Raw genomic sequence first — 50,445 nt, forward strand, 5'->3', positions numbered from 1 at the left:
CCTGCCGCGCCGCAGGCGGTGACGGCCAGCACGGCCACCGCTGATAAGGCGCCGAGTTTTCGCATGCACAAGTCTGAGCAGAGCGCGGACAACAAATCAATGCCTTGTACAGAATTTCTGTACGGGGGATAATAGGATGATGGACATGGCGGAGTTGGAGGCTCTCCTGCGCCCGATCATGAAAGCGGTCGCCACCGCGGTCGGGCCCCATTGCGAAGTGGTGCTGCACGATCTGTCCGCGCACGACATGCGACGATCCATCGCGGCGATCGAGCACGGCCACGTGACGGGCCGCAGCGTCGGGGGACCGTCCACGAACCTCGGCCTGGAGATGCTGAGGACCGAGGAGGAGGACCACGACGCCTTCGGCTACCGGGGCCGCACCGGCGACGGCCGCCAGCTTCGCTCGTCGTCGGTGTACTTCCGCGACGAGACCGGCCGGGTGATCGCCGCGCTCTGCGTCAACGTGGACCTCACGCCGCTCCAGGGCGCCCGCGCGCACATCGACGGGATGCTGGGAGAGGAGGCGCCGGTCCGCGAGGAGATCTTCGCCGGCGACATCGTCGAGGTCCTCGACAACCTGATCGAGGCGGCCATCGACAACACCGGCAAGTCTGTGGCGCTGATGACCAAGGACGACAAGCTGGAAGTTCTCCGCTACCTGGACGAGAAGGGCGCCTTCTTCGTCAAACGCAGCGTGGAACGAGTCGCCCGCCGCCTCAACGTCTCGCGCGTGACGGCCTACAACTACCTCGACCAACTCCGCTCCCGTTAGCTCGGCGGGGCGTTCATCTCGCGTCTCCGGACATGATCAAGCTCCACAGCTCGTCCACCCAGCGGTTCGTGGCCTGAGGGCTGACGCGGACCATGAGACCGTCGCCCGTTCGCTCGATGCGGCGGATCCACTGCAACCCGCCGATGGCCAGCAGTTCGTACTCCACCACCTGGCAGCGGCAGCTCACCCGCACGACCCGAGGCAGCCTCCCGAACCGGAGTAGCCACCTGTTGCCCTCGAACTCCCACTCCACCCGATAGGACCTCGCCGAGGCCGGGGCCGGGCAGTCGTCCTCACCGCATCTACCCGCCGTCTCCGGCCCACTCGCCCGCTGAGCGGGCACCGGCACCTGGAGGAAGGTTTCGAGCATGACCTGGGACTCCTGATGGAGAGAAGGGCGGTCGAAGCAGTAAGCCAACGATCGCAGCCGGTCCCACCCGTGTCATGGACACCGGTGTCCAAGTTTCTTGGACTCGAATAAATGATCTGAGCTGCTGGAACACGAACCGGACGGCCGGTTTTCGGACAGGTGAGCCTCAGACGCAGGGCACGGTCCGAAGCCTCCGGGTTACGGTGGAAGCCGACACCGGCCAGTGCGGGAGCAGCAGATGGGTGTTCCATCCTCCGCGCCGGGCTCACGGGCCCAGCGCGTGGCGTTGCGCGAAGAAATGGAATCGCTGGGATGCAGCCGCGCCTCGATCGCCGAGGAGATGCGGGTTCGCTGGGGGATGCGTGCCCGCGAAGCGTGGAGACACGCCCACGGCTGGACCATGGAGCAACTCGCCGACCGGATCAACGCGCCCGCCGCCCGGCCCGGCGACGCCGTCGCGGCTGACGCCTCTCTGGTGTCCAAGTGGGAGAAATGGCCCCATGCCGGGGGCCGGCGCCCCACCCCGCGTGTTCTCGGAATCCTTGCCGAAGTCTTCGGCTGCGCGGCTTCGGATCTGCTGGATCTGGCGGACTTCCGAGAGCTGCCCGACGGCGAAGCGCGCTCGGTCATCGGCCCGCCGCCCACTGCTCAGCCCGTCGTCGACAGGAGGCTGCCCGAGGAAGGCGGCGCCGACTCCACGAAACTCGTTCACCATGCCGCAGACGAGTCGGCCGCATGGGTGGTCTGGGCAGAGAGTTCCAACGTCGGCGACATCGCACTTGAGCAACTTGTGGCCGACGTCCGCGCTCTTTCGGGCAGTTACCTGACCGGCGACCCGCTGACGATCTTCAAGCAGGTCTGTGCGCAACGCGACCGGGTGTTCAGGCTCCTGGAAGGACGGCAGTATCCACGGCAAAGCACTGACTTGTACACCGTTGCCGGCTACCTGTGCACGCTGCTCGCCTGGATCAGCTCCGACCTGGGCCAATCGCGTGCGGCCGAGACCCAGGGGCGTACCGCATGGCTGTGCGCCGAACTGGCCGGCCACAACGAACTGCGAGCCTGGGCGCTGTCCACCCGCAGCAAGGTCGCCTTCTGGGACGGGCGACTCCGCGACGCGATCGGCTTCGCCCGGCGCGGCGCCGAATACGGTTCCCCGGGCACCGTACCCGTGCTGCTGGCACTGCAGGAGGCCGACGCGTGGTCCACCCTCGGTGCGGCTCAGGAAGCGCGCGCCGCTCTCGATCGCGCAACCGATGCCCGCGACAGCATCGTGGGAATCGACGGCATCGGGGGCCTGTTCACGTGCACCGGCTTTCGCCAGGCCAACTACAACGCGGCGGTCTTGGCGCGCATCGGCGATGTCGCCGCCTCGCTGCGGGAGGCCGAGGCCGCCCTCGCCGACCGCCACGCGCAGGCGTACGGCACCGTCGCTCAGGTCCAGATCTCGCAGGGCTTCGCGCATCTGGCGCTCGGACAGCCGGACGGTGCCTTGGACGCGCTTCGTCCAGTCCTGGCACTTCCTCCGGAAAAGCGGCTGGAGACGGTCACTCGCCGCGCGCGCGAGCTTGCCCTCGGCCTGGCCCGATCCCCGCTGGCCGACAGCGGCCCCGGCCGCAGCCTCCAGGCGAAGATCGAGGAATGGCGGCTTTCTGCGCTGCCGCATACGTTGTGCGTCGACGAAGGGCGATCATGAGCGAGCGGATGGCGGACCACTGGTGGTGGCGGCCGGGCTGGGGCGAGGGGCGCCGGTTCTACACCTGGCATCTGACCTTTCGGCACGCTCCGGCCGTTCACCGCCTCGCCGAGAGCTACCGGCGGGCGCTGGCCGGGTTTCCGGGGCTCGACCTGATTCCCGACCGGTGGCTGCACTTGACCATGCAAGGGATGGGCTTCACCGACGAGGTCTCCGGGGAGGACGTGCGGGCCGTCGTCGATGCCGCGCGTCGTCGCCTTGCCGTCGTTCCACCGTTCGACATCGCCCTCGACCGGCCGAGCATCACCCCTGAGGCGATCCGCTGGGAGGTGTGGCCGCAGGAGCCGGTGGCCGCCGTGCGCGACGGGGTTCGCAGCGCCATCGGGGAGGTGTGGTCCGTCGTCCCCGAGCCTGAGGAGGGGTTCGCCGCCCACGTGTCGATCGCCTACAGCAACGCCACGGGACCGGTCGAGCCGATCGCCGAAGCTCTGCGGCGCGTTCAGGCGCAGCCCGCGACCGTGCGCGTCGAGGCCGCCGAGTTGATCGTGCTGGGCCGCGACCGCCGGATGTACGAGTGGGAGACCGTCGCCACCGTGTCCTTGGGCAGGGTCAGTGCGTCAGCAGGGACAGGCGGTGGGCGGCCGCCGTCGCCTCCCCACGGCTGCTGACGTCCAGTTTGGCGAGGATGTTCGACACGTGCACGCTGACCGTCTTGGCGGAGATGAACAACTCGGCGGCGATGTCGCGGTTGCTGCGTCCGGTCGCGACCAGCCGTAGCACCTCCAGTTCGCGCGGCGTGAGCAGTTCGCCCAGCGGGCGGGCCGCCGTGCCGCCGCCCATTCGCCGGGAGAGTACCTCGATGTCCTCCAGCAGCGGGGTGGCGCGCAGTGCGGCCGCCAGCGGCGCGGCCAGCTCCAGCCGGGCCGTCGCCCCCTCGCGGTCGTCGGCCTTCGCGGCCTCATGGGCCGCGAACAGCAGCGCTTTGGCCTGGGGATAGGGCCGCCGCAACTGCTCCCAGGCGGTGGCGGCGGCGTCGAAGTCGCGTGAGTACGTCAGCCGGTACGCCTCGCTCGGGGCGCCGCTGATGCGCAGCGTCGCGGCCGCCTCGTCGGCGTGCTGGAGCACGTGGGCAGACAGCTCGGGATGCTCGGCCTCGGCCTGGCAGCACAGGTAGCCGATGAGTGCGAGCAGCCGCCAGCCGAGCGTCGGCTTGCTCGACTGGCCGCGCGCCGACAGGATCCGGTGGGCGACGTCGAGAGCGGCCTGCGGCTCGCCCTTGACCAGGTGCCAGCCGATGTGCAACCGGGTGCTTGAGGTGATGTCCTGGACGAAGTCCTCCGGCCGCTCGCTGAGGACGCCGAGCTCGGACAGTATGCCCTCGACGTGCTCGATCTCGCCCCTGTTGAGCGCGATGTCGGCCTGCACGCGCAGGAGGTGGAACCTCGTGCGGACGGTCGGGCCCAGGGCGAGGCTGCGCCGGGTGGTCTCCAGGGCCTCGTCCCAGCGGCCGAGGTGTTCCAGGGCCTCGGCCCGGTTGTTCAGGATGAACCCCCCGGTGTTCCTGACCAGGCCGTACTTCTTGGCCAGCTGCTCGCCCTCGTCCGACAGCGCCAGGGCGTCCTCCGAGCGGCCCATCTCGTTGAGGGAGTCGATGTTGTTGCCGATCGCGCGCAGGATCAGCCGCCCGGAGTTGATGCGTTCGCCGATCTCGCGGGCGCGCAGGTTGGTGGCGTACTGGGCGGCGGCCCCGCCGGCGAGCGAGTGGCCGAGCGCCATGTTCATCTCCAGCTCGCCCTCGTAGTACTCGTCGCCGAGTTCCTTGGCCAGTTCCAGCCCTTCCTCGCAGAGCGCGCTGGCCTCCTCGACCTCGCCGCGCAGCATGAGGTGCTGGCTGAGCCGCATGAGGACCTCAAGGCGGCTGTGCGTCGGGCCGGGGACTAGGGCGAGGGCCCGGCGGAAGTCCTCGACGACCCCCATCTTGGCCTTGGCGATCTTGAAGACGGCCCAGCGGACCAGCAGCTTGGCGACGCGGTCCGGCTGGGTGTCCTCGTCCAGCTCGGCGAGCGCCGCCTTGACGAACTTCACCCCCCGGTCGGGCTCGGCGCAGTTGGCCGCCGCCAGGGCGGCCTTCTCCAGGACGTAGGTGTGGTCGGCGCCGATGCGGTCGCCGGCGTCGGCGACCTTGTCCCAGAGCATGAGCACGCGTTCGAGCAGGGGGATGGCCTCGGCGTAGGCGAAGCCCTTGATGCAGCCGAGCGCGGCCTCCCAGGCCGACAGCAACGCGTACTCGTCGTTGCGCGCGCCGTACCAGTGGTGGGCCAGCTCGACGGCGGCCCGGCCGGGCGGCACGAGATCGCGGTCGTGGGAGACCTCCTCGGCGTACCTGGCGTGCAGGCGCTGGTGCTCGCCCGGCAGCAGCTCCTGCTGTACGGCCTCGCGGATCAGCGCGTGTCTGAAGACGTACGAGCGGCTGTCGGCGACCTGGAGGACGTTGCCCGCGATGGCGGGCCGCAGCGCGCTCTCCAGTTCGACGTCGGACAGCCCGCCGACCCGAGCGAGCAGCGTGTGGCCGACCTTGGCGCCGCCGGCGGAGGCCAGGCGCAGCACCCGCTGGGTCTCCTCGGGCAGCCGTTCGACGGTGCTGAGGATGAGGTCCTGCATCGAGTCGGGGAATTCGCCGTCGCAGTCGTCGAGCAGGGCCTCGACGAACAGCGGGATGCCCTCGCTGCGCTGGTAGACCTTCTCGACGCGGCTGTACCCGGGGTTGCTGCCGAGGATCCCGGCCATCTGCTGGGCGACCTCGTCCCTGGACAGGCGGGGCAGGTCGAGCCGTACCACCCCGTTGACCCGGCTCAGCTCGGCGAGCACGGGGCGGAGGGGATGCTGCCGGTGCAGGTCGTCCGAGCGGTAGGTGAGCAGGATCAGCACCTGCGCGGCGCCGAGGTTGCGGCTGAGGAAGGCGATCAGGTCGCGGCTGGAGCGGTCGGCCCAGTGGATGTCCTCGATGACGAGGACGGTGGGCCCGGACTCCGCCAGGCGTTCCAGGAGCGTCAGGAACTGCTCGAACAGCCGCGCTCTGCTGGTCTCCGTCTCGTTGTCGAAGGTGGGCTCCCCGAACTCGGGCAGCAGCCGCGCGAGGTCGCGGCTGGCGCCCTCGGGCAGCAGGGAGACGACCTCGTCCCTGCCGCGTTCTCTCACGAGTTGCCGGAGGACGGCGGTGAAGGGCGCGTAGGCGAGGCCCTCGGTGGACAGCTCGACACAGCCGCCGACGAGCACCTGTGCGCCGGACCTGGCGGCCTGCTCGACGAAGCGGCTGACCAGCCGAGTCTTGCCGACGCCGGCCTCACCGCCGAGGAGTACGGCGGTGGTTTCACCGCGTCGGGACTCGTCGTAGGCCTCGGCGAGGTTGGTGAGCTCCGTTTCCCGCCCGACGAAGACGGGGCTCACCGTACGTCCCAGCATGTCATCCAGCATGTCATGCCGTTTCGGTAGCTTTCGACGGTTTTATGGAGGGTGTGTAGCCCGGCCGCGAGGGAGGGTGCGGCCGGGCTCTCGTGGGGTCGTCATCTCGTCCGGCGCAGCACGCCGAACACGGTGCGCCGCTCGGCACGGTTGTCCTGCGCGGCCTCCGCCGCCCGGCGATGCCTCGCGGCCGCCTGGCGAAGTTCCTTCGCGTCGCTCTGCATGAGCTGGAACGTGAGTTCCGGGTTCATCTTCGTTCTCCTCTGGGATTTCGTCCGCACATCTAACGATGCCGCTAAGGCCCCCGCCGACACATCGGGCAGTTGTCCTATCTCCGGCTGATCCGGTGGCCTAAGCCGTACGAGCCGAGTCCTAAGGCCCCTGCCACACGGGCCTGAGCGGTCCGGTTTGGAGGTAAGGTGCCCGGTCGGCGATGCTGTGGGGGTGTCAACTGTGACTACCTCGCTCGCGGAGGTGGCCGCCTCGGGCGCCACCCTGCGAGCCTTCCTGCACGGCTTGCCCGGCGTCGACCGGGTCGGCGCCGATCAGCGGGCGGCGATGCTCGGCACCCGTTCCATCAAGACCACTGCCAAGGCCCAGGCCATCGACCTGGCCATCTCGATGGTCGACCTCACCACGCTGGAGGGCGCCGACACGCACGGCAAGGTGCGGGCGATGTGCACCAAGGCCGTGCGCCCCGGCGGCGACGCGCCCCGCGTGGCCGCCGTCTGTGTCTACCCCGACCTCGTCGCGGTGGCCGCGCAGGCGGTGAAGGGCTCCGGCGTCAAGGTGGCCTCGGTGGCCACGGCCTTCCCCAGCGGCCGATCCTCACTGGAGGTCAAGGTGAGCGACACCGGCCTCGCCGTGGCGGCGGGCGCCGACGAGATCGACATGGTGATCGACCGGGGCGCCTTCCTGGAGGGCGACTACCTCAAGGTGTTCGAGGAGATCGTCGCGGTCAAGGCCGCCTGCGGCCCCGCCCACCTGAAGGTGATCCTGGAGACCGGCGAACTCGCGACCTACGACAACGTACGGCGGGCCTCCTGGCTGGCCATGATCGCCGGCGCCGACTTCATCAAGACCTCCACCGGCAAGGTGTCGCCCGCGGCCACGCTCCCCGTGACCCTGGTCATGCTGGAGGCCGTCCGCGACTTCCGCGACGCCACCGGCCGCCAGGTGGGCGTCAAACCCGCCGGCGGCATCCGCACCACCAAGGACGCCATCAAGAACCTCGTCCTGGTCAACGAGGTCGCGGGCGCCGACTGGCTGACCCCCGACTGGTTCAGGCTGGGCGCCTCCTCGCTGCTCAACGACCTGCTGATGCAGCGTGAGAAGCTCGCCACCGGCCGCTACGCGGGCCCCGACTACTTCACCCTGGACTAACGATGTTCGAGTATGCACCCGCGCCGGAGTCGCGCGACGTCGTCAGCATCAGGCCGTCGTACGGGCTGTTCATCGGCGGGGAGTTCGTCGAGGGCGGCGGGACGCCGTTCAAGACGGTCAACCCGGCCACCGAGGAGACCCTCGCCGAGATCTCCACCGCCACCTCCGACGACGTCGACCGCGCCGTCCGGGCCGCGCGCAAGGCGTTCGGCGTCTGGAGCGCCATGCCCGGCGCAGAACGCGCCAAATACCTCTTCCGCATCGCCCGGATCATCCAGGAGCGCGCCCGCGAACTGGCCGTCCTGGAGTCGATCGACAACGGCAAGCCCATCCGCGAGTCGCGCGACGTCGACGTGCCGCTCGTCGCCGCCCACTTCTTCTACTACGCGGGCTGGGCCGACAAGCTGGAGTACGCCGGATTCGGGGCCGCGCCCCGGCCGCTCGGCGTCGCCGGCCAGGTCATCCCGTGGAACTTCCCGCTGCTCATGCTGGCATGGAAGATCGCACCTGCGCTGGCCTGCGGCAACACCGTCGTACTCAAGCCCGCCGAGACCACCCCGCTGACCGCGCTGCTGTTCGCGGAGATCTGCGCGCAGGCCGACCTGCCGCCCGGCGTCGTCAACATCGTCACCGGCGCCGGTGAGACCGGCGCCGCCGTCGTCGCCCACCCCGATGTCGACAAGGTGGCCTTCACCGGCTCCACCGAGGTCGGCCGCATCATCGCGCGCACGGTAGCGGGCACCCGCAAGAAGCTCACGCTGGAACTCGGCGGCAAGGCCGCCAACATCGTCTTCGACGACGCCGCCATCGACCAGGCCGTCGAGGGCGTCGTCAACGGCATCTTCTTCAACCAGGGCCACGTCTGCTGCGCGGGCTCGCGGCTGCTGGTGCAGGAGTCGGTCCAGGACGAACTGCTGAGCGCGCTGAAGCGGCGCCTCGCCACCCTGCGCCTCGGCGACCCGCTCGACAAGAACACCGACATCGGCGCCATCAACTCGGCCGAGCAACTCGCCAAGATCCGCGAACTGTCCGACCTCGGCGAGGCCGAGGGCGCGCAGCGCTGGTCCCCGCCGTGCGACCTGCCCGCCCAGGGCTTCTGGTTCCCGCCCACGATCTTCACCGGGGTGGCCCAGTCACACCGGATCGCCCGCGAGGAGATCTTCGGGCCGGTGCTGTCGGTCCTGACCTTCCGTACCCCGGCCGAGGCCGTCGAGAAGGCCAACAACACCCCGTACGGCCTGTCCGCCGGAGTCTGGACCGAGAAGGGCTCGCGCATCCTGTGGATGGCCGACCGGCTGCGGGCCGGAGTCGTGTGGGCCAACACCTTCAACAAGTTCGACCCCACCTCGCCGTTCGGCGGCTACAAGGAGTCGGGCTACGGCCGAGAAGGCGGCCGTCACGGGCTGGAGGCATACCTTGAGGTGTGACCACCGGCGCGCCAAGCGGGCCCGGCGCCGCGCGCAGACCACCAGAGGCCACGGCTACGCCAGAGCCGGACGCCCGATCCGCGTCGGCTGGTTCGCGCACCGCTGCGGCGTCAGCAGGTGCGGTCAGATCTTCGCTCCTGTGCAGGCGTCGCACGAGAGCACATGGAGGGGGCGCGGCGATGAGTAGGCTGGCCGTTCGCAAGACCTACAAGCTGTTCATCGGCGGGGCGTTCCCGCGATCAGAGAGTGGAAGGTCGTACGAGGTGACCACGGCCAAGGGCGAGTTCGTGGCCAACGCGGCCAGGGCCTCGCGCAAGGACGCCCGTGACGCCGTCGTCGCCGCCCGCAAGGCGTTCCCCGGCTGGTCGGGGGCCACGCCGTACAACCGGGGGCAGATCCTCTACCGGGTCGCCGAGATGCTCGAAGGGCGGCGGGCGCAGTTCGCCGAGGAACTGGGCGGGCCGAAGAAGGCCGCCGCCGAGCAGGTGGACGCCGCCGTCGACAAGCTCGTCTGGTACGCCGGATGGGCCGACAAGATCGCCTCGGTCCACGGGGCGGCCAACCCGGTGGCGGGGCCGTACTTCAACCTGTCCACGCCGGAGCCGACGGGGGTCGTCGCGGTCGTCGCGCCTGAAGACGCCCTGCTGGGGCTGGTGGCGGCGGTGGCGCCGGTGATCGTGACGGGCAACACGGCCGTGGTGGTCGCCTCCGAGCGCAACCCGCTGCCCTCGATCACGTTCGCGGAGGTCCTCGCGACCTCCGACCTGCCGGGCGGGGTGGTCAACATCCTGACGGGGCAGCAGGGCGAGATCGCGCCGTGGCTGGCCGCGCACATGGACGTCAACGGCCTCGACCTCGGCGGCGTCTCCGACGCCGACCTGGCGCTCACCTGTGAGCGGGCGGCTGCGGAAAACCTCAAGCGCGTACTGCGGGCGGACGCCGAGGGCCTCTCCCGCATGACCCGCTTCCTGGAGATCAAGACCGTCTGGCACCCGGCCGGAATCTGAGTCTGTACGGTGACCCATGGCGGCCCCACCCGCCGCCATGGGTTCCGGCCTCCGGGGAACACCTCCGCGCGCCTCAGCTGTCGTCCAGCGCGTATCGCAGGTAGAAGTCCGGTTTTGAGAGGAAGCGTCGCCAATGATCAACCAGTTGGAGGTCTTCCCAAGCGGTCGTTTGCATGCCGCGTTCGCTGAGTTCGATGATCTGTGCGCCCGGCAGACTGGTGAGGATCGGTGAATGGGTGGCGCAGATGATCTGTCCGCCTTGCTCTGCCACCCGTCGCATCAAGCCGACCAGGCGCACGCACGACAGGAATGACAGCGCCGCCTCGGGTTCGTCCATCAAGTAGAGCCCGGGCCCGTTCACCATCCGCTCAAGAACCGTGAAGAACCCCTCGCCATGGGACTGTTCCGTCAGGTCCTCTTCCCAGAATCCGTGCCTTCCGGACACGTTCTGCCCGAGGTTGAACAGCGTTTCGGCACGGAAGAAGAACGCGCGCCGCTTGAGCCGAGGGCCATGCAGCAACCGTGACCCCGTAGTGGTCAGCCCGACGTCCAGAACCTCCCCCAACGAGGTCATCGGCCCGGTGCTCGCATACTTGGTACCGGCCTTGCCGCCGGCGGAGTTGATGCCGGAGACGTCGGCGATCGCCTCCATGACCGTGGACTTGCCCGAGCCGTTCTCCCCGACGAGGAAGGCGACCGGGGCCGTCAGCTCAAGACGTCGCTCCGCCAGATGGCGAACAGGAGGCAGGGTGGCAGCCCAGTCTGCCGGAAGCTCGCGCGCGGTCAGATGGGTGAGCAGCATGGCTAGCGTCCTTCTGCGAGCTGGATTGGCCGCGCCCACTGGGTCGGCGAGGGTCGCGTAGTCACCGCTCCTGGCGGCACGGTCGAGGATATGCGCCGCAGCGGAGAGCTGGGCAAGACGACCGGTAGATCACGGAGTTGGCCTGTATCCAGGCCGCCTGGCGGCCCGGCTCCTCCTACGCCCACTCGGCTACCGTGGCGCAACGCGACCCTCGCCCCAGCCGCGCGAGACGCCGACGACGCCCGCCACGTGGAAGTTGTCGGTCGAACTCACTCCGCCCTTCCGGTGCCGCCGCAGAGCTTGCAGTCGATCGACCAGATCTCGGTTACGACTCTGCCCTTCTTGCCGTCGGCCGTCCGCTTCTTCGGAATCCTGCGCCGCACCGTCCTGCTGATACCGCCGCGCCCGTAACAGTTGGGACAACTGTCCCGCCTGCCGCCCTTCTTCCGGCCCATCCTTCGCCTCCTGGCTTCACGATACGAGCACGGAGCCGGACGTCTACGGTCTGATCACACTGTGAGGTCAGGCCCCCGGGCCCGTGCGAGCGGTGCCAGCCACGCGCACTGCGTGCACGAGCGCGGAAGCGCCGCCGACCAGCGGATGGGCTGAGGCCCCCGCCATACGGCGCGGGCGATCACGCCGCACACCGTCGGGAACTGTCCGACCGTGCGTGGCAGGTCCGCGAGGGCGTGCAGCACCCGTCCACGGTCGCCCGCCACGCCGCAGCAGAGGATCTCCGCGTGCGGGACGAACATGGGTGGTGGCTCCCACGGGGTCAGATCCAGCAGTGAGAACCGCCAGACCTTGCGCTGGTCCACCTCTTCGTCCAGGCGTACCCGGGCCCACGAGTCGCCACGGACCAGCAGGACCACGCCGTGCATGCCGACCAGGTGCGCGGCCCACTTGGCCGCCGTCGCCGCCGTGTCGCCGTCTTCGATGCTCGCGACCACCACCCAGTCGCCCGGCTGGACAGCTCGCGCCGGACGGCCGGTCGAGCAGTCGTCCGGCCCCTGGTCACGCGTCACCGGCCGGACATCCGTGACCGTGGCCCGCGTCCAGCTCGGCCCAGACCATGCGCGCGCATCCCGTGCCCTTCGGGGTGAACCCCCAGCGCTGCGCGAGACCGGCGACCACCAGCAGTCCCCGCCCGCCTTCGGCCGTCTCGGAGACCGGCCGGACCTGCGGGCACGTGGCCGAGCCCTGATCGTGCACGGCCACGAACACCACTGCCCGGCCGTCGCGCAGCTTCTGCCAGATCTCCACGGAGAACTCCCCGTGGGGACCGCCCGACGCCGTGTGGCGGATGGCGTTGCCGGCCAACTCGCCGAGTACGGCCTCCGCGTCGGCGACCACGCTCGGCAGGCAGCCCACACCCGGCAGCGTGAGCCCCGCACATTGCCGAGCGAGCCGTACCGAATGCTCGGTCCCTGACAGCGTGAGGGTCATCGCCAGCCTCGACGCCGGCCCCGCCCGGCTCGTCACCGCCCGACTCCCTGCAGCGAGATCGCGGGCGCCTGCGACGTGTAGGCCCACACCGTGCGCTGCAGAGCCCAGGAGAACCCCCAGCGGCCACCCGACTCCACCGCCCAGTCACGTGCGGGGTTCGCCATGCTCCGACTCGGAGGCCGGATGCACATCTCCCGCCCGTATGGCAGGTCGATGCAGACCGGCTTTTCGAGTTCGTGCACATCCCGCGCCAACCGGACGAGATGGATGAGCCAGGTGCGTTCTACGTCGTACCAATGCCCATCGATCGATCTGTGCCGCCACGGCATGATCGGGGGCTTAGGCTGTGTCACGGGTCGCACCTCCAACTGTGCGATCAAGGCCTCGGCCGGTGGTTTGCCTCACCGGCCGGGGCCGCTGAAAATTGCCGGTCCCAGGCGTGTGACTCGGGACCTTTAGGCGTTCGGCAGGGGTGTCTCGCCCAACGTGAGCTGGAAATTTCTGCGGTCATAGTCGTCCATCGAAGGCTCAAGCAGCTCCGAGAACGGACTTCGGACAACCGTTTCGGTGCCGGTTCGGCGCGCACACCAATCGCCATGGCTACCATCGGCATTGAGTTCACGCCAGATGGCCCAACGGCCAGCGTGCCTGGCCTGCATTTCCTCCAGCGTGCTCGGCCAGGGACCGTGAAGACTTTCCGATCTTCTGTGCTCCGGCCTCAACCTTGTTCACCTCCCGGAAGTCGTCGCAGGAAATCTAAAATCCTGGAGGAGAAAACAACAGACGCGTGGCACAGTCTTCTGTCTGTGCCACGCGTCGTGGGACTACGCTACATGGCCCCTAGTCGCAAATCCCCAAGAAGTCGGCGAGATTGCGCTGATCATCCGTGAGTGCGCGAGACCCGGCGTTGATGACATCTCTATAGATATCTCGTGCTATTTGTTGGTATCGGAGCCATTGCGGGGTTTGCCGGCGTAGGTCCATAAGCATCTCGACGGTTTGATCCGGGTGCCCCGTCAGGCTGTGGGCTCGCGCCACGTCCAAACGATGCCTTCCCCACTCTTCGTTCGTGATGCCGACGGTCCGCTGAAGCGTCGCAGCCAGTTCAAGAGCCTTGGCGGGTGTGCCACCCACCAGTGCATTCTCGACGGTCTTCATCTTCACCGTGAGCGGACCGAAGGTCTTCGCATCCACTGTGGGATGCTCGCCCTGGAGGGATGCCGCTGCGGCATCCGCCACGCGGTGATAGTCGCGCGCTTCCTCTGGACGGTTGTTGCGTGCCGCTGCTGCGCTGGCGCGCAGCAGCATCCATCCCCACGCGGCGAGTTGATCCGGAGAAGCTGACGAAATCCGGGGTTCAAGCGTGTCGGCCGTGTCGGCGCACAGTCGCTCTACCTCTGCAAAGCGCCCTTGCCGAAGCATCGCATGTGCCTGACCGCTGATCGCTGCTGCCGCCAGCGGGGTGTCGTCGATCTCCAGGGCATCGCGAAGCGAGGCATGAAGCGCTGTGAGCGCGAGGTCGTGGGCGCGTACCTGGATCAAATATCGCCCCGCCAGACCCACGATGGCAGCACGAGTCCTGAGGGCATCGTGTCGCGAGCGATTCGAAAGCCCTGCAACGTGGTGATGCGCTGAATGTACTAGTGCGGGCAGTATGCCAGCTAGATCGTCATAGCGGTCGGAATGATAAGCGCGAACCATTGCCTCCACCGCACGGTTGAGCCGCGGAAGATCAAGATCTTCCGCGTCGACCGTCTCGTGCATCGGCAGGCCCCTGAGGCCGATGGGCGGAGTGATAGCTGCTCGAATCTCGGATAGAACCGCTACATCGTGATCATCGTCGCGAGGTTCGGGCGACTTGGGCGCTACAAATGTGAGTGTCACCACCCCTAGGGAGCGCGCCAGCTGATGAAGGGTTTCAAGTCGAGCAGTTCCCCCTTGCTCGATCTTTTTTACGACCTGCAAGCTCAGCCCGGCTTCATGAGCTAGCTCTTCCTGCGTCCACCCGCGCAGTCTGCGCTTCTCTCGAAGGGTGTCTCCGATAGATTTGTCTGACATGAGATGCCCGCCTTTCGAGCGCGCCACTGTGCCGCTCTCAGGCTAGCTGAAGGCAATATTTAGCGGGATCAGTTGGAGCAACACCCTTCAAACGCTGCCTATGGCGGGTGCACTGCTCATGGAGCAGCACGGACACACAACTGACCAAGGCCCTCTGTCTCCCCGGAGGCCGGGCCAGCCCCGAAACGGGGGATTCCTCCAAGATGACGCTCCTCGACAGGGCCCGCTCCACCGTGACGCCGTCGCGGTCAACCCCGAGGGGGGATCGTGTGTGTGTGGCGTAGGAGGTTCGCCGGGTCGCGGACCGACTTCAGATGCTGGAGTCGGGCGTAGTCCTCTTCGGTGAAGGCCGCCTTGATCGCCTCCGGGGTGGCGTGGGCGGCCGAGACGAAGTTCAGCATCTGGCCGCCCGTCGCCCACGGGCGCAGTTCCTTCTCCAGGTGCGCGTGCACGTCGGGCACGTCGGCGCCCCGGGTGATGCGCTGTGCCAGGTAGGCCGCGTCCCTGTTGCCGACCGCGTTGGGGGTCTTCGGGTCGCGGGCCAGGGCGCCGCCCAGGTGGCGGAACTCCACGACCGCCTCCGTGGCCGCCCGCGCTGTCTCCACCGCCTCCGGTGGGAGAGTGTGGAGCAGGGTGTGCGAGCCTTGCACAGCCGCAGGCTCCGTCGGGTCGTTGTAGATCGTCTCGCTCCTGCTGTAGGGGAGTTCGCCCAGGGTGTCGAGCAGGCGGGGGCCGAAGGCGCGCAGCGGGGCCACCAGATCCTCGCCGTCGGCGACCGTACCTGTATAGGCGATGCGCACGTGCACCACGCGGCGGCCCCGCAGGGGCTCCGGCAGCGCGGGGACGTCGGGATAGGGGATCACCGCCACCGACGTGGTCAGTTCCTCGGGCAGGTCGGCGGTCCACTCGCGCCAGGCGTGGACGGCGTCGAAGTCGGCGAAGTACAGGCCGCCCCCGTACAGCGTACGGACCGGGAACAGGTCGAACTCCAGGCCCGTCACCACACCGAACGCGCCGCGCCCGCCGCGCAGCGCCCAGAACAGGTCGGTGTCGTCGTCGGCGGTCACCCGGCGGTGCTCGGCGTCGGCGGTGACGACCTCGACGGCGCGCACGTGGTCGGCCGCATAGCCGTACTGACGGGCCATGATGCCGAGCCCGCCGCCCAGTGTGTACCCGACGACACTGACATCAGGGGCGGAACCGGACAGCGGGGCCAGCCCGTACGGCGCCGCCGCCTCGACCACCTGGCGCCAGCGGGTGCCCGCCGCGACCCACGCGGTGCCGGCCTCCGGGTCCACGCGGACCCCGGTCAGGCGGGAGGTGGTGATGAGGACGCCGCCCTCGCCGGGGTGGGGCACGCCGTGTCCGGTGGCCTGTACCGCCACGGGTAGGTCGCGGGCGGCGGCGTGCGCCACGGCGGTCCTGACGTCCGCCGCGCTCTCGACCGCGAAGATCACTTCAGGGCGGTGGCGTACGGCGAGCTGGAAGCCGGTCCGCTCCCGGTCGTAGCTCTCGTGGTCGGCCGTGATGTTCATGACCCAACCTTGGCCCGATGCCGACCCATAAGTCCAAGAGATGGATCTGATGGCTACTATCATGGTGCGTTATGGAGCTGCGTCAGTTGGAGTACCTGGTCGCCGTGGTCGACGAGGGCGGGTTCACCAAGGCCGCCGCCAAGATGCACGTCGCGCAGCCCGGGGTGAGTGCGCAGATCAAGCAACTCGAACGCGAGCTCGGTGAGCGGCTGCTCGACCGTTCCGGGCGCACCGTACGGCTGACCGAGGTCGGACGGGCCGTGCTGCCCTACGCACGGGCCGCACTCGGCGCCGTCGCCGGGGCACGGGCGGCCGTGGACGAGTTCACCGGGCTGCTGCGCGGCCGGGTCGTGATGGGCGGGGTCACCATCCCGGCGCGGCTCGACCTCGCCGAGATGCTCGCCGACTTCCACGAGCGGCACCCGGCCGTGGAGCTCTCGATGACGGAGATGGACCCGGCGACCCTGCTCGACTCGCTGCTCGCCGGACGGGTGGACGTCGGGCTGACCGGGCTCGGCGCCCCGCTGCCGCCGAACGTCGCGGCCGAGGTCGTGCTCGACCATCCGCTGGTGGTGGCCGTACGGCCGGGGCACAAACTGGACGGCCGTTCGTCTATCACGCTGGCCGAGCTCGACGACCTCCCGCTGATCACGCTGCCGCGCGGGACCGGACTGCGCACCGTCCTCGACGGGGCGTTCGCCGAGGCCGGGATCAGGCCACAGATCGCCTTCGAGGCGAGCGAGCCATACTTCCTGGCGGAACTCGCCGCGCACGGTCTCGGAGTGACCATCCTGCCCCTGCCGAAGGCCCGGTTGCACGGCGACCGCCTACACGTGATCGAACTGACCCGCCCGTCGCTGCGGGGGCAGTTGGGCCTCATCTGGCGCACGGACGGCTCCACCAGCCCCGCCGCCCGCGCCCTCGTAGCCCACGCCCGCCGCCACCTGGCCCAACGAACGCGCACGGAGGCTGCGGAGTAGCTGGCACGGGCGCGGTAGCGACCGTCACAAAGCCCCGAAGCCACCTCCCTACGCCCGAACACGCCCGCGCTGGGAGCGGCATGAGGTCTTCACCGACGGCTAGGCGAAACATCCCCGCGTTCGCGGGGGCGATGAAATCGAGGCGCAGTGGCTCGGCGACCTGCTGGGAACACCCCTACGTGCGCGGGGGCGACACATTACTCCTGAAGGAACAACCCAGAGAGGTAGGAACATCCCCGCGCGGGGATGTTCCCCGGGCACGTATCCGGTTCACGCCGCCGGGTGGGTCGCCCCCGCGCACGCGGGGATGTTCCCGTGACCACCGCGCTCCGCAACCCGCCGGACGAGTCGCCCCCGTGCACGCGGGGATCCTGCGAGGAGGCCGGGCGGGAGCGGGGCCGTCCGGGGAGGGCGGCCCGCGTATGTGGGCATGTTGCGCCGTGCGCTCCTGGACGGGTGCTCGTTGTTGACGGGCGCCTTCACGGACGCATATCCGCTGTCTGAAGCACCGCAACGTGGCCGTTCGTCGCAGCATCGGACAGGTGTCCGCGGCGCAAGCCGCAGAATCCCCGCCCGGGAATAGCCCCTGGGGTGTCTGACGGGCAGCCCCCGGGGGCGTGGGTGCGGTTGGCTCAGAGTGAGTAGCCCGGGGCGCGGACGGGTGGGTGGGCGTCTGTGAGGTGGGCGGCCAGGGCCAGGAGGAGATGGTCGGAGCCGGGGCGGGCGATCAGCTGTACAGAGATGGGGACGCCAGTCGTATGGGTGGCGATGGGGACCGATAGGGCGGGCCAGCCGGACATGTTCCACATGCCGGTTACCGGGGCGTAGCTTGCGTTGGCCAGTAGGTTGCGGATTAGGCCGCGTTCGCCCCAGCGGGCCGCGTTCGGGGGTGGGGCGGCCAGGGTCGGGGTGAGTATTACGTCGGCGTCGGCGAACCAGTCGTCGGCTGCCTGGGAGCGCCAGCGTTCCCGGCCCTTTGCTCCGTCCAGGCCGAGCGTTCGCAGAATGCGGCCTGCTCGGGCCAACGCTCTGGTGCGCCGTTCCAGCACCCTGACCGTCACCGTCCTCGCCGAGCCGTGTACGGCGCCTGCGCCGATGTCCTGTGCCGGACCCTTCCCGAGGTCCTGCCCGGAGTCCAGCGCGGTGCCTCTCGCGCCCAGTGCTGTCACCTGGGCTGCGGCTCTCATGGTATCGGGGTCTTCCGGTTTGAGGTCGGAGGCGTCGGCCGTGTCCACTGCGGCGGCGGCGCGGGAGAGCCAGAAGGCGGCCGTGGACAGGCCAAGCCACTGTGGCATGCGGCGCCGGTGCCGGGTGGTCGTGTGTCCGGCTCGGCGTAAGGTTGCGGCCGCCGCGCGGACGGCTGCGCGGAACTGGGGGTCCATCGGCAGGCCGAATGGCAGTGGCTGTGGCGCGTAGGCCACGCGCAGGGAGCGGGAGCCGTCGCGCCATGCGGTGGCGAGGGCGGGGGTGGCGGCTAGTACCGACAGGGCCAGCGACAGGTCGGCGATGTTCCAGGCTAGGGGGCCGTTCTCGGTGAGGCCGGCCCAGTCGTCGTCGGGCGGTGGCACCAGACCGGGGCCCGGCTTCACGGCCAGGACGCCGCAGCAGGCCGCCGGGATGCGGAGGCTGCCCATGCCGTCGTTGCCCAGCGCGATCGGTACCATTCCGGCCGACACGGCGGCGGCGCTGCCTGAGGAGGAGCCGCCGGCCGTACGGGCTGGGGACCAGGGGTTGCGGACAGTGCCGAAGGCGCTGTCACCGAAGCCGACCAGGCCGAGTTCGGGCATGTTGGTCAGCCCGACGATCACCGCGCCCGCCGCGCGCAAGCGGGCGACGGCGGGGTGGTCGGCGGCGGCCCTGGCCGTGCCGACGGCGGCCGAACCATGGCGCGGGGTCTCGCCCGCGACGGCGAGGTTGTCCTTGACCGCCACCGGGACCCCGGCCAGCGGCAGGCGGGCGAGGTCGCCGCGCGCCCCCACCGCCCGCGCCTCGTCGATCGCCTGTTTTCTGACCAGCCGGAACGCGCTCACCCGGGGTTCGCGTTCGGTGATGACACGGAGGTGGTCCGCCATGACGGTGGCGGGCGTGACCTCCCCGGCGCGTACGGCGGCCGCGATCTCCACGGCGGACTTGCCTGCCCACAACATGTCTAGAGTGTGCAGGTTTCGGGCGTTAGGGGCGAGGTTCCCGGCCGACCTCTTTGAGGGCCAGGCGCAGGGCGTACTCGATCTGGGAGTTGATGCTGCGGATGTCGTCGGCCGCCCACTTCGCGATGGCGTCGTAGACGGCCGGGTCCAGCCGCAGCAGGAGCTTCTTCTTGTCAGGCATAGAGGCTGCCGGTGTTGACCACCGGCTGAATCGCCCGGTCGCCGCACAGGACCACCAGCAGGTTGGAGACCATCTGGGCCTTGCGCTCCTCGTCCAGGTCGACGACCCCCTCCTGGGCCAGTCTGTTGAGGGCCAATTGGACCATGCCGACCGCGCCTTCGACAATGTGAGTGCGGGCCGCGACGACCTGGGCGGCCTGCTGGCGGACCAGCATCGCCTGGGCGATCTCGGGGGCGTAGGCCAGGTGCGTGATGCGGGCCTCCAGCACCTCCACGCCCGCGAGGTCGGTGCGTTCGCGCAGCTCGGAGGTGAGCTCCTCGGCGACCGTGGCGCCGTCGCGCAGGCTCGTGCGCGCCTCCTCGTGCGAGTCGTAGGGGTGGGTCGTGGCCAGGTGGCGGACGGCCGCCTCGGACTGGATCGCGACATACTCCTCGTAGTCGTCGACGGAGAAGACCGCGCGGGCGGTGTCGACCACCTTGAAGACCACCACGGCGGCGATCTCGACCGGGTTGCCGTCGGCGTCGTTGACCTTGAGCTTGGTGGTCTCGAAGTTGCGCACCCGCAGCGTCACCCGCTGCTTGGTGGTGAGCGGCAGCACCCACTGGAAGCCCGCGTCGGCGACCGAGCCGATGTAGCGGCCGAGGAACTGCACGACCTTGGCCTCGTTCGGGTTGATCACGGTGAAGCCGGTCAGGATCAGCAGCGCGAGCAGGCCACACAGGGCCGCGGCCACGAGGCCGCCCGCAGTCGCCGTCATCAGTGCCGCGAAGCCGGCCCCGGCCAGCACCAGCAGGACGATGAGGGCGAGGAAACCGTTGACGCGGAAGGCCCTTTGTGCCATCGCTTCTCCCTTGGTATTGAAGTGATATCACGATGATAGCTCAGTAGGGTCGTGGTGTGAAATCGCTTGCCACGGTCCAGCGCTCGCTCGGTGACCCGTCGCTCACCTATCCGCTGCTGCCGCCCCTGACCAGGGGCTGCCCGCAGACCGGCACCGACGAGCTGGCCCAGCCGCTTGAGGTCGACTACGACTACGACGCGGTCCCCGCCACGCTGTTCGACCAGGAACCCGGACCCGACCTCGCGCGATGGGCGCCGCTGCTGCCGCCCCTGCTCGCGCCGACGCTCGGCGAGGGCGGCACCCCGCTGATCGAGTACGACGGGGTGTACATCAAGGACGAGTCACGCAATCCCACCTGGTCGCACAAGGACCGCCTCAACCGGGTCACCGTCAGCGCCGCTCTCGCCGCAGGAGCGCCCGGCGTGGTCGTCGCCTCCTCGGGCAACCACGGCGCGTCGGCCGCCGCCTACGCCGCGCGCGCCGGGCTGCCCGCCGTCGTCATCGCCTCCGCCGAGTCGCCGCCCGCGGTCCAGACGTTCGTGCGCTCGTACGGCGCCACGGTCCTCACCGTCGCGGCCGAGCAGCGGTGGCCGCTGCTGCGCGACATCGTGGACAACCTGGGCTACCACCCGGTCAGCAACCAGACCGTCACCCACACCGGGCACCCGTACGGGCCCGAGGGGTACAAGACCGTCGCCTACGAGGTCTTCCTGCAGCTCGGACGGGTGCCCGCCGCCGTGTTCGCACCCAGCGGTTACGCGGAGCTGCTGTTCGGGGTGTGGAAGGGGTTCGTGGAGCTCCGGCGGCTGGGACTGGCCGGGAGCGTCCCCGCCGTGTTCGCCTGCGAGCCCGCCGCCGGCGGCCCCACCACCAGGGCCGTGGCCACCGGGGCGCCCGCCGCGATCGTGGAGACGGGGGAGTCGGCCGCCTACAGCATCCTCTGCGAGGTGGGCGGGCGGCGCGGCGTGCTGGCGGTCGAGGGGAGCGGCGGCGCCGGGGTGCTGGTGGACGACGTGGCGCTGTCGAGGGCGCAGCGGGAACTGGCCGGGGCCGGGCTCTGGTACGAGATCTCGGGTGTCGCGGGCTATGCCGGATACCGGGCGCTCGGGCGGGAGTTCGACGGGCCGGTCGTCTGCATCGCCACCTCCAGCGGCTTCAAGGACCTCGGCGTGGGGCAGACCCCGGTGACCGTCTCGGACAACCCGACCTGGCGCGACGTCCAGGCCGAGGTCGAGCGCCGGTGACGCGCGTGGAGCCGGGGTGGGCGGGTTTGAGGTGCGGCAGAGGTAGCGCCCCGGCGGTGCCGTGGTAGAGGGGCAAGGGCGGAGTCGTCACGGCGAGATCCGCTCAGCGGGGAGGAGCGTGTTCCTGGAGGCCGTCAGCTCAGGGCGGCGGGTGGCGTGGGCGGGGGCTGGGCCGTAACGGGGAGTTTATGGGCGGGGCTTGGTACGGCGCGTCGGGAGCGCACCGATCGGGTCCTCAGGCCAAGGATGCCTCGGGTAGCGGCCGCGGAGTTCCGCGCGCACTGCCCGGTAGCCGTCGCGCCAGAACGAGGCCAGGTCCGCCGTCACCGCCGCCGGACGTCCCGCCGGTGACAGCAGGTGCACCAGCAGCGGCACCCCCGCCACCTGCGGCGCCCGCTCCCACCCGAACAGCTCCTGCAGCTTCACCGCCAGCACCGGCTGCTCGCCCGAGTAGTCGATCCGGATCCGCGACCCGCTCGGCACCTCGACCCGCTCCGGCGCGACCGCCTCCAGCCGCTCGCTCCACGGCACCAGCCGCGACAGCGCGCTCGCCACGTCGATCCCGGCCAGGTCGGCGCGGCGCCGCGCGCGCGACAGCTCCGGTTCGAGCCACCGGTCGGCCAGCGCCACGAGGTCGGCCACGTCCGGCCACGGGTCGCCGAGCGCGCGGCGGCAGAACGCCAGCCGGTCGCGCACCGCCTTCGCCGCGGGCGTCCAGGTGAGGACGTCCTCCATGCGCAGCCCGTGCAGCAGTGCCGCCCTGACGTCGGCGCCGTCGAGCGGTCGCGACGCCAACTCGATCGCGCCGAGCCGTTCGACGCGGCACGCGGACACGTCGCCGCGCCGCTCGCCCGGCGGCACCCGCCACTCGACCTCGTCCTCCACCGTCACCGGTACGGCCAGCCGCGCAGTCGCCTCGTCAATGGCGACCGCCTGGCGGACACGGGCGTCCGCGGAGCCCGTCGGCCGGTCGGCCACGGCGATGGCCAGCCACTCGGCGCTCGCCAGCCGCGACCCCTCGCCGAGCCGCGCCCGCGTGCCCGACGCCATCAGGAAGCCGCCGCCCCGCCGCCGCGCCACCCGCTCGGGGAAGGCCAGCGCCACGACCGCCCCGGCGAGGCCCTCGGGGGCGACGGAGGCCCGCCCGGGAGGACCGGGGTCTGCGCGATCGGCCGGCTCCGCCGAGGCCGTCCGGAAAGTGCCGGTCAGGCGCCTGACCTCCTGGCGCCAGCGGGGCAGGTCGCCCCGGCGGGCCATGCGCAGCACCTCGGTCAGGTCGTCGGGAGCGTCCCTCGGCAGCGGGTCGGAGAGCAGGGCGACGATCTCGGCGGCGCCCGGCCCGAGGTCCAGCAGCGCCCGCGCCAGCCGGGGATGGACGCCGAGCCCGGCCATCCGGCGTCCACGCTCGGTCACCCGGTGCCCGTCCAGGCCGCCGAGCAGCCGCAACGTCTCCAGCGCCGCACCCATCGCGGCCTCCGGCGGCGCGTCGAGCAGGCGCAGCCCGGCGGCGTCCGCCGTCCCCCAGCAGGCCGCCTGGAGCGCGAACCCGGTGAGGTCGGCCAGCGCGATCTCCGGGCGGGCGTGTTCGGACCGGCGCTCGGACTCGGCCCAGCACCGGTAGACGACGCCGGGCGCCTCGCGGCCCGCGCGCCCGGCCCGCTGGGTGGCGGCGGCCCGCGAGGCCCTGACGGTGGTGAGCGAGCCGAGCCCTCTGGCGTGGTCGGTACGGGGCTCGCGGGCCAGCCCGGAGTCGACCACCACCCGCACGCCCGGCACGGTCAGGCTGGACTCGGCCACGGACGTCGCCAGCACCACCCGGCGCCGCTCGCCGGGCCGCAGCACCGCCTCCTGCACCGCGCCGGACGCCTGGCCGTGCACCTGTAGGACGTCCACCCCGAAACGGCCGCTCGCGGCCACCTTGGCGATCTCGCCGACGCCCGGCAGGAAGCACAGGACGTCGCCGTCGTGCTCCTCCAGCGCCAGCCGCACGACCGAGGCCACGTGGGACAGGAACGCCGGGTCCACGCGCAGCCCGTGCGGCGGCGCCATAGGCCGAGGCGGCGGCGCCCAGACGGTCCGCACGGGGTGCGCCGCGCCGGTGGCGGCGATGACGGGGGCGTCGCCGAGCAGCGCCGCCAGGGGTTTCGCGTCCGCCGTGGCGGAGGCGGCGAGCAGCCGCAGGTCGGGGCGCAGCGTCTCGCGGACGTCCAGGAGGAAGGCGAGGGCGGTGTCGGCGTCGAGGTGCCGTTCGTGGCATTCGTCGAGCATCACGACGTCCACGCCGCCGAGTTCGGGATCGCGCTGGAGCCGCTGCAGCAGAACGCCGGTGGTGACGACCTCGACGCGGGGTTCGCGCGTCCCGGTGCCGCGCTCGCCGCGGATCGTGTAACTCGCGCCCATCCGCCGGGCGGCGGCCCGTACGGCGAGGCGGCGCGGTTCGGCGACGACCACCCGCAGCCCCGCCTGGGCCAGCATGAGCGGGACCACGGTCGTCTTGCCGGTGCCCGGCGGCGCGGTGAGGACGGCGCAGCCGTGGGAGTCGAGCGCCTCCCGCAGCGCGGGAACCACCGCCGCGATCGGCGTCACCGGCTGTTCCGGGCGGCGGCGAGGATCGCGTCGAGCAGGCCGGGGAAGCGGAGGTCCAGGTCCTGCCTGCGGAGCCGGAGGTGGCGTTCGCGTCCCACGGCGTACGTCCGCATCACCCCCGCCTCTCGCAGCGTGCGGTAGTGGTACGACAGCGTGGACTTGTGGATCTCCAGGTCCATGCCCGCCTCCGTGCACCGCAGCTCTTCCACCGCCGCGAGTTTGGCGGCCAGCACGAGCCGGATGGGGTCGCTCAGCGCGCGCAGTACCTCGGTGAGCCGGATGTCCGCGACCGAGGGCTCGGGTAGCTGTCGCATGTCGGTCAGCCTACTTCAGTTGGATTGTTTGACAAAAATCCAACCAATGCGCGAGCGTTGTTATCCATGCGATCCAGGCTGTATCCCCTCGCGGTGGGAAATTTCGCCGTCGGTACGGGAATGTTCGTCATCGCCGGTGTCCTCCCGGCGATCTCCCGTGACCTCGGCGTCTCCGCCGCCGTGGCGGGACAGCTCGTCACGGTGTTCGCACTCGCCTACGCCGTCCTGTCCCCCCTTCTCGCCGCCGTGACCGCGCGCGTCCCGCGCAAGCGGCTCATGCTCGTCGCGCTCGTCCTGTTCGTCATCGGCAACGTGCTGACCGTCCTGGCGCCGACGTACCCGCTGCTGCTGGCCACGCGGGTGGTCGCGGCGGCCGGCGCGGCGCTGTTCACCCCCACCGCGTCGGCGGTCGCCGCCGAGCTCGCCGAGCCCGAGCGCCGAGGCCGCGCGCTGGCACTAGTGATGGGCGGGCTGTCCATGGCGTCCGCGCTGGGGGTGCCGCTCGGCACCTGGCTCGGCGGCGAGTACGGCTGGCGGGTCACGATCTGGCTGGTCGTCGGCCTCGCGGTGGTCGGTGGCGCCGGGGTGCTCGCCCAGGTGCCCGAGATCCGGATCCAGAGCTCGGCCCGGCTGCGCGACCGGTTCACACCGCTGGCCGACCGGGGCGTCCTCGCGGTGCTGACCACCCAGCTGCTGGTGTTCGGCGGCGGGTTCACCGCCTACACCTACATCGCCTCGCTGCTGGACCTGCCGCTCGCGGCCGTGCTGTGGGCGTGGGGGATCGGCGGCATCGTCGGCAACCAGGTCAGCGGCAGGCTGACCGACAGGTACGGGCCCCGGCGCATGGTCTTCATCGGCATCGTGGTCGCCACGGCGTTCATCGGACTGATCCCCGTGGCGAACCTGGCGCTGCCGATCGCCCTGGTCTGGGCGTTCCTGTGGGGCATGGTGGGCTGGCTGATCGCGCCCGCGCAGCAGTACCGGATGCTCGCCGCGCTGCCCGGCAACGTGCCGGTCGGGCTCGGCCTGCTGTCGTCGGCGCAGTACGCGGGCATGTTCGTGGCCGCGCTCGGCGGCGGCGTGGCGCTGGAGCAGTACGGCAGAGCGGGCGTGATCGGGCTCGCCGTCGCGCTCGGCGCGGTCGGCGTGGTGTTCACGCTGGTGACCTACCGGCCGCAGGCGGTCAGCCTCCCTGAGCCGGAATCCAGCCTAGGTTCACGGACAGGATGACGAAGAGCCCGAGGACGATCCGGTAGACGACGAACCCGGTGAAGCGGTGGGTGCTGATGTACTTGAGGAACCAGGACACGGCGGCGTACCCGACGGCGAAGGAGATGCCGGTCGCCAGTAGCGTCGGACCCCAGTCGGGCGCGCGACCGCCGCCGATCTCGGCGAGTTCGAGGAAACCGGAGGCCAGCACGGCGGGGATGGCCAGCAGGAAGGAGTAGCGGGCCGCGTCCTCGCGCCGGTAGTCGAGCAGCAGGCCCGCCGTGATGGTGCCGCCGGAGCGCGAGACGCCGGGGATGAGGGCCAGCGACTGCGCGAAGCCGTACACGATGGCGTGCACCGGGCTCAGGTGCTTCTCCAGGGTGAGCTTGTTGCGGGCGGTGCGGTCGGCGAACCACAGGATGAGCGCGAAGACGATGAGCGTGGTGCCGACGATCCGCAGATCGCGGAAGACGGTCTCGATCTGCGTCTTGAGGACCAGGCCGAGAACGCCGATGGGCAGGGTGCCGAGGATGATGTACCAGCCCATCCGAGCCGGGAAGGCGTGGCGCAGCTCGCGGTCGAACAGCGACCTGGTCCAGGTGGACAGGATCTCCCACAGTTCCCTGCGGAAGTAGATGAGCACCGCGGCCTCGGTGCCGAGCTGGATGACCGCGGTGAAGGCGGCGCCCGGGTCGCCCCAGCCGGCATAGGCGGAGACGACCCGGATGTGCGCGGTCGAGGAGATCGGAAGAAACTCCGTCAGGCCCTGGACCAACCCCAGGATCACCGCTTCGAACCAGCTGATCACGTCTTCGCCCCTCTCCGTCGTCCCGGTGACGATGGCGAGGGTATCCGCCACGGAGCGTGATCGGCGCCAGGCGTCACCTCTGCCAGGTCGTGGCGGCCTTCGCCGCGTACTCGGCGAAGTCGCGCGGCGGCCGGCCGAGGGCCTGCCGTACCCCGTCCGCGAGGCTCTCGTTGCGTCCGTCGAGGACCTCGGCGAACAAGGCGTTGAGGCCGTGCGCCGTGTCCTCCGGTACGCCTGCGGCCACGGCACCCGCCGCGAACTCCGCAGGCGTCACCGGCGCGTAGCGGACCTCGCGCCCGCTCGCGGCCGAGATCTCGGCCGCGGCCTCGGCGAACGACATCAGGCGCGGCCCGGTGAGCTCGTACACCTTGCCCGCGTGGCCGGGTTCGGTGAGGGCGGCGACGGCCACGTCCGCGATGTCGTCGGCGTCCACGAACGGCTCGGTCACCGCGCCCGCGGGCAGTGCGACCGTGCCGCTGAGCACCGGGTCGAGCAGCCAGCCCTCGCTGAAGTTCTGCATGAACCAGGAGCAGCGCACGACGGTGGCCTCGACCCCGGCGTCCAGGACGATCCGCTCGGCCCGCTGCGCCAGTTCCTCGTTGCGGCCCGACATCAGCACGAGCCTGCCGACCCCGGCGGCGACGGCCTGCTCGGTGAGGGCGGCGATCCGGCCCAGCGCCCCCGGGAAGGCCAGGTCGGGGTAGTAGGTGATGTACACGGCGGAGACGTCGCGCAGCACGGGCGCGTAGGTGCGCTCGTCCTCCCAGTCGAAGGCGGGACGGGAGCCCGCCCGCACCTGCCGGCCCGTCGCGCGCAGGCGCTCCGCCACGCGGCGCCCGGTCTTGCCGTTCGATCCCAGAACCAAGGTGGTGTTCGTCATGTGTCCCAGTGAATCGCCACAGGGTGAGACTTGACATAGTTGAAACTCGCGATTCCATATGCAATCGTCTCAAATATGGATCAGCTTGCCGCGTTGCTCGACGGGCCGAGGGCCAGGGGTGCCTTCCTGCTCCGCGCCCACCTCGACCCGCCCTGGTCTATGCGGGTGCAGGACGAGGCCCCTCTCACGCTGGTCGCCGTCGTCAAGGGGGAGGCGTGGATCGGCGAGTCCACCCGCCTGCGGCCGGGTGAGGTCGCCGTGGTGCGGGGGCCGCAGCCGTACGTCGTGGCCGACCGGCCGGGCACCCCGCCGCAGGTCGTCATCCACCCCGGCCAGCGCTGCACCACGCTCGACGGGCAGTCGCTCTTCGAGTCGATGCTCCTCGGCGTGCGCACCTGGGGCAACAGCGGCGCGGGCGGCGCCACGGCGATGCTCGTCGGCACCTACCAACTGGAGGGAGAGGTCAGCAGGCGGCTGCTCGACGCGCTCCCTCAGCTCATCGTGCTGCCGGGCGGGCCGCTCATCGGGCTGCTCGGGCAGGAGGTCGTCAAGGACGAGCCGGGGCAGGAGACCGTCCTCGACCGGCTGCTCGACCTGCTGCTCATCTCCACGCTGCGCACCTGGTTCGCCGAGCACGAGACGCCCGCGTGGTACCGCGCGATGGGCGACCCGGTCGTCGGCCGGGCGATGCGGATGCTCCACGACGACCCCGCCCGAGCCTGGACGGTCGCCGCGCTGGCCGCCGAGGTCGGCGTCTCCCGCGCCTCGCTGGCCCGGCGCTTCACCGACCTGGTCGGCGAGCCGCCGATGTCCTACCTGACGGACTGGCGGCTCGCACTGGCCGCCGACCTGCTGCGCGAGCCCGGCGCCACCGTCGGCTCCGTGGCGCGCAAGGTCGGGTACGGCACCCCGTTCGCGCTCAGCGCCGCCTTCAAACGGGTGCGCGGAGTGAGCCCACAGGAGTACAAAGCAGGATGAGACCCCTCCTGTTGGTGGACGTGGACGGCGTGCTGAACCCGCTGGGACCTCTCAGCGCGGACTTCCGCCGCTACCGTTGCCCCCTGGAAGGCCCCCTCGGTAGCGAGGTGTACACCGTGCATCTCAACCACCGGCACGGTACCCGGCTGCTCGAACTCGCCCTGCGCACCGGCGCCGAACTGGTGTGGGCGACGACCTGGGAGGAGCACGCCAACGAGTGGATCGCGCCCCGGATCGGGCTGCCCCGGCTGCCGGTGATCCCCGTCGGGACCGCGCACGGCACGACGCGGGGGGAGATGTTCAAGACGCCGGGCGTGGCCGACTACGTGGCGGGGCGGCCGTTCGTCTGGTTCGACGACATGATCCACGCCGCCGACGACGCCTATCTGCGGGCGCACCCCGGGGTCGGCGCCTTCCTGCTGGTCCAGGTGGACCCCAGGCAGGGCCTTGACCAGCGGCATCTTGACCTCGCGGCCGAATGGCTGACCCTGTCAGGGTTTTCTCAGGGTCGCTGAAGGAACGCGGGAAAGTGGGTAAGTCGTTCTACCGGATGAGTTCGCAAACCACACGGAGGAACGAGATGTACCGCTCCAAGGAGCACAAGATCATCGCTGGCGTCTGCGGTGGCATCGCGGACAAGCTGGGCTGGTCGCCGACGCTCGTGCGTGCGCTCTGGCTGCTGCTGTCGCTTTTCCCCGGCCCGATGTGGGTCCTCTACGTCATTCTGTGGATCGTCCTGCCCGCCCGTTCCCGGAGCTACGCTGGATGACATGAAGCCACGCCCGCTCACGCTCATCCACGACGACCTCGTCGACTACGACGCGGCTATGGAGCGCATGACCGACCTCGTCGGCCGGCGCCAGCGAGACGAGCGGGCGGACACACTCTGGCTGCTCAGCCACCCGATGGTGTTCACCGTCGGGCGGCGCACACCCGAATCCCACCTGCCCGATCCGACCCACGGCGTACCCGTGGTCGAGACGGGCAGGGGCGGCCAGCTGACCTACCACGGGCCCGGCCAGCTGGTCGGCTACCTCATCGTCAAGCTCGCCGAGGACGAGGGCATCGTCGACTACGTCCGCGAGGTCGAGCTGCGCCTGGTGGAGGCGCTCGGCAAGCTGGGGGTGCCCGCCGAGCGCCGCGACACCCCGCCGGGCCACGAACTCCTCACCGGCGTCTGGACCACCGGGACCAGCCGGAAGATCGTCTCGATCGGCATGCGGCAGAGCAGGGGGGTGACCAGCCACGGCTTCGCCCTCAACGTCGACGGCGACCTTACGCCGTGGCGCTGGGCCGTGGCCTGCGGCATGCCGGACGTCGACATGACCTCGGTCCGGCGCGAGCTGGGCCCGGCGTCCATGGCCTCGATGGACACAGTCCGAGAGACGGTGGCGGCGGCCTTCGAGGCCCGCCCCTGACCTCAGCGGAAGGCGGCGGGTTCCGTCGCCAGAACAGGCCAGGCGGCGTGCAGCGCGGCCCGCCAGTGGCGGATCGGCTCCCACCGCGTGTGCGCCAGCACACTGCTGGCCGGGCGCCGGGCTACGCGGCCCAGGGCGGCGCCCGCCACCGGGCGCACCCTGCCGGGATCGGCCCCGAGCAGGGTGAAGATCTCCCTGGCGAAGCCGTACCAGGTGGTCGCCCCGGCGCTCGTGCCGTGGTACACGCCCGGCGGCAGGTCCGACAGCGCCAGCCTGACCAGGAAGTCGGCCAGGTCCTCCGTCCACGTGGGCTGGCCGCGCTGGTCGTCGACCACGTCCACGGTCTGGACCTGCCCGGCGAGCCTGATCATCGTGCGGGCGAAGTTGGCGCCACCGGCCCCGTACAACCAGGCGCTGCGCACCACGTACTGGCCGTGCTCCAGCGCCGCCGCCTCCCCGGCCAGCTTGGTCCTGCCGTAGGCGTTGACCGGCCCCGTCGGCGCGTCCTCCCGGTACGGCGCCGCGCTCGCCCCGTCGAACACGTAGTCCGTGGACAGGTGCAGCAGCCGGGCGCCCGAACGCGCGCACGCCTCGGCCAGCACCCGCACCGCGTGGCCGTTGACGGCCAGCGCCTCGGCCTCGTGGGCCTCGGCGTCGTCCACGGCGGTCCAGGCCGCGCAGTTGACGACGACCCGGGGCCGGTAGGAGCCCACCAGCTCACGCACCGCGCGGCCGTCGCACAGGTCGAGTTCGGCCCGGCCGGGCGCCAGCACCGGGTCGCCGATCAGCGCGGCCCGGCCGAGCACGTCGCGGGCCAGCATCCCGGCGCCGCCGGTGACGAGCCATCTCATGACCCGGCCCACCAGCCGGGGTTGGCGGCGTACCAGCGCACGGTGTCGCGCAGCCCCTGGTCGAACTCGACCTCGGGGCGGTAGCCCAGCGCCCTGAGTCGGCGGTCGTCGAGCGAGTAGCGGCGGTCGTGGCCCTTGCGGTCCTCGACGTACTCGACCCGCCCCCAGTCCGCGTCGGACGCCGCCAGCAGGTGCCCGACCAGCTCCTTGTTGGTCATCTCCGCGGTGCCCGCGATGTGGTACACCTCGCCGGGCAGGCCGACCTCCGCCACCAGGCGGATGCCCGCGCAGTGGTCGGCGACGTGCACCCAGTCGCGCACGTTGCCGCCGTCGCCGTAGAGCGGCACCCGCTCGCCGCGCAGCAGTCTCGTGACGAACAACGGGATGATCTTCTCCGGGTACTGCCGGGGCCCGTAGTTGTTGCCGCACCGGGTGATCGACACGTCGAGGCCGTGGGTGATCGCGTAGGCCTGGGCGACCAGGTCGCCGCCCGCCTTCGCCGCCGCGTACGGCGAGCGCGGCCGAAGCGGCGCCGACTCCGTCCACGAGCCGACGCCGATCGAGCCGTACACCTCGTCGGTGGAGACCTGGACGACCTTGCGCACGCCCGCCTCCAGGCAGCCCTGCAGCAGGGTCTGGGTGCCCAGCACGTTCGTGCGCACGAACTCGGCCGCCCCCTCGATCGAACGGTCCACATGGGACTCGGCGGCGAAGTTGACCACCAGGTCGTGGCCGGGCAGCACCTCGCGCAGCAGCCCGGCGTCGCAGATGTCGCCGTGGACGAACGCGTGCGGCACCCCGTCCAGGTTGGCCCGGTTGCCGGCGTAGGTGAGCTTGTCGAGCACGGTCACCTCGGCGCCGCCCAGCCCGCGCGCGAAGTGCGAGCCGATGAACCCGGCCCCGCCGGTCACCAGGATCTTCTTCATGAGCTGATCTGCACCTTGCTGTGATCGCCCAGCACGAGGCGGTGGGCTCTTGGGGTGGAGGGCGCGGGTGTGACCTCGACGTCGTGGCCGATCAGCGACGCCTCGATGCGGCCCACGCCGTCGATGGAGGCGCGCGGCAGCACGATCGAGTACTCGATCTCGCTGCGGGCGACGACGCACCCGGCGCCGATGGAGGTGAACGGGCCGACGTAGCTGGCCTCGACGCGGGCCCCGGCGCCGATGATCGCCGGGCCGACGACCCGGGACCGTTCGACCACGGCGCCGCGTTCGACGACCACCCGGCCGATCAGCTCGCTGCCGTCCACCCGGCCGTCGGTTCTCGGTTCCAGCGACTCCAGCACCAGCCGGTTGACCTCCAGCATGTCGGCGACGTTGCCGGTGTCCTTCCAATAGCCGGAGATCACCGAGGAGTCGACCCGCAGGCCCGCCTCGATCAGCCACTGGATCGCGTCGGTGATCTCCAGCTCGCCCCGCCACGACGGCTTCAGCCCGGCCACCGCCGCGTGCACGGCCGGGGTGAACAGGTAGACCCCGACCAGCGCCAGGTCGCTCTTGGGGTGGGCGGGCTTCTCCGCGAGGCTCACCACGCGGCCGTCGGCGTCCAGCTCGGCGACGCCGAACTGGGACGGGTCGCCGACCCGGGTGAGCATGATCTGGGCGGCCGGCCGGACCCGGGCGAACCGCTCCACCAGGGCGTCGATGCCGCCCACGATGAAGTTGTCGCCCAGGTACATGACGAAGTCGTCGTCGCCGAGGAAGTCCCTGGCGATCGACACCGCGTGGGCCAGCCCCAGCGGCGCCCGCTGGCGCAGGTAGGTGGCCCGCAGCCCGAACGCCGACCCGTCGCCGACGGCCGCCTCGATCTCCGCCTGGGTATCGCCGACCACCAGGCCCAGGTCGGTGATCCCGGCCGCCGCGATCGCCTCCAGGCCGTAGAACAGCACCGGCTTGTTGGCGACCGGGACCAGTTGCTTGGCCGAGGTGTGGGTGATGGGCCGCAGCCTGGTCCCCGACCCTCCGGCGAGCACCAGCGCCTTCACGGCGTCACGCCCCGCCTCGGGCCACGAAGTAGGCGACGGGGAAGCCGAAGCGGACCTTGCCGTCGGCGCCCGCCTGCGCCGTCGCGTCGGCGGTCAGCGCCCGCTCGACCGCCGCCCGGCGGCCGTCGGGGACCGCGTCCCACACCGCGCGCATGCCGTGCTGCTGCGTCCAGCGCACCAGCCCGGCCGGGGTGTCGGCGACGACCGCGATCTCCTCGCGGTGCTCCACGACGTCGGCGAACCCGGCCTCGGCCAGCAGCGCGGGCACGGCCGACAGGTCGAGCAGATCGCCGTTGATCAGCCTGGCCAGCATCGGGTGCGCGCGCAGCGCCTCGCCGGGGATCTCGGCGGCGAGCCTGCCGATGTCGACCGGGCCGGTCTTCCACGCGCCGATCTGGTTGCGGGTGTCCGGCGCGGTGAAGGCCAGCGTGCCGCCGGGCCGGAGCAGGCGCGCGTAGTCACGGAAGGCGGCGGCGAGGTCCGGCAGCATGACGATGCTCATGCTGCCGGTGATCGCGTCGAACTCCCGGGGCTCGAATCCGGGGCGCTGGCCGTCCATGTGCCGGACCTCGATGTTGGGCACGCCCGCCGCCGCGACCGACGCCCGCAGCGCCTCGACCATGCCCGCCGAGAGGTCGATGCCGAACACCCGGCCCGTCGGGCCCACGGCCTCGGCGAGGGGGAACGTCACCGCGCCCCGGCCGCAGCCGACGTCGAGGATCTGCTGTCCCTTCTCGATGCCGAGCAGTTCGACGAGCCGTTCGGCGACGGGCCTGAAGAACAGCACGCCCTCGGTGTCGTACTCGCCGGCGACCTTGTCGAAGACACCGTCGAACGCGCCCTTGGCTGAGGTGTTGACCATCGAAGACTCCTTCTGGTTTCGCTGGAAAGGGATGTTCACCACTCGACGGGCAGCCGCAGCGGGCCGCGCTGCAACCCGCCCTCCTTCCACGGCACCTCCTGCGGGGGCACCGCGAGCCGCAGTCCGGGCAGCCGCCGGGTCAGCTCGGTCAGTGCCGTGGCGAGTTCGAGCCGGGCCAGCGGCGCGCCCAGGCAGAAGTGCGGTCCCGCGCCGAACGACAGGTGCTTGATCGCGTCCTCGCGGCCGAGGTCGAGGTCGTTGGGGCAGGCGAACAGCGCCGGGTCGCGGTTGGCGACGTGGTGCAGCACGGCGACGGTCTCGCCCGCCCTGACGCGCTGCCCGCCGAGCTCGACGTCCTGCACCGCGACGCGGATGAGCATCCCCGTCGGCGACAGCAGGAGGTAGCGCAGCAGTTCCTCGACGGCGTTCGGGATGAGGTCCGGCCGCTCGCACAGCCGGGCGTACTCCTCACGGCGCGTCAGCAGGAGCAGCAGCGAGTTCGACAACTGCTTGAGCGTCGTGTCGTGGCCCGCCCCGAGCATCAGGAACAGGTTGTTGACGAGCTGGTCCTCGGTGAGCCGGGCGCCGGCCGCGCGGACGTGGATCAGCTCGGTGGTGAGGTCGTCGCCCGGGTGGGCGCGCTTGGCGGCCACCAGGTCGCGCATGTAGTTCCGCAGGTTGCCGATGCCCTCGCCGATCTCCTGCGGGGTGTAGCCGGTGTCGCCGAGCATCCGGTCGGTCCAGTCCATGAAGCTGCCCCGGTCCTCGTAAGGGACGCCGAGGAGCTGGCAGATCACGCTGACCGGCAGCGGAGCGGTGAAGTGCTCGACCAGGTCGAGCGGCGGGCCCGCCCGCTCCACCTGGTCGAGCAGCTCGCCGACCAGGCCCTCGATCCACGGCCGCATGTTCTCGACCATGCGCGGGGTGAACGCCTTGGAGAACAGCCGGCGCGCGGCCAGGTGGGCTTTGCCGTCCATGCTGATCAGCAGGTCGGGTACGGCGTTGCCGATCTTCGGCCCGTCCGGCTCGACGGCGGCGTGCCGGGAGAAGCGGGGGTCGGTGACGACCTGCCTGGCCGCCTCGTTGCCGAGCGCCACCCACAGTTCGCCGCCGTCGCGGTAGCGGGCCCGCACGACCGGCGCGTCGCCGAGCAGTTCGATGCCCCGCGCGTCGGCGTCGAGCGCGCTCGACCGGACGAACGGGAACTCCGGCAGCGGGCAGGTCTGTGTCATCGTCGGTCTCCCGTCACAGGAACAGCGCGGACTCGGCCCTGGTCACCCACGCGGGGGCGCCGCGTTCGGTGTTGCGTCCCTTGTGGACGAAGGCGATGTTGTGGTGCAGAGAGATGCCGGACACCGTGCGGTCGGTGAGCGACGGGTCGTGCTCGACGTCGCGGACGAGTTGCTGGTGGTTGAGTCCGTCGATCAGCTCCTTGACGAAGCCGACCGTCGTCGCCGGGGTGCTCAGTTCGGTGCTGCTGCCGCCCCAGCCCGGCCAGTACGACGCGCCGAGGTCCTCGATCACGTACAGGCCGCCCGCCCGCAGATGCGGGAACAGGATGCGGAAGGAGGTCAGGACGTGGTCGTTCACGTGGCTGCCGTCGTCGATGACGAGGTCGAACGGGCCGTGCTCGGCGGCGACCCGGGCCAGGAAGTCGAGGTCGTCCTGGGCGCCGAACACCGACCGGGCGCGCTGCGGGGCGGTCAGCGCCTTGTCCTTGGCGTCCATCCGGATCACTTCGCCGCGCCGGAAGTAGTGCGTCCACATGCGCATGGACTCGCCGCCGTCGCAGCCGATCTCCAGGACCCGCACGCGGCTGTCGCGGAAGCGGCGGAAGTGCTGCTGATAGTGCCCGGTGTACCAGTGCCTGCCCCATTTGTCGGTTCCGGTGCGGATCGCCAGCTCGGTCAGGTCGACAGGGTTCTGCGTGGCCGCCAGGGAGGCCGAGCGGGCGGCGGCCACGGCGGCGGCGCGGCGGCGGGCCAGCCGGCCGGTCGGGTCCGAGCCGGGCGGGCCGTCCGGGGCGTTGAGGAAGATCTCCCTGGTGGCGTCGTGGACGCCGGCCTCGCCGTACACCGAGCGGAGCAGTTCGGTGAGCTCCTGGCGGATCACCACGTCCGGCTCGGCGAGCGGACCGGCCGCGACGCTCGCCGCGCCGCCGCCGACGGTCAGCGTGTAGGCGAGCCGTCCGCCGCCGAAGCCCAGGTCGAACTGCACCGGCACCTTCTCCTCCGGGCCGGGCAGCACGCCGGTCAGCGCGGCCACCTCGGCCAGCACGATCTCGGCGACCTCGGCGGGGCCCAGGGCGGCCACGGCGGCGTGCGCCTCGTGCTCTGGCAGCGCCGCGACGGCGACGACGGATGCGGATGTGACGGTCACGGGGTCATCCCTTCCGGATTCGGGGTGGGGCCTGCCAGCACGACGGGCAGGACGCTGATGCGGCGGGTCATCCACTCGGACTCCCATCCGACCTCGGTCCGCTCGCTGAGCCTGGCGTGCGGGAAACGGCGGAAGAACGCGGTGAGCGCGATCCGGGCCTCCAGACGGGCCAGCGGCGCCCCGAGGCAGTAGTGGTGGCCGAGTCCGAAGCTGATGTGGCCCCGGCCCGCCTCGGGGTCGAACTCGCCGGTGCGCTCGTGGTGCGGGCAGCGGTTGGCCGCCGCCACGTTGATCTGCACGGGCGCCCCCGCGGGGATCAGGTAGCCGCCGAGGTTCACGTCCTCGGTGGCGAACCGCCAGGTGGCGTGCGGGAACGGCGGGTGCACGCGCAGCGTCTCCTCGATCCACCCGTCGATCTGCTCGGGGGTGCGCGGCCGGGCGCCGGCGTCGCGGCCGAGCGCCTCCAGGATCCCGGCGGAGATGAGGCTCGCCGTGGACTCGTAGCCCGCCATCACCAGGCCGACCGTCCAGGTCACGACCTCGTCGGGGGTGATGGCCTCCTCGCCGTCCACGGCGTCGAGCAGGCCGGTGATCAGCCCCTCGGCCAGGGGGCCCGGGTCGGCGGCCCAGCCCGCCACCGCGCCGGCCAGCGCGCCGACGCCGCCCGCTCGCTCCTCCTGCTTCGGCGAGTAGATGATGGCGTCGGTGGCCCGCCGCATCACCGCGTACATCTCGGGCCGCAGGCCGAGCATCTCGCCGATGAAGGCCAGCGGCAGCGGGTAGGCGTAGCGCTCCATGAGGTTCAGCTCGCCCGACAGCCCGTCCAGCAGTTCCTCCGCGAGCGCGGCCAGCCGGGCGCCCCACCTCTCGGTGTTGCGCGGTGTGAAGACACGCGCGTGCAGGCGCCGGATGCGGGCGTGCTCGGGGCCCTCGCTCATCACCATCGTGCGGGCGACGTCGGCGCGCGGCTGCGAGCCGATCATGACACCGGTCACCCGCCGCATCCACTCGGGGGTGAGCTCGATGTCCTTGCTGAGCCTGCGGTCGGTGAAGGCGGCGCGCGCCAGTTCCATGTCGGTGACCGCCCACGCGGTGCCCCCGTAGTAGTCGACCTTGACGACCGGCGCGACGCGGCCCGCCGCGACCAGGCTCGGCAGGACGTCCACGGGCGCCGGAATGGTCGGCACGTCCACGTGCGGCGCGTCCAGCAGCTCTTCGGATCTCACAGCGGGCCTCCGGTGGCGGGCGCGGTGCGGGCGGGGATCAGTTCCTCGATCAGCTCGGCGGCCCGGCGCGGGCCGTCGTGCCGGGCGAAGGCGTCGTGCAGCCGGGCCGCGGCGGCCCGGTGCTCCGGGCCGTCCAGCACCGCCCGTACGGCGGCGCGCACCCGCTCCGGGGCGAGCCGCGCCCCCCGCAGCGCCACCCCGGCACCCGCGTACGCCACCCGGGCGGCCACGTCCGCCTTCTCCTCCGTGGCCCCGGCGACGACCAGCGGGACGCCGTGCCTGAGCGCCGCCGTGACGCCGTTGAAGCCGCCGTTGGTGACCATGACGTCCACGTACGGCAGCAGCCGGTGGTACGGCACGAAGCCCTCCACCCGCACGTTCGCGGGCAGCGTCCCGGCGCTCGGGCCGAGCGTGCGGTTGCCGGTGGTCACGACGACCAGCACCGGTTCGTCGGCGAGCGCCCGGATCGCGGGCAGGAGCAGCCGGCGCGCGTCGTCGGCGATCGTGCCCTGGGTGACCAGCACGACCGGCCGCTCGCCGCGCAGCTCCTCCCACCACGGCGGCGGGTCGAAGGCCGTGTCCGACGGCGGCAGGTCGAGCGCGCCGACGAAGTGCGTGCCCGCGAACAGGTCGGAGCGCGGGAACTCCAGCTCGGCGACGGTGCCCACAAGATAGCGGTCGGGACGGCGGGCGATGTTCTCCATCCCGCCCGCGCGCAGGCGGGCCAGCCCCGCCTGCGCGCGGGCCGCGTCGGCCGCCCGCCGCAGCCCGCGCAGCATGATGTGATCGCCCGCCCAGGCGAGCACGGCGTTGCGCAACCGGCCCGCCCGCGTCGCCGAGGGGCCGAGGCCGCGCCCGAGCGGAGCGGTGTCGCGGCTGCCCAGCACGTAGATCGAGTTGCCGATCCACACGTGCGGCAGCCCGGTGTGCTCGGCGGCGAAGCTCGCGCCGTAGCACATGTCGTCGGACACCAGCACGTCCGCGGGGAACCGGTCCAGCACCCGGAGCAGGTCGTCCATCTGGTCCGGCGCGGTGCGGTAGAAGATGTCCCGCATCCCCGCGACGAAACTCGCCGCGCCGGTGAGCCGGGCCTGGGCGGGGAACGCCTCGGCCTTGCTCTGCCCGGAGAAGTCGTGCGCCGCGAACATCGGCAGATGCCGCGCGCCGACGGCGGTGATCTTGCTCCGGTAGCCGTCTCCGGTGTACCAGCGCACGTCGTGGCCGGCGCGCACCAGGTTCCGCGCGACCGGGACCACCGGGTTGACGTGGCCGTCAGCCGGGGTCGTCGCGATCAGAACGTGTGCCAAGGCCGCCCTCCCTCGTCAGTACGGCGGCACCGCCCTGCCGGCCTGCCGCGCTGACCCGACCGTCGCCCCCGGCGCTCCGGCCCGGCAAGAGACCCCCACAGACACTGCCAGTCCTGGTGATTTCCCCGCACTCCACGCGATCCCGGTACGTAAACCGCTACTCACTCTGGGGACACCGGCTGGGGATGTGGGTCCGCCCCGGCCCGCCGACGATGGGGCTCACCTGCGGTTCGACACACCGTCGAAAGGGAGGAACACCCCTATGTTCAGTCGTCTACCGAATGTGCGGGAGCCCCGGCGGGTCACCGTACTGGGCGCGGGCGTGGCGGGGCTGGTCGCCGCCTACGAGCTGGAACGGCTCGGGCATCAGGTGGAGATCATCGAGGCGGCCGACCGGGTCGGCGGCCGTGTTCACACGCACCGGTTCGGTTCGGCCCCCGGCGCCCCGTTCGCCGACCTGGGCGCGATGCGGCTGCGCACCGACCACACGCGTACCCTGCACTACGTCGTCGAGCTGGGCCTGCACAACGACATCCGCGAGTTCCGCACGCTGTTCGCCGACGACGGCAACCTGCTGTCGATCCACGACGAGCGGCACATCAGGGTGCGCGAGGCCCCGGACGTGCTCACCGGCAGGCTCGCGGCACGGCTCGGCGACCACTCCTACCGGCCGGCCACGCTGCTGTTCGGGGCGTGGCTGCACGCGTGCCTGGAGGCCATCGCGCCCCGGGACTTCAACGACTGGCCGGAGGTCACCACCGAACTGCTCGATCTGGTCGACGGCATCGACCTGGAGCCGTACCTGCACCCCGCCGGGTCCAAACCGGACCTGTACGCCGTGGTGAAGGACCACCCGCAGATCCGCTCAGGACCCTTCAGAGGCCGCGAGCGGCTGCTGGACGACGTCCTGGACGAGACCAGCCCCGCGCTCTACCGGCTGCGCGGCGGCATGGAGACGCTCACGAACGCGCTGGCCGCGCGCATCCAGGGCCCCATCTGGCTGAACCAGGAGGTGACCGGGATCGCGGTGCACGACGACGGCGTGGCGGTCGGCGTCCGGCGCGGCGGCCGGATCCGCTACCGGAACTACGACCACGTACTGTGCACCATCCCGTTCACCGTGCTGCGCGGCCTGCGGCTCGACGGGTTCGACGCGGACAAGCTCGCCGCCGTCCACGAGACCCAGTACTGGCCGGCGACCAAGATCGCGCTGCGCTGCCGCGAGCCGTTCTGGGCCGCCGACGGCATCGCCGGCGGCGCCTCGTTCACCGGCGGGCTGGTCCGCCAGACCTACTACCCGCCCGTCGAGGGCGACCCGGCGCAGGGCGCGGTGCTGATCGCCAGCTACACCATCGGCCCGGACGCCGAGGCGCTGGGCAGGCTCGACCCGGCCGCCCGCCGACAGGTGGTCCTGGACGAGGTCGCCCGGATGCACCCCGGCCTGCGGGAGCGCGGCATGATCCTCGACACCGCCGGCCGCGCGTGGGGCGAACACCGGTGGAGCCTGGGCGCGGCCACCATCCGCTGGGGCCAGGACGCCGGCACCCGCAAGGAGCAGCAGTGGGCGGCGGCCCGGCCGCAGGGCAGGCTGTTCTTCGCGGGCGAGCACTGCTCGTCCATGCCGGCCTGGATCGAGGGCGCGATCGAGTCGGTCACCGACGCGCTGCGCGACATGGAGACCCGCGACCCGCACGAACTGATGCGGCTGGATCTGGGCCGATGAGCGTCTTCAGCCTGCCCCGCCTGCACTTCGCCGGCCTGGCGACGACCCAGTTGCCCACCGGCCCGAGGCAGGGGCTCACCGACCTCGCCACGAACGGGGCGCTGTGCGCGGACGGCACGCCGTTCCCGCCCGGCCGTCCCCCGGCCGAGTACGACGGGCCGCGCGGCGAGCACTTCGCGGGCAACGGCCACTTCGCCGTGCCGTCCGCCGCGATCACCGGCGTCGAACTGCGCGCGGGCGAGGTGGACACGGCCGATCCGGTGGTGGGCCGCCAGGTCGATCTGTGGGGGCACTACAACGAGTACCTGCAGACGACCGTGAACCGGGGCCGTGTGTTCGACGTCGACCCGGCCTCGAACTGGACCACCACCGTGATGGTGGGCCAGTTCGGGTTCGGGCGGGCGGGGCGCTCGCACGACACCGGGTACGCGCTCGTCGGCGATGTGCACGGCTACCAGCCGCCGAGGTGGCAGGACCTGCGCAGGGGCACGGTCGTGCACCAGTTCGCGGTGGCCCGCGAGGAGATCGCCTGGCCGGCGCCGGTCGCCGGGTCCGAGGCGGTCGCCGCGCTGGCGCGGGCGCTGGCCGGGTCCGACGGGCTGGTCGTGCAGTTCGCCCTGCTCGCCCCGGACGGCCCGCGCCTGCCGGACGCGCCGAGGAGCTGGGAACTGCGCGGCACGATCGCGCCCTGGTGGCGCGCCGAGCCCAGGACCTTTCCCGCCGGGCGGCTGATGCTGCCGGTCGAGCCGGGCGTCCGGGTGTTCTCCGTGGACGTCGGTGCCGAGTACGTCACGCTGAACCTGGTCACCGCCGCCGCGTCGCTGCCGCCCGGCGAGGTGGAACTGCGGACCGCGCGGACCGGCAAGCTGGTCGCCGCCGTACCCGTGCGGTCCTGCCGGGAGTCCGCGCGGCACGGCGGGCTCGTCTGCGCGACCCGCCTGGGCGAGGCGGAGGACGAGGCGCTGGTCCTGGTCGCCGCGCGCGACGGGCGGGTGCTCGCCCGCGAGCAGGAGGTCGTACTGCAGGCCGACGACGCCTGCCAGGTGCTCGACCACCCCAGGCACGCGGGCGACGACTCGTGCGACGCCGAGGTGGGGTTCCGGTCGTTCGTACGCGGCCGCCCGGCGCCCGTGGCGGTCGTGCGGGTGCGGCAGTTCCCCAACCCGAGGGCGCTGCCCCTCGCCCCCGACGCCGCCACCGCCGAGATCGTGCACGTCGCCGACCCCGAGAGAACCGGCCCCGAGAGCACCGACACTCTGAGCACCGACACTCTGAGCACCGACACTCTGAGCACCGACACTCTGAGCATCGACCCCCCGAGCATCGACACTGTGAGCACCGACGCCGGCGGCTTCGGCCGACTCACGTTGCGCGGGCTGCGGCCCGGGTCCACGCGCCTGCTGCTGGGCGGCGACGCCACGGGAGTCCACTACGACAACGACGACGAGCTGGGGTTCTGGGCGGGCGCCGGCGGCGTGCACGTGCGGGTGCTGCCCGACGACTGGCGGCTGGCGGACCTGCGCGACGACGAGGTGACCTTCGAGACCGTCTACCGCGAGGTCTTCGCCCCGTACGAGGCCCAGTACTCGTTCATGCGCGAGGAGGTCTTCAGCCTCGCCGACCGCTGCAAGGTCGAGACGTACGCCAAGCTCGTCTGGCAGATGTGCGACCCGCGCAACAAGGCGACGACGTACTACATGCCGCCCACCCGCGACCTCACCGCGCCGAAGGCCGCGCTGCTGCTCAGGTACCTGCGGCGGGTGCAGCGGCCGGACCACGTCCTGCTGCGGGCCGAGACGCCCGCCGCGCGGCCCGGCCTCGCGACCCGGGCCGAACTCGTCGCCGCGCTGCGCGACGCGGTGAAGCTCGAACTGGCCGTGATGATCCAGTACCTGTACGCGGCCTACACCGTGCCCGACCACGGCGCCGGCCGCGAGTACGTGCGCCGGGGCGACTGGACGCCCGAGCAGCTCGCGCTCGCCTGCGGCGACGGCGGCGAGACGCTCGCGGGCGGCATCAGGGGCACGCTGATCCGGGTGGCCCGCGAGGAGATGATCCACTTCCTGCTGGCCAACAACATCCTGATGGCGATCGGCGAGCCGTTCCACCTCCCGCACCTGGACTTCGGCACGCTCAACGCCGAACTCCCGATCGCGCTCGACTTCTCACTGGAACGCCTGGACGTCGCCAGCGTCGCCCGGTTCGTCCGCATCGAGGAGCCGGACGGCCTGGTCACACCGGTACGGCTCGGCACCCGCACCAGCACCGGCACCAGCACCAGCGCCGACGCCGACGCCGACGCCGACGGCGACGGCGGAGAACCCGGCTACGCGTCGATCAGTGAGCTGTACGGCGACATCCGACGGGCGCTCACCACGATCCCCGGCCTGTTCCTCACCGAGCCCGGCCGAGGCGGCGGCGAGCACCATCTGTTCCTGCGCAAACGGGTGAACGACCACCATCCGGACTACCAGCTTGAGGTCGACGACCTCGCCAGTGCGCTGTTCGCCATCGACGTGATCACCGAGCAGGGCGAAGGCGGGGAACTGACCGACGGGGACGAGCCGTCGGAGGAGTCGCACCACGCCGCGTTCCTGGGAGTGGCCGAGGCGCTGCGCCGGTCGGACTGGGTCCCGTCCTACCCGGCGGCACGCAACCCGACGCTGCGGCGGGGGGATCGCGCCCGCCAATACATACCGGACCCGGACGCGCGCCGGGTGATGCGGCTGTTCAACGCCGCCTACGCGGTGGCGTTGCAGCTCATGGTGCAGCACTTCGGCGCGGGCCCGGACACCAGCCTGCGCCGCTCGAAGCTCATGAACGCCGCCATCGACGTGATGACCGGGGTGCTGCGCCCGCTGGGCGAGCTGCTGACGACCATGCCGTCCGGGCTGCGCGGCCGTACGGCGGGGCCGTCCTTCGAGCTCGACGCGCCGCCCGCCTTCATCGCGCGCCCCGACGTGGCGGCGCTGCGCGTCGCGCGGCAGCTCGACGACGTGGCGGCGGCGGCCTCGGCCTGCCCGCCGGTGCCCGCACGCGTGGCCGAGATCAGCACCCTATTGGCCGAACAGTTGAGGGGAAGCGTGAGATGACTCGCAGCGAAGAGACCGACGTCCTCATCGTGGGCGGCGGCCCCGTGGGCCTGGCCCTGTCACTGGACCTCACCCATCGCGGCGTCCGGCACATCGTGATCGACGCGGGCGACGGCGTGGTGCGCCACCCGAAGGTCAGCACGGTCGGGCCGCGCTCGATGGAGCACTTCCGCCGCTGGGGGGTGGCCGGGCGGGTCAGGGACGCGGGCTGGCCGCCCGGTCACCCGCTCGACATCGCGTGGGTGACCCGCGTCGGCGAGTACGAGATCCACCGGTTCGAGCGCGGCACCGCCGCCGCCCGCCCGGTGTTCCGCCACACGCCGGAGCCGGACCAGGTGTGCCCGGCCCACCTGCTGAACCCGGTGCTGGCGGGCGCGGTGGGCAGGCCGCTGCGCTACCTGCACCGCCTGGAGCACTTCGAGCAGGACGCCGGTTGCGTGCGGGCCACGATCTCCTCGAACGGCGAGGAATCGGTCGTCTGGGCGCGCTATCTGGTGGCCTGCGACGGCAGCTCCTCCGTCGTGCGCAAGGCCCTCGGCATCGACTCGCCCGCCCGCCACGAGGCGCAGGTCTTCCGCAACGTGCTCTTCCGCGCGCCGGGGCTGCCCGCGCGCCTCGCGGAGCGCGGCCACCGGAGCGCGCTGGTGTACTACCTGATGCACTCCTGGTCGCTGCGCTACCCGATGCGTTCCCTGGACGGGCGCGGCCTCTACAACATGGTCGTGGACGGCCGCTCCGACCAGGGCGCGCTGGAGCTGATCCGCTCCGCCATCGCCTTCGACGTGCCGGTCGAGCTGGTCGCCGACGGCCTGTGGCACCTGACCCACCGGGTGGCCGACCGGTACCGGGCGGGCCGGGTGTTCCTGGCGGGCGACGCGGCGCACACGCTGTCGCCGTCCGGCGGGTTCGGCATGAACACCGGCATCGGCGACGCCGCCGACCTGGGCTGGAAGCTCGCCGCCGCCGTCGCGGGCTGGGCGGGCGACGGCCTGCTCGGCACCTACGAGACCGAACGCCGCCCGGTGGCGATCGCCGGCCTCGACGCGGCCGAGGCGAACCTGCGGCGTACGGTCGACCGCGACCTCCCCGCCGAGCTGGCCGCGTCCACGGAGAAGGGCGCGCGGCTGCGGGCGGAGATGGCCGAGCGGCTGGTGAACAGCGGCGCGCGCGAGGAGTTCGACGCCCCCCGCGTCCATTTCGGGTTCCACTACCGCTCGCCGATCGTGGTCTCCGACGGGCCGGCCGAGCAGGGCCCGAGGTGGCGGCCGGGCAGCGACCCGGGCTGCCGCGCCGCCCACGCGTGGGTACGCCCGGGGGTGTCCACGCTGGACCTGTTCGGGGACGGCTTCACGCTGCTGCGCTTCGCCGATTCGCCCGCACTGTCCGCGTTCGTTACGGCCTTCACCGAGCGCGGCGTGCCGTTCCGGTCGGTGCTCGTGGGCGACCCGGACACCGCCGCCCTGTACGGTCACCGTTTCGTCCTGGTCCGCCCCGACGGGCACGTGGCCTGGCGCGGAGACGACCTGGAGGCGGCTCCCGCGAACCTGGCGGATCTCGTGCGAGGGGCGGGGTGATGGAGCCGTTCTCCCCGCTGGGCTGGTCCCCGGCCGATCTCGCCGACCCGTACCCGATCTACCGCCGCTACCGCGAGGCCGACCCGGTGCACCGCGCCGGTCCCGGGACCTGGTTCGTGTTCGACCACGAGCATGTCGCGCAGACCCTGTCGCGCCGTGACTTCGGCCGTAACCGGCCCGCGCACCTGCCGGGCCGCAACGACGCGCTGTATCGCAGCGTGCGGGACTGGCTGGTGTTCCTGGACCCGCCCAGGCACACCCGGCTGCGCCGCCTGCTGGCCGCCGAGTTCTCCCCGAAGGTCGTGGCGGGGTTGCGGCCGCGCATCGCCTCGATCGTCGCGTCGCTGCTGCGTCCGCTGTGGGGGCGGGAGGAGTTCGACCTGGTGCGGGAGTTCGCCGCGCCGCTGCCTGTGCTGGTGATCTCCGCGTTGCTCGGCGTGCCGGGGGAGCGGCACGCCTGGTTCCGGGAGCGGGCCGAGTGGCTGCAGGAGGCCAGTTCCGCGCGGGCGGCGCGTGCCTCGGGCGGGCTCGCGCGGGCCTCGGGCGGGCTCGCGCGGGCCGAGACGGCGGCAGGGGAGCTGACCGAGTACTTCGACGAGCAGGTGCGGGCCCGCCGCGCCGCCCCGCGCGACGACCTCGTCTCGCTGCTGGCCGCCGCGCCGGGGCTGACCGGCGACGAGATCACCGCCACCTGCGTGCACCTGCTGACGGCGGGGCACGAGACGACCACCAACCTGCTGGGCAAGTCGGTGCTGCACCTGTCGGCCCGCCCGGACCTCGCGCGGACGCTGAGGCAGGAGCCCGCGCTGGTCCCCTCCGCCGTGGGGGAGCTGGTGCGCTTCGACGCGCCGGTGCAGATGATCACCCGGTGGGCCACCGAGGCGCAGGAACTCGGGGACCGGAAGATCGCGGCGGGGGACAAGGTCGTCCTGGTTCTCGGGTCGGCCAACCGGGACCCGGCGCGCTTCACCGCGCCGGACCGGATCGTGGTGGACCGCGACACCTCCCGGCACTGCGGGTTCGGGATGGGCATCCACTACTGTCTCGGCGCGCAGCTCGCCAGGGCGGAGGCGGAGCTGGCGCTGCCGCCGCTGCTCGAACTGCTGCGCGGGTTCGGGGTGAGCGGGGCGCGGTACGCGGAGGACCTGGTCTTCCACGGCCCGGCCGCGCTCACCCTGCGCGCTATCGGGACGGCTGGAAGCGGCGCGCCAGCTCCACCCGCGAGGTGACCTCCAGCTTGCGGAACACCTTCCGCAGATGGAAGGCGACCGTGTGGTGCGAGATGAACATCCGCCGCGCCACCTGCTGGTTCGTCAGTCCGGAGGCGACCAGGTCGGCGACCTTGCGCTCGGTGTCGGTGAGTGTGTCGGCGCTCTCGCCGGAACCGCGCTGCCTCCAGTGCCTGCGCACCACGCCCGCCGCGCGCAGCACGCTCCGGACCCTGGTGGCGTCCGGGTCGGCGAGGATCTCCTGGTAGAGGGCCGCGCTCTGCTCCAGATGCCGTACGGCCGACTCGCGGTCGGCGTCGAGGAGCACCCGGCCGAGGTCCTCGGCCGCCGAGGCGCGCTCCCACGGGCCGGGGAAGGCCGAGGCGGCGGCCAGTGCCGCGCTGTCACGCTCCAGCAGGCCGCGTGCGTGCGCGGCGGCGGCGGCCATGGTGCGGACCTCCGGGTTGGCCGCGGCCAGTCGTTCGGCGGTCTTCACGGCGGCGGCGGCCCAGTCGCCTCGGTCCTCGCCGAGCGCGGTGCGCACCGTCCACGCGGCCGCGCCGGCCGCGCTGGCGAACAGCTCGCGGCGCTGCTGCTCGCCCAGCGCCACCTCGCGCAGCAGGGCGCGGGCAGGGGCCGGGTCGCCGTGCGCCTCGGCCAGGCGGGCCTCCGCCCAGGCCAGCGGCAGCGAGCGCACCGCCGACGTCTCGGCGCGAGCCCAGGCGACCAGCGGGTCCTCCCCGCGCGGGCGGCCCACGCCGGTGCGCAGGGTCGCGGTCGTGAGAACGTACAGGGCCTCGTGCAGGTACAGGTGGGTGCCGGTGTCGTGCGCGATGCGCAGGCCCGCCAGCGCCTCCGCCGTGGCGTTCGAGGTACGGCCGACCGCGAGCTCCACGCGGGCGCGCAGGATGTGTGGCACGGCGGCCAGCGCCCGGTCGACGTGCTCGGCCGTCTCGTCGATCACGGCCAGCGCCTCGTCGTGGTGCTCCAGGCAGGTCAGCACCTCGGCCAGGCCGATCAGCGGATGGCAGATCCAGCTGATGACCGGCCCGCCGTGGTCGTCGGCCACGGCCTTGCGGCACAGCGTGAGCGCCTCGGTGAGCCTGCCCTCGCGCCAGCTCCGCATGGCCGCCAGCACCGGGAAGTCGCTCTCGCCGACGCCCCGGCGCTCGGGCGGCGGCTGGTCGCGGCGCAGGACGCTGACCAGCACCTGGTTCACGGTGAGGTTGTGGCGCAGCTCCGCGGGCGCCGCCGGGTTGGACAGCACGGACTCGGCGACGCGCCCGGCGTCGCGGTGCCTGCCCTCCAGGGTCAGCGCGGTGGACAGCCAGTACCGCAGCGCGGTTTTGGCGGTCTCGGGGAGCGGGCCGGTCAGCGCGTCCTCGGCGAGCCTCACGGCTCGCGAGATCGGGCCGGAGCGGGCGCACGCCTCGACCGCGATCTCGGTCAGCGGCAGGCAGGCCGCGTGACCCGGGGGCAGCAGCTCCAGCCCGCGCAGCGCCAGCTCGGCGGCGGTGCGCGGCGCGGGCCGCAGTGCCTCCTCCGCCGCGTCGCGCAGCAGCAGGATCGCGGCCTCGTCGCCGTGGAACGCGCCCCGCGCCACGTGGCAGGCGGAGTCGACGCGTGAACCGCCCCGCGCGATGATCATCGCGGCCGCCTGGCGGTGCAGCGCTCCCCGGACGGCGTCCGGGATGTTCTGCAGCAGCGCCTGCCACAGCAGCGTGTTGCGAAAGCGCATGCTCTGCTCGGCGCTCTCCAGCACCTCGGACGTGAACGCCTCGCGGAAGGCGGGCAGCAGCGCGGCCAACGGCTGGCCGAGCAGCGTCGCCAGGTCGTCGGGCAGGAACGTGCGGCCGAGCACCGAGGCCACGTCGAGCACCCGCCGCGTCTCCTCCGACAGACAGTCCAGGCTGCGGTGCAGCACCTGGCTGAATCGGTGGGGCAGCGCCGCGCCGCCGTTCAGGAGCGGTTCGTGGCGTTCGCCGCCCAGGAGCCGGGTGATCCGCGCGAAGTCCGCCTGGCACTCCTTCACGCCCTCGTCCGCCACGACGCCGAGCAGTTCCACGACCGTCGCCGGGATGCCGCCCGCGCAGTCGACGAGCATGGTGAGGCTGGCGTCCGGCGGGACGCCCAGCACGTCCTCCACGAGCGCCGCGACCTCCGGACCCGCCATCCTGGGCAGTTCCACCCGCACCGCGTCCGGCCGCTGGCGCAGGTGGCCGCGCCACTGGTCCAGGTACGGCCGGTCCATCTCGGGCCGCTCGGCGACCACGCACACCAGCGGCCGGAGCGCGGCCTGGGCCGCCAGCGCGTCGAGCGTGCGGGCGGCCACCGCGTGGCACCACTGCAGGCCGTCCACGGTGACCAGCACGGGGCCGCGCGCGAGATGCCCGTCGAGCATGGCGCCGAACGCGCCCTCGCAGCCCGCGACGGCCGGCCGGCCGCCCACGAGGAGCGCGGCGAACGCCTCCGGCCGCAGGTCCTCGTCGGAGCCGACGCCGACGACGGTGAACCCTTTGTCCGCCGCGACGGCCCGGAGTTCGGACAGGACGGTGGTCTTGCCGATACCCGCTCTTCCGGTCACCGCGACGACCGCGCCGCGTCCTGTGGCGGCTGTCACGTCGAGCACGGCGGCGAGCCGCTGCCGCTCCTGTTGCCGCCCTCGCACCGCGCGCCGGGTCCGCACCGCGACCCGTCGCGGGTGCAGGGCGCGCGGTACTGCGGACGACGCGGCATTCGTACGGAGATGCCGTACCTCGACCATGCGGGCCAGCCCCTTTCCCATCACTGCCTCGTAGTCGCTGCGCCGCAGTGCGGCGTCGATCTCGTCGGCCGCGACGATGGCCGTCATCAGGTCGACCACCTGTGTCGCCCTCGCCGCGCTGTCGCGGGACGAGGCCCCAGCTCTTCCTTGTCTACCGGTGGTCGGTGAACGCCCGGTTACCAAGGAATTGTTCCGGGATTATTCACATATGGTGTCGCGCGTTTTCGCTGGATATTCAATGGTGTGAATATCAACCATTGATCCGAAACCAGGTGCCGCCCGGTAAACCGGCCGCCCGTTTTCGGCGGTACCGCGACCGCCCAGGAAATCCGCATACTTACGAATGCTAGGGAGCCGGGTCGTTCCCGGCATTGCCGACAGCGCCCAGTTCCACTACCGGCCAGTGGTAAAGGCCATTTGGCGGCCAGCCGGGATATGGGGTCACACCGGCAGCTCCAGCCGTACGGTGGTGCCGGTCTCCGGCGGGCTCTCCAGCCACAGCCGCCCGCCGAGGGCCTCGACCCGGTCGACGAGCCCGACGAGACCGGAGCCGCGTGCCGGGTCGGCCCCGCCGTGGCCGTCGTCGACGATGGTCATCCGCAATGTCCCGTCGGAGACCGTGACGTGCACGTCCACGGTGCTCGCGCGGGCGTGCTTGGCGGCGTTGGTGAGCGCCTCGGAGACGGCGTAATAGGCGGCGATCTCGACGGGTTCCGGGAAACGGTCCCGGGTCCTGACGTCCAGGCTGACCGGCACGGGGGAGCGGCGGGCCAGCGCCTTGAGCGCAGAGGTGAGCCCGCCTTCGACGAGCACGGCCGGGTGGATGCCCCGCGCGATCTCGCGCAGTTCGTCGAGCACCGCGACCAGCCCGTCGGCCACCTCGTCCAGTTCCTCGTCGAGCCCTGGGACCTCGGACGGCACCGCCATCTGGGCGGCGCGCAGTTGCAGGGCCAGGGAGACCAGGCGCTGCTGGGCGCCGTCGTGCAGGTCGCGCTCGATCCGGCGGCGCGCGGTGTCGGCGGCGGCCACGATCCGCGCCCTGGACGCGGTCAGCGCGGCCTTGGCCTCCGCGTTGGCCAGGGCGGCGCCGATCAGTTCGGTGAAGTCGGAAAGCTGGTCCTCAAGGCCGCCCGGCAGCGTCCTCTCGGAGCAGGCCACGCTGATGACCCCCCACAGGCGTCCCTCGACCCGGATCGGCACCCCGACGATCGTCCTGAAGTCGCCGTCGGAGTCGGGGGCGGGCTCGTCGATCCGTGCCGCTCTGCCCGCCTGGTGCACGATCGTGTGCGAGGTCCGGTCCTGGTGACGCAGCCGCCTGCCGACCGCGAAGCGCCGGATGCCGACCCGGCTCCAACTGCCGAGGACCGTGGCGGAGCCGTCCGGGTCGTAGCGGGTCAGGACGGTCAGAGCGACGTGGAAGAGCCGCCCGACCTCCGCCGTGACGGCGGCGAACACCTCCTCGGGCGGTGCCCCCTTGGCGACCAGGGTCGCCACCCGCCGCAGCGCCGCCTGCTCCTCCGCGAAGGCGCGCAGTTCCGTGCGGGCCTGCGCGGTGGCGAGGGCGGTGGCGATGAGTGGGGTGAAGTCGGCCAGCCGCTGCTCGGTGCTCGGGGGCAGCGGGCGCGGCGGCATGGAGATCACCATGACGACGCCCCAGATCCGGTTCTCGACGGAGATCGGCACACCGACGATCGCACCGAACCCGCGCTCGCGGGCGAAGGCGGCCGGGGCCCCCGAGGCATGGGAGACGTGGTCGATCCGCATCGGCCGGCCGGTCTCGAAGACCTGCGTCACCACGTTGCGCCCGCCCAGCGTTACCCGGGTGCCGACGGGGAACGACGTCTCGCCGCCGGCCGCCGACCAGCCGCCGAAGTGGCGCACGGTGGATCCGATCGGCCTGGTGACCGTACGCGATCGGGGCTATC

43 protein-coding genes are annotated in these 50,445 nt (G+C 71.8%); 17 read left to right on the forward strand and 26 right to left on the reverse strand.

The window, feature by feature from the left end:
* The first annotated feature begins 145 nt into the window (after positions 1-145).
* A complete protein-coding gene (locus ABD120_RS23890; RefSeq protein WP_343952242.1) occupies positions 146-775 on the forward strand; it encodes a helix-turn-helix transcriptional regulator in 630 nt (209 codons plus the stop codon).
* Positions 776-788: 13 nt separating this feature from the next.
* Here ABD120_RS23890 and ABD120_RS23895 read toward each other — a convergent pair whose 3' ends face one another.
* Positions 789-1,145 (reverse strand): hypothetical protein, encoded by a 357-nt coding sequence (locus ABD120_RS23895; protein ID WP_343952243.1) that lies wholly within the window; start codon positions 1,143-1,145, stop codon positions 789-791.
* A 223-nt stretch (positions 1,146-1,368) separates the two neighbouring features.
* Between ABD120_RS23895 and ABD120_RS23900 the strand changes: the two genes are divergently transcribed.
* Both ABD120_RS23900 and ABD120_RS23905 read left to right on the forward strand, forming a co-directional pair.
* Positions 1,369-2,841, forward strand: coding sequence for a helix-turn-helix domain-containing protein (locus ABD120_RS23900; protein ID WP_343952244.1), 1,473 nt, complete (start codon positions 1,369-1,371; stop codon positions 2,839-2,841).
* Complete coding sequence (locus tag ABD120_RS23905; protein WP_343952245.1) at positions 2,838-3,509, forward strand: 2'-5' RNA ligase family protein; 672 nt, start codon at positions 2,838-2,840, stop codon at positions 3,507-3,509. Before ABD120_RS23900 ends, ABD120_RS23905 begins: the two co-directional genes overlap by 4 nt.
* Here ABD120_RS23905 and ABD120_RS23910 read toward each other — a convergent pair.
* Positions 3,451-6,303 (reverse strand): helix-turn-helix transcriptional regulator, encoded by a 2,853-nt coding sequence (locus ABD120_RS23910; RefSeq protein WP_343952246.1) that lies wholly within the window; start codon positions 6,301-6,303, stop codon positions 3,451-3,453. The genes ABD120_RS23905 and ABD120_RS23910 overlap by 59 nt on opposite strands.
* A 101-nt stretch (positions 6,304-6,404) precedes the next feature.
* Positions 6,405-6,554, reverse strand: a complete 150-nt coding sequence (locus ABD120_RS23915; RefSeq protein WP_343952247.1) for a hypothetical protein — start codon at positions 6,552-6,554, stop codon at positions 6,405-6,407.
* A gap of 202 nt (positions 6,555-6,756) precedes the next feature.
* On the opposite strand from ABD120_RS23915, the gene deoC reads away from it, so the two are divergent.
* The 3 genes from deoC (at position 6,757) to ABD120_RS23930 (ending at position 10,120) form a co-directional block, all read left to right on the forward strand.
* Positions 6,757-7,686: a deoxyribose-phosphate aldolase gene (gene deoC / locus ABD120_RS23920; protein ID WP_343952248.1), complete on the forward strand. Its 930-nt coding sequence runs from the start codon at positions 6,757-6,759 to the stop codon at positions 7,684-7,686.
* Between the two features lie 2 nt (positions 7,687-7,688).
* Positions 7,689-9,113, forward strand: a complete 1,425-nt coding sequence (locus tag ABD120_RS23925; protein WP_343952249.1) for an aldehyde dehydrogenase family protein — start codon at positions 7,689-7,691, stop codon at positions 9,111-9,113.
* Between the two features lie 179 nt (positions 9,114-9,292).
* Complete coding sequence (locus ABD120_RS23930) at positions 9,293-10,120, forward strand: aldehyde dehydrogenase family protein (RefSeq protein WP_343952250.1); 828 nt, start codon at positions 9,293-9,295, stop codon at positions 10,118-10,120.
* A 73-nt stretch (positions 10,121-10,193) separates the two neighbouring features.
* Here the strand turns inward: ABD120_RS23930 and ABD120_RS23935 are convergent, their stop codons facing one another.
* The 6 genes from ABD120_RS23935 to ABD120_RS23960 form a co-directional block, all read right to left on the reverse strand.
* Positions 10,194-10,922: an AAA family ATPase gene (locus ABD120_RS23935; protein WP_343952252.1), complete on the reverse strand. Its 729-nt coding sequence runs from the start codon at positions 10,920-10,922 to the stop codon at positions 10,194-10,196.
* Positions 10,923-11,431: 509 nt separating this feature from the next.
* On the reverse strand, positions 11,432-11,947 hold the full coding sequence (locus ABD120_RS23940) for a hypothetical protein (protein WP_343952253.1): 516 nt from the start codon (positions 11,945-11,947) through the stop codon (positions 11,432-11,434).
* Positions 11,937-12,404, reverse strand: coding sequence for an ATP-binding protein (locus ABD120_RS23945; RefSeq protein WP_343952255.1), 468 nt, complete (start codon positions 12,402-12,404; stop codon positions 11,937-11,939). The genes ABD120_RS23940 and ABD120_RS23945 overlap by 11 nt, the downstream gene beginning before the upstream one ends.
* Complete coding sequence (locus ABD120_RS23950) at positions 12,401-12,532, reverse strand: hypothetical protein (RefSeq protein ID WP_343952256.1); 132 nt, start codon at positions 12,530-12,532, stop codon at positions 12,401-12,403. The genes ABD120_RS23945 and ABD120_RS23950 overlap by 4 nt, the downstream gene beginning before the upstream one ends.
* Before the next feature lie 676 nt (positions 12,533-13,208).
* A complete protein-coding gene (locus ABD120_RS23955) occupies positions 13,209-14,426 on the reverse strand; it encodes a helix-turn-helix domain-containing protein (RefSeq protein WP_343952257.1) in 1,218 nt (405 codons plus the stop codon).
* A 248-nt stretch (positions 14,427-14,674) separates the two neighbouring features.
* Entirely contained in the window at positions 14,675-15,961 is a 1,287-nt protein-coding gene (locus ABD120_RS23960) for an FAD-binding oxidoreductase (protein WP_343952258.1), read from the reverse strand.
* A 71-nt stretch (positions 15,962-16,032) separates the two neighbouring features.
* Here ABD120_RS23960 and ABD120_RS23965 point away from each other — a divergent pair, with 71 nt between their 5' ends.
* Complete coding sequence (locus tag ABD120_RS23965; protein WP_343952260.1) at positions 16,033-16,941, forward strand: LysR family transcriptional regulator; 909 nt, start codon at positions 16,033-16,035, stop codon at positions 16,939-16,941.
* A 632-nt stretch (positions 16,942-17,573) separates the two neighbouring features.
* On the opposite strand, the gene ABD120_RS23970 is transcribed toward ABD120_RS23965, so the two are convergent.
* Genes ABD120_RS23970 through ABD120_RS23980 form a run of 3 tightly spaced genes read right to left on the reverse strand, consistent with a single transcriptional unit; the run spans position 17,574 to position 20,110 of the window.
* Complete coding sequence (locus ABD120_RS23970) at positions 17,574-19,088, reverse strand: amidase (protein ID WP_343952261.1); 1,515 nt, start codon at positions 19,086-19,088, stop codon at positions 17,574-17,576.
* Positions 19,089-19,113: 25 nt separating this feature from the next.
* Positions 19,114-19,269: a type II toxin-antitoxin system antitoxin gene (locus tag ABD120_RS23975; RefSeq protein ID WP_343952262.1), complete on the reverse strand. Its 156-nt coding sequence runs from the start codon at positions 19,267-19,269 to the stop codon at positions 19,114-19,116.
* Positions 19,262-20,110, reverse strand: coding sequence for an SPFH domain-containing protein (locus ABD120_RS23980; RefSeq protein WP_343952263.1), 849 nt, complete (start codon positions 20,108-20,110; stop codon positions 19,262-19,264). Before ABD120_RS23980 ends, ABD120_RS23975 begins: the two co-directional genes overlap by 8 nt.
* Before the next feature lie 56 nt (positions 20,111-20,166).
* Here ABD120_RS23980 and ABD120_RS23985 point away from each other — a divergent pair, with 56 nt between their 5' ends.
* Positions 20,167-21,354: a threonine synthase gene (locus tag ABD120_RS23985; protein ID WP_343952264.1), complete on the forward strand. Its 1,188-nt coding sequence runs from the start codon at positions 20,167-20,169 to the stop codon at positions 21,352-21,354.
* Between the two features lie 186 nt (positions 21,355-21,540).
* On the opposite strand, the gene hrpB is transcribed toward ABD120_RS23985, so the two are convergent.
* Both hrpB and ABD120_RS23995 read right to left on the reverse strand, forming a co-directional pair.
* Positions 21,541-23,940 carry an ATP-dependent helicase HrpB gene (gene hrpB / locus ABD120_RS23990; protein ID WP_343952265.1) on the reverse strand — a complete coding sequence of 800 codons (2,400 nt, stop codon included), beginning with the start codon at positions 23,938-23,940 and terminating at the stop codon, positions 21,541-21,543.
* Positions 23,937-24,254, reverse strand: coding sequence for an ArsR/SmtB family transcription factor (locus ABD120_RS23995; RefSeq protein ID WP_343952266.1), 318 nt, complete (start codon positions 24,252-24,254; stop codon positions 23,937-23,939). Before ABD120_RS23995 ends, hrpB begins: the two co-directional genes overlap by 4 nt.
* A gap of 66 nt (positions 24,255-24,320) precedes the next feature.
* Between ABD120_RS23995 and ABD120_RS24000 the strand changes: the two genes are divergently transcribed.
* Positions 24,321-25,484, forward strand: coding sequence for an MFS transporter (locus tag ABD120_RS24000; RefSeq protein ID WP_343952267.1), 1,164 nt, complete (start codon positions 24,321-24,323; stop codon positions 25,482-25,484).
* Here the strand turns inward: ABD120_RS24000 and ABD120_RS24005 are convergent.
* Both ABD120_RS24005 and ABD120_RS24010 read right to left on the reverse strand, forming a co-directional pair.
* Positions 25,438-26,271, reverse strand: a complete 834-nt coding sequence (locus ABD120_RS24005) for an undecaprenyl-diphosphate phosphatase (RefSeq protein WP_343952268.1) — start codon at positions 26,269-26,271, stop codon at positions 25,438-25,440. The two genes, ABD120_RS24000 and ABD120_RS24005, sit on opposite strands and share 47 nt — an antisense overlap.
* A 73-nt stretch (positions 26,272-26,344) precedes the next feature.
* Entirely contained in the window at positions 26,345-27,151 is an 807-nt protein-coding gene (locus ABD120_RS24010; RefSeq protein ID WP_343952269.1) for a Rossmann-fold NAD(P)-binding domain-containing protein, read from the reverse strand.
* A 75-nt stretch (positions 27,152-27,226) separates the two neighbouring features.
* Here ABD120_RS24010 and ABD120_RS24015 point away from each other — a divergent pair, with 75 nt between their 5' ends.
* The 4 genes from ABD120_RS24015 (at position 27,227) to lipB (ending at position 29,547) form a co-directional block, all read left to right on the forward strand.
* On the forward strand, positions 27,227-28,129 hold the full coding sequence (locus tag ABD120_RS24015; protein WP_343952270.1) for an AraC family transcriptional regulator: 903 nt from the start codon (positions 27,227-27,229) through the stop codon (positions 28,127-28,129).
* Complete coding sequence (locus tag ABD120_RS24020) at positions 28,126-28,644, forward strand: HAD domain-containing protein (RefSeq protein ID WP_343952271.1); 519 nt, start codon at positions 28,126-28,128, stop codon at positions 28,642-28,644. The genes ABD120_RS24015 and ABD120_RS24020 overlap by 4 nt, the downstream gene beginning before the upstream one ends.
* 65 nt (positions 28,645-28,709) lie before the next feature.
* Positions 28,710-28,898 (forward strand): PspC domain-containing protein, encoded by a 189-nt coding sequence (locus ABD120_RS24025; RefSeq protein ID WP_343952272.1) that lies wholly within the window; start codon positions 28,710-28,712, stop codon positions 28,896-28,898.
* A 1-nt stretch (position 28,899) separates the two neighbouring features.
* The gene (lipB, locus tag ABD120_RS24030) at positions 28,900-29,547 is read left to right on the forward strand and encodes a lipoyl(octanoyl) transferase LipB (RefSeq protein WP_343952273.1); all 648 of its coding nucleotides are present in this window, start codon (positions 28,900-28,902) and stop codon (positions 29,545-29,547) included.
* 2 nt (positions 29,548-29,549) lie between these two features.
* On the opposite strand, the gene rfbD is transcribed toward lipB, so the two are convergent.
* Genes rfbD through ABD120_RS24070 form a run of 8 tightly spaced genes read right to left on the reverse strand, consistent with a single transcriptional unit; the run spans position 29,550 to position 38,159 of the window.
* On the reverse strand, positions 29,550-30,398 hold the full coding sequence (gene rfbD / locus ABD120_RS24035) for a dTDP-4-dehydrorhamnose reductase (protein WP_343952275.1): 849 nt from the start codon (positions 30,396-30,398) through the stop codon (positions 29,550-29,552).
* Positions 30,395-31,324: a dTDP-glucose 4,6-dehydratase gene (rfbB, locus tag ABD120_RS24040; protein ID WP_343952276.1), complete on the reverse strand. Its 930-nt coding sequence runs from the start codon at positions 31,322-31,324 to the stop codon at positions 30,395-30,397. The genes rfbD and rfbB overlap by 4 nt, the downstream gene beginning before the upstream one ends.
* Complete coding sequence (locus ABD120_RS24045) at positions 31,321-32,385, reverse strand: glucose-1-phosphate thymidylyltransferase (protein WP_343952277.1); 1,065 nt, start codon at positions 32,383-32,385, stop codon at positions 31,321-31,323. The genes rfbB and ABD120_RS24045 overlap by 4 nt, the downstream gene beginning before the upstream one ends.
* 4 nt (positions 32,386-32,389) lie before the next feature.
* Positions 32,390-33,247, reverse strand: coding sequence for a class I SAM-dependent methyltransferase (locus tag ABD120_RS24050; protein ID WP_343952278.1), 858 nt, complete (start codon positions 33,245-33,247; stop codon positions 32,390-32,392).
* Positions 33,248-33,282: 35 nt separating this feature from the next.
* Positions 33,283-34,479 carry a cytochrome P450 gene (locus ABD120_RS24055; protein ID WP_343952279.1) on the reverse strand — a complete coding sequence of 399 codons (1,197 nt, stop codon included), beginning with the start codon at positions 34,477-34,479 and terminating at the stop codon, positions 33,283-33,285.
* Positions 34,480-34,492: 13 nt separating this feature from the next.
* The gene (locus tag ABD120_RS24060; RefSeq protein WP_343952280.1) at positions 34,493-35,626 is read right to left on the reverse strand and encodes a class I SAM-dependent methyltransferase; all 1,134 of its coding nucleotides are present in this window, start codon (positions 35,624-35,626) and stop codon (positions 34,493-34,495) included.
* The gene (locus tag ABD120_RS24065; protein WP_343952281.1) at positions 35,623-36,852 is read right to left on the reverse strand and encodes a cytochrome P450; all 1,230 of its coding nucleotides are present in this window, start codon (positions 36,850-36,852) and stop codon (positions 35,623-35,625) included. Before ABD120_RS24065 ends, ABD120_RS24060 begins: the two co-directional genes overlap by 4 nt.
* Positions 36,849-38,159 (reverse strand): glycosyltransferase, encoded by a 1,311-nt coding sequence (locus ABD120_RS24070; RefSeq protein ID WP_343952282.1) that lies wholly within the window; start codon positions 38,157-38,159, stop codon positions 36,849-36,851. The genes ABD120_RS24065 and ABD120_RS24070 overlap by 4 nt, the downstream gene beginning before the upstream one ends.
* A 283-nt stretch (positions 38,160-38,442) precedes the next feature.
* On the opposite strand from ABD120_RS24070, the gene ABD120_RS24075 reads away from it, so the two are divergent.
* The 4 genes from ABD120_RS24075 to ABD120_RS24090 are packed head-to-tail and all read left to right on the forward strand — an operon-like array spanning position 38,443 to position 45,777.
* Entirely contained in the window at positions 38,443-39,882 is a 1,440-nt protein-coding gene (locus ABD120_RS24075) for a flavin monoamine oxidase family protein (protein WP_343952283.1), read from the forward strand.
* The gene (locus ABD120_RS24080) at positions 39,879-42,974 is read left to right on the forward strand and encodes a ferritin-like domain-containing protein (protein ID WP_343952284.1); all 3,096 of its coding nucleotides are present in this window, start codon (positions 39,879-39,881) and stop codon (positions 42,972-42,974) included. Before ABD120_RS24075 ends, ABD120_RS24080 begins: the two co-directional genes overlap by 4 nt.
* Entirely contained in the window at positions 42,971-44,548 is a 1,578-nt protein-coding gene (locus ABD120_RS24085; protein ID WP_343952285.1) for an FAD-dependent monooxygenase, read from the forward strand. Before ABD120_RS24080 ends, ABD120_RS24085 begins: the two co-directional genes overlap by 4 nt.
* Entirely contained in the window at positions 44,548-45,777 is a 1,230-nt protein-coding gene (locus tag ABD120_RS24090) for a cytochrome P450 (protein ID WP_343952286.1), read from the forward strand. Before ABD120_RS24085 ends, ABD120_RS24090 begins: the two co-directional genes overlap by 1 nt.
* On the opposite strand, the gene ABD120_RS24095 is transcribed toward ABD120_RS24090, so the two are convergent.
* Complete coding sequence (locus ABD120_RS24095) at positions 45,731-48,607, reverse strand: LuxR C-terminal-related transcriptional regulator (RefSeq protein ID WP_343952287.1); 2,877 nt, start codon at positions 48,605-48,607, stop codon at positions 45,731-45,733. The genes ABD120_RS24090 and ABD120_RS24095 overlap by 47 nt on opposite strands.
* 354 nt (positions 48,608-48,961) lie before the next feature.
* Positions 48,962-50,401 (reverse strand): sensor histidine kinase, encoded by a 1,440-nt coding sequence (locus tag ABD120_RS24100; RefSeq protein WP_343952288.1) that lies wholly within the window; start codon positions 50,399-50,401, stop codon positions 48,962-48,964.
* Positions 50,402-50,445 lie beyond the last annotated feature (44 nt).

The organism is Nonomuraea longicatena (assembly GCF_039525605.1).
In the GTDB taxonomy this organism is placed as follows: domain Bacteria; phylum Actinomycetota; class Actinomycetes; order Streptosporangiales; family Streptosporangiaceae; genus Nonomuraea; species Nonomuraea longicatena.

Coding starts and splice junctions, on each gene's coding strand:
- ABD120_RS24000 (WP_343952267.1), top strand. CDS start 24,321: ATGCGATCCAGGCTGTATCCCCTCGCGGTGGGAAATTTCGCCGTCGGT.
- lipB (WP_343952273.1), top strand. CDS start 28,900: ATGAAGCCACGCCCGCTCACGCTCATCCACGACGACCTCGTCGACTAC.
- ABD120_RS23955 (WP_343952257.1), bottom strand. CDS start 14,426: ATGTCAGACAAATCTATCGGAGACACCCTTCGAGAGAAGCGCAGACTG.
- ABD120_RS24025 (WP_343952272.1), top strand. CDS start 28,710: ATGTACCGCTCCAAGGAGCACAAGATCATCGCTGGCGTCTGCGGTGGC.
- ABD120_RS23895 (WP_343952243.1), bottom strand. CDS start 1,145: ATGCTCGAAACCTTCCTCCAGGTGCCGGTGCCCGCTCAGCGGGCGAGT.
- ABD120_RS24010 (WP_343952269.1), bottom strand. CDS start 27,151: ATGACGAACACCACCTTGGTTCTGGGATCGAACGGCAAGACCGGGCGC.
- ABD120_RS23890 (WP_343952242.1), top strand. CDS start 146: ATGGCGGAGTTGGAGGCTCTCCTGCGCCCGATCATGAAAGCGGTCGCC.
- ABD120_RS23925 (WP_343952249.1), top strand. CDS start 7,689: ATGTTCGAGTATGCACCCGCGCCGGAGTCGCGCGACGTCGTCAGCATC.
- ABD120_RS23950 (WP_343952256.1), bottom strand. CDS start 12,532: ATGGCGAACCCCGCACGTGACTGGGCGGTGGAGTCGGGTGGCCGCTGG.
- ABD120_RS24085 (WP_343952285.1), top strand. CDS start 42,971: ATGACTCGCAGCGAAGAGACCGACGTCCTCATCGTGGGCGGCGGCCCC.
- ABD120_RS23975 (WP_343952262.1), bottom strand. CDS start 19,269: ATGCCTGACAAGAAGAAGCTCCTGCTGCGGCTGGACCCGGCCGTCTAC.
- ABD120_RS23935 (WP_343952252.1), bottom strand. CDS start 10,922: ATGCTGCTCACCCATCTGACCGCGCGCGAGCTTCCGGCAGACTGGGCT.
- ABD120_RS23960 (WP_343952258.1), bottom strand. CDS start 15,961: ATGAACATCACGGCCGACCACGAGAGCTACGACCGGGAGCGGACCGGC.
- ABD120_RS23910 (WP_343952246.1), bottom strand. CDS start 6,303: ATGCTGGGACGTACGGTGAGCCCCGTCTTCGTCGGGCGGGAAACGGAG.
- ABD120_RS23970 (WP_343952261.1), bottom strand. CDS start 19,088: ATGTTGTGGGCAGGCAAGTCCGCCGTGGAGATCGCGGCCGCCGTACGC.
- ABD120_RS23915 (WP_343952247.1), bottom strand. CDS start 6,554: ATGAACCCGGAACTCACGTTCCAGCTCATGCAGAGCGACGCGAAGGAA.
- rfbD (WP_343952275.1), bottom strand. CDS start 30,398: ATGAGATGGCTCGTCACCGGCGGCGCCGGGATGCTGGCCCGCGACGTG.
- ABD120_RS24020 (WP_343952271.1), top strand. CDS start 28,126: ATGAGACCCCTCCTGTTGGTGGACGTGGACGGCGTGCTGAACCCGCTG.
- ABD120_RS24080 (WP_343952284.1), top strand. CDS start 39,879: ATGAGCGTCTTCAGCCTGCCCCGCCTGCACTTCGCCGGCCTGGCGACG.
- ABD120_RS23980 (WP_343952263.1), bottom strand. CDS start 20,110: ATGGCACAAAGGGCCTTCCGCGTCAACGGTTTCCTCGCCCTCATCGTC.
- ABD120_RS24015 (WP_343952270.1), top strand. CDS start 27,227: ATGGATCAGCTTGCCGCGTTGCTCGACGGGCCGAGGGCCAGGGGTGCC.
- ABD120_RS24050 (WP_343952278.1), bottom strand. CDS start 33,247: ATGGTCAACACCTCAGCCAAGGGCGCGTTCGACGGTGTCTTCGACAAG.
- ABD120_RS23930 (WP_343952250.1), top strand. CDS start 9,293: ATGAGTAGGCTGGCCGTTCGCAAGACCTACAAGCTGTTCATCGGCGGG.
- ABD120_RS24095 (WP_343952287.1), bottom strand. CDS start 48,607: ATGACGGCCATCGTCGCGGCCGACGAGATCGACGCCGCACTGCGGCGC.
- ABD120_RS23995 (WP_343952266.1), bottom strand. CDS start 24,254: ATGCGACAGCTACCCGAGCCCTCGGTCGCGGACATCCGGCTCACCGAG.
- ABD120_RS23965 (WP_343952260.1), top strand. CDS start 16,033: ATGGAGCTGCGTCAGTTGGAGTACCTGGTCGCCGTGGTCGACGAGGGC.
- ABD120_RS24055 (WP_343952279.1), bottom strand. CDS start 34,479: ATGACACAGACCTGCCCGCTGCCGGAGTTCCCGTTCGTCCGGTCGAGC.
- ABD120_RS23905 (WP_343952245.1), top strand. CDS start 2,838: ATGAGCGAGCGGATGGCGGACCACTGGTGGTGGCGGCCGGGCTGGGGC.
- ABD120_RS24090 (WP_343952286.1), top strand. CDS start 44,548: ATGGAGCCGTTCTCCCCGCTGGGCTGGTCCCCGGCCGATCTCGCCGAC.
- rfbB (WP_343952276.1), bottom strand. CDS start 31,324: ATGAAGAAGATCCTGGTGACCGGCGGGGCCGGGTTCATCGGCTCGCAC.